This window comes from Paenibacillus shunpengii, from assembly GCF_042684905.1.
Classification (GTDB): domain Bacteria; phylum Bacillota; class Bacilli; order Paenibacillales; family Paenibacillaceae; genus Paenibacillus; species Paenibacillus shunpengii.
On the sequence record NZ_JBHUMJ010000013.1, the window covers coordinates 1 to 55,858 of the forward strand.

At 45.3% G+C, this 55,858-nt stretch carries 69 protein-coding genes, 2 rRNA genes and 1 other annotated feature (1 of these 72 cut by a window edge); of the genes, 70 read left to right on the forward strand and 1 reads right to left on the reverse strand.

Features of this window, described 5'->3' with window-relative positions; all coding sequences use genetic code 11:
- The 10 genes from ACFSVM_RS25060 to pssA all read left to right on the forward strand — a co-directional run.
- Window positions 1-154 (forward strand): 23S ribosomal RNA (locus tag ACFSVM_RS25060); the annotation flags it as partial.
- Window positions 155-317: 163 nt separating this feature from the next.
- Window positions 318-434 (forward strand): 5S ribosomal RNA (gene rrf / locus ACFSVM_RS25065).
- A 198-nt stretch (window positions 435-632) separates the two neighbouring features.
- Window positions 633-1,799: a GNAT family N-acetyltransferase gene (locus ACFSVM_RS25070; RefSeq protein ID WP_379265260.1), complete on the forward strand. Its 1,167-nt coding sequence runs from the start codon at window positions 633-635 to the stop codon at window positions 1,797-1,799.
- Between the two features lie 388 nt (window positions 1,800-2,187).
- Window positions 2,188-2,649, forward strand: coding sequence for a CtsR family transcriptional regulator (locus ACFSVM_RS25075; protein WP_076315675.1), 462 nt, complete (start codon window positions 2,188-2,190; stop codon window positions 2,647-2,649).
- 50 nt (window positions 2,650-2,699) lie between these two features.
- Window positions 2,700-3,221, forward strand: coding sequence for a UvrB/UvrC motif-containing protein (locus ACFSVM_RS25080; RefSeq protein WP_076315676.1), 522 nt, complete (start codon window positions 2,700-2,702; stop codon window positions 3,219-3,221).
- A gap of 31 nt (window positions 3,222-3,252) precedes the next feature.
- Window positions 3,253-4,314: a protein arginine kinase gene (locus tag ACFSVM_RS25085; protein ID WP_076315677.1), complete on the forward strand. Its 1,062-nt coding sequence runs from the start codon at window positions 3,253-3,255 to the stop codon at window positions 4,312-4,314.
- A 214-nt stretch (window positions 4,315-4,528) separates the two neighbouring features.
- On the forward strand, window positions 4,529-6,979 hold the full coding sequence (gene clpC / locus ACFSVM_RS25090) for an ATP-dependent protease ATP-binding subunit ClpC (RefSeq protein WP_076315678.1): 2,451 nt from the start codon (window positions 4,529-4,531) through the stop codon (window positions 6,977-6,979).
- Between the two features lie 270 nt (window positions 6,980-7,249).
- Window positions 7,250-8,617, forward strand: coding sequence for a DNA repair protein RadA (radA, locus tag ACFSVM_RS25095; protein ID WP_090727878.1), 1,368 nt, complete (start codon window positions 7,250-7,252; stop codon window positions 8,615-8,617).
- A gap of 13 nt (window positions 8,618-8,630) precedes the next feature.
- Complete coding sequence (gene disA, locus ACFSVM_RS25100; protein WP_076315680.1) at window positions 8,631-9,707, forward strand: DNA integrity scanning diadenylate cyclase DisA; 1,077 nt, start codon at window positions 8,631-8,633, stop codon at window positions 9,705-9,707.
- 55 nt (window positions 9,708-9,762) lie between these two features.
- Window positions 9,763-10,491, forward strand: a complete 729-nt coding sequence (gene pssA, locus ACFSVM_RS25105; RefSeq protein ID WP_076315681.1) for a CDP-diacylglycerol--serine O-phosphatidyltransferase — start codon at window positions 9,763-9,765, stop codon at window positions 10,489-10,491.
- A 178-nt stretch (window positions 10,492-10,669) separates the two neighbouring features.
- Here pssA and ACFSVM_RS25110 read toward each other — a convergent pair whose 3' ends face one another.
- A complete protein-coding gene (locus tag ACFSVM_RS25110) occupies window positions 10,670-11,065 on the reverse strand; it encodes a DUF1573 domain-containing protein (RefSeq protein WP_076315682.1) in 396 nt (131 codons plus the stop codon).
- Between the two features lie 247 nt (window positions 11,066-11,312).
- Between ACFSVM_RS25110 and ACFSVM_RS25115 the strand changes: the two genes are divergently transcribed.
- The 60 genes from ACFSVM_RS25115 to ACFSVM_RS25410 form a co-directional block, all read left to right on the forward strand.
- Window positions 11,313-12,401 carry a PIN/TRAM domain-containing protein gene (locus ACFSVM_RS25115; protein WP_379265265.1) on the forward strand — a complete coding sequence of 363 codons (1,089 nt, stop codon included), beginning with the start codon at window positions 11,313-11,315 and terminating at the stop codon, window positions 12,399-12,401.
- A gap of 82 nt (window positions 12,402-12,483) precedes the next feature.
- Window positions 12,484-13,170, forward strand: a complete 687-nt coding sequence (gene ispD / locus ACFSVM_RS25120) for a 2-C-methyl-D-erythritol 4-phosphate cytidylyltransferase (protein ID WP_379265267.1) — start codon at window positions 12,484-12,486, stop codon at window positions 13,168-13,170.
- 4 nt (window positions 13,171-13,174) lie between these two features.
- Complete coding sequence (gene ispF, locus ACFSVM_RS25125; protein WP_379265269.1) at window positions 13,175-13,663, forward strand: 2-C-methyl-D-erythritol 2,4-cyclodiphosphate synthase; 489 nt, start codon at window positions 13,175-13,177, stop codon at window positions 13,661-13,663.
- A 23-nt stretch (window positions 13,664-13,686) separates the two neighbouring features.
- On the forward strand, window positions 13,687-15,141 hold the full coding sequence (gene gltX / locus ACFSVM_RS25130; protein ID WP_379265271.1) for a glutamate--tRNA ligase: 1,455 nt from the start codon (window positions 13,687-13,689) through the stop codon (window positions 15,139-15,141).
- Window positions 15,142-15,674: 533 nt separating this feature from the next.
- A complete protein-coding gene (gene cysE / locus ACFSVM_RS25135) occupies window positions 15,675-16,355 on the forward strand; it encodes a serine O-acetyltransferase (RefSeq protein WP_379265273.1) in 681 nt (226 codons plus the stop codon).
- A 47-nt stretch (window positions 16,356-16,402) separates the two neighbouring features.
- A complete protein-coding gene (gene cysS / locus ACFSVM_RS25140; protein ID WP_379265275.1) occupies window positions 16,403-17,800 on the forward strand; it encodes a cysteine--tRNA ligase in 1,398 nt (465 codons plus the stop codon).
- Entirely contained in the window at window positions 17,797-18,252 is a 456-nt protein-coding gene (locus ACFSVM_RS25145) for a Mini-ribonuclease 3 (RefSeq protein WP_379265277.1), read from the forward strand. The genes cysS and ACFSVM_RS25145 overlap by 4 nt, the downstream gene beginning before the upstream one ends.
- 37 nt (window positions 18,253-18,289) lie before the next feature.
- Entirely contained in the window at window positions 18,290-19,030 is a 741-nt protein-coding gene (rlmB, locus tag ACFSVM_RS25150) for a 23S rRNA (guanosine(2251)-2'-O)-methyltransferase RlmB (protein WP_379265279.1), read from the forward strand.
- Between the two features lie 12 nt (window positions 19,031-19,042).
- The gene (locus tag ACFSVM_RS25155; protein WP_076315690.1) at window positions 19,043-19,567 is read left to right on the forward strand and encodes an NYN domain-containing protein; all 525 of its coding nucleotides are present in this window, start codon (window positions 19,043-19,045) and stop codon (window positions 19,565-19,567) included.
- Window positions 19,568-19,738: 171 nt separating this feature from the next.
- Window positions 19,739-20,383, forward strand: coding sequence for an RNA polymerase sporulation sigma factor SigH (gene sigH / locus ACFSVM_RS25160; protein WP_076315691.1), 645 nt, complete (start codon window positions 19,739-19,741; stop codon window positions 20,381-20,383).
- A 351-nt stretch (window positions 20,384-20,734) separates the two neighbouring features.
- Complete coding sequence (gene rpmG / locus ACFSVM_RS25165) at window positions 20,735-20,884, forward strand: 50S ribosomal protein L33 (protein WP_072735843.1); 150 nt, start codon at window positions 20,735-20,737, stop codon at window positions 20,882-20,884.
- 22 nt (window positions 20,885-20,906) lie between these two features.
- Window positions 20,907-21,098, forward strand: a complete 192-nt coding sequence (gene secE / locus ACFSVM_RS25170) for a preprotein translocase subunit SecE (RefSeq protein WP_047914104.1) — start codon at window positions 20,907-20,909, stop codon at window positions 21,096-21,098.
- A 22-nt stretch (window positions 21,099-21,120) separates the two neighbouring features.
- The gene (gene nusG, locus ACFSVM_RS25175; RefSeq protein ID WP_047914103.1) at window positions 21,121-21,654 is read left to right on the forward strand and encodes a transcription termination/antitermination protein NusG; all 534 of its coding nucleotides are present in this window, start codon (window positions 21,121-21,123) and stop codon (window positions 21,652-21,654) included.
- Window positions 21,655-21,738: 84 nt separating this feature from the next.
- Window positions 21,739-22,164 carry a 50S ribosomal protein L11 gene (gene rplK / locus ACFSVM_RS25180; protein WP_047914102.1) on the forward strand — a complete coding sequence of 142 codons (426 nt, stop codon included), beginning with the start codon at window positions 21,739-21,741 and terminating at the stop codon, window positions 22,162-22,164.
- A gap of 83 nt (window positions 22,165-22,247) precedes the next feature.
- Window positions 22,248-22,940 carry a 50S ribosomal protein L1 gene (rplA, locus tag ACFSVM_RS25185; protein WP_076315692.1) on the forward strand — a complete coding sequence of 231 codons (693 nt, stop codon included), beginning with the start codon at window positions 22,248-22,250 and terminating at the stop codon, window positions 22,938-22,940.
- Window positions 22,941-23,013: 73 nt separating this feature from the next.
- Window positions 23,014-23,166: a sequence feature (ribosomal protein L10 leader region), on the forward strand.
- Window positions 23,167-23,289: 123 nt separating this feature from the next.
- Window positions 23,290-23,796 (forward strand): 50S ribosomal protein L10, encoded by a 507-nt coding sequence (gene rplJ, locus ACFSVM_RS25190; RefSeq protein ID WP_076315693.1) that lies wholly within the window; start codon window positions 23,290-23,292, stop codon window positions 23,794-23,796.
- Between the two features lie 55 nt (window positions 23,797-23,851).
- Entirely contained in the window at window positions 23,852-24,217 is a 366-nt protein-coding gene (gene rplL, locus ACFSVM_RS25195) for a 50S ribosomal protein L7/L12 (protein ID WP_076315694.1), read from the forward strand.
- A gap of 119 nt (window positions 24,218-24,336) precedes the next feature.
- On the forward strand, window positions 24,337-24,936 hold the full coding sequence (locus ACFSVM_RS25200) for a class I SAM-dependent methyltransferase (protein ID WP_090727885.1): 600 nt from the start codon (window positions 24,337-24,339) through the stop codon (window positions 24,934-24,936).
- A gap of 409 nt (window positions 24,937-25,345) precedes the next feature.
- Complete coding sequence (rpoB, locus tag ACFSVM_RS25205; RefSeq protein WP_076315696.1) at window positions 25,346-28,897, forward strand: DNA-directed RNA polymerase subunit beta; 3,552 nt, start codon at window positions 25,346-25,348, stop codon at window positions 28,895-28,897.
- A gap of 115 nt (window positions 28,898-29,012) precedes the next feature.
- Window positions 29,013-32,627: a DNA-directed RNA polymerase subunit beta' gene (gene rpoC, locus ACFSVM_RS25210; RefSeq protein WP_076315697.1), complete on the forward strand. Its 3,615-nt coding sequence runs from the start codon at window positions 29,013-29,015 to the stop codon at window positions 32,625-32,627.
- Between the two features lie 213 nt (window positions 32,628-32,840).
- Window positions 32,841-33,092 (forward strand): ribosomal L7Ae/L30e/S12e/Gadd45 family protein, encoded by a 252-nt coding sequence (locus ACFSVM_RS25215; protein WP_047914095.1) that lies wholly within the window; start codon window positions 32,841-32,843, stop codon window positions 33,090-33,092.
- A gap of 146 nt (window positions 33,093-33,238) precedes the next feature.
- A complete protein-coding gene (rpsL, locus tag ACFSVM_RS25220; RefSeq protein ID WP_047914094.1) occupies window positions 33,239-33,661 on the forward strand; it encodes a 30S ribosomal protein S12 in 423 nt (140 codons plus the stop codon).
- Between the two features lie 113 nt (window positions 33,662-33,774).
- Complete coding sequence (gene rpsG, locus ACFSVM_RS25225; protein ID WP_047914093.1) at window positions 33,775-34,245, forward strand: 30S ribosomal protein S7; 471 nt, start codon at window positions 33,775-33,777, stop codon at window positions 34,243-34,245.
- Window positions 34,246-34,295: 50 nt separating this feature from the next.
- Window positions 34,296-36,371, forward strand: a complete 2,076-nt coding sequence (gene fusA, locus ACFSVM_RS25230) for an elongation factor G (RefSeq protein WP_076315699.1) — start codon at window positions 34,296-34,298, stop codon at window positions 36,369-36,371.
- Window positions 36,372-36,477: 106 nt separating this feature from the next.
- Window positions 36,478-37,668 (forward strand): elongation factor Tu, encoded by a 1,191-nt coding sequence (tuf, locus tag ACFSVM_RS25235; protein ID WP_076315700.1) that lies wholly within the window; start codon window positions 36,478-36,480, stop codon window positions 37,666-37,668.
- Window positions 37,669-38,086: 418 nt separating this feature from the next.
- A complete protein-coding gene (gene rpsJ, locus ACFSVM_RS25240; RefSeq protein WP_006676490.1) occupies window positions 38,087-38,395 on the forward strand; it encodes a 30S ribosomal protein S10 in 309 nt (102 codons plus the stop codon).
- 38 nt (window positions 38,396-38,433) lie between these two features.
- Window positions 38,434-39,057, forward strand: a complete 624-nt coding sequence (gene rplC, locus ACFSVM_RS25245; RefSeq protein WP_047914090.1) for a 50S ribosomal protein L3 — start codon at window positions 38,434-38,436, stop codon at window positions 39,055-39,057.
- Window positions 39,058-39,083: 26 nt separating this feature from the next.
- Window positions 39,084-39,707, forward strand: coding sequence for a 50S ribosomal protein L4 (gene rplD / locus ACFSVM_RS25250; RefSeq protein ID WP_047914089.1), 624 nt, complete (start codon window positions 39,084-39,086; stop codon window positions 39,705-39,707).
- The gene (rplW, locus tag ACFSVM_RS25255; protein WP_076315701.1) at window positions 39,707-39,997 is read left to right on the forward strand and encodes a 50S ribosomal protein L23; all 291 of its coding nucleotides are present in this window, start codon (window positions 39,707-39,709) and stop codon (window positions 39,995-39,997) included. Before rplD ends, rplW begins: the two co-directional genes overlap by 1 nt.
- Window positions 39,998-40,028: 31 nt before the next feature.
- Entirely contained in the window at window positions 40,029-40,859 is an 831-nt protein-coding gene (gene rplB / locus ACFSVM_RS25260; RefSeq protein ID WP_047914087.1) for a 50S ribosomal protein L2, read from the forward strand.
- A gap of 78 nt (window positions 40,860-40,937) precedes the next feature.
- On the forward strand, window positions 40,938-41,216 hold the full coding sequence (rpsS, locus tag ACFSVM_RS25265) for a 30S ribosomal protein S19 (protein WP_047914086.1): 279 nt from the start codon (window positions 40,938-40,940) through the stop codon (window positions 41,214-41,216).
- A gap of 39 nt (window positions 41,217-41,255) precedes the next feature.
- The gene (rplV, locus tag ACFSVM_RS25270; RefSeq protein ID WP_047914085.1) at window positions 41,256-41,588 is read left to right on the forward strand and encodes a 50S ribosomal protein L22; all 333 of its coding nucleotides are present in this window, start codon (window positions 41,256-41,258) and stop codon (window positions 41,586-41,588) included.
- Between the two features lie 13 nt (window positions 41,589-41,601).
- Entirely contained in the window at window positions 41,602-42,267 is a 666-nt protein-coding gene (gene rpsC / locus ACFSVM_RS25275; RefSeq protein WP_047914084.1) for a 30S ribosomal protein S3, read from the forward strand.
- A gap of 2 nt (window positions 42,268-42,269) precedes the next feature.
- Window positions 42,270-42,704 (forward strand): 50S ribosomal protein L16, encoded by a 435-nt coding sequence (rplP, locus tag ACFSVM_RS25280; protein WP_047914083.1) that lies wholly within the window; start codon window positions 42,270-42,272, stop codon window positions 42,702-42,704.
- Entirely contained in the window at window positions 42,694-42,891 is a 198-nt protein-coding gene (gene rpmC / locus ACFSVM_RS25285; RefSeq protein ID WP_047914082.1) for a 50S ribosomal protein L29, read from the forward strand. The genes rplP and rpmC overlap by 11 nt, the downstream gene beginning before the upstream one ends.
- Before the next feature lie 51 nt (window positions 42,892-42,942).
- Window positions 42,943-43,209 carry a 30S ribosomal protein S17 gene (gene rpsQ, locus ACFSVM_RS25290; protein WP_076315704.1) on the forward strand — a complete coding sequence of 89 codons (267 nt, stop codon included), beginning with the start codon at window positions 42,943-42,945 and terminating at the stop codon, window positions 43,207-43,209.
- Between the two features lie 34 nt (window positions 43,210-43,243).
- Window positions 43,244-43,615 carry a 50S ribosomal protein L14 gene (gene rplN / locus ACFSVM_RS25295; RefSeq protein ID WP_047914080.1) on the forward strand — a complete coding sequence of 124 codons (372 nt, stop codon included), beginning with the start codon at window positions 43,244-43,246 and terminating at the stop codon, window positions 43,613-43,615.
- Between the two features lie 72 nt (window positions 43,616-43,687).
- Window positions 43,688-44,041, forward strand: a complete 354-nt coding sequence (rplX, locus tag ACFSVM_RS25300; RefSeq protein ID WP_076315706.1) for a 50S ribosomal protein L24 — start codon at window positions 43,688-43,690, stop codon at window positions 44,039-44,041.
- A 32-nt stretch (window positions 44,042-44,073) separates the two neighbouring features.
- Complete coding sequence (rplE, locus tag ACFSVM_RS25305) at window positions 44,074-44,613, forward strand: 50S ribosomal protein L5 (RefSeq protein ID WP_047914079.1); 540 nt, start codon at window positions 44,074-44,076, stop codon at window positions 44,611-44,613.
- A 71-nt stretch (window positions 44,614-44,684) separates the two neighbouring features.
- Window positions 44,685-44,870, forward strand: a complete 186-nt coding sequence (locus ACFSVM_RS25310; protein ID WP_013312154.1) for a type Z 30S ribosomal protein S14 — start codon at window positions 44,685-44,687, stop codon at window positions 44,868-44,870.
- Window positions 44,871-44,902: 32 nt separating this feature from the next.
- The gene (rpsH, locus tag ACFSVM_RS25315) at window positions 44,903-45,301 is read left to right on the forward strand and encodes a 30S ribosomal protein S8 (protein WP_047914078.1); all 399 of its coding nucleotides are present in this window, start codon (window positions 44,903-44,905) and stop codon (window positions 45,299-45,301) included.
- A gap of 32 nt (window positions 45,302-45,333) precedes the next feature.
- Window positions 45,334-45,876, forward strand: a complete 543-nt coding sequence (gene rplF / locus ACFSVM_RS25320; RefSeq protein WP_047914077.1) for a 50S ribosomal protein L6 — start codon at window positions 45,334-45,336, stop codon at window positions 45,874-45,876.
- 118 nt (window positions 45,877-45,994) lie between these two features.
- Window positions 45,995-46,363: a 50S ribosomal protein L18 gene (gene rplR / locus ACFSVM_RS25325; RefSeq protein ID WP_047914076.1), complete on the forward strand. Its 369-nt coding sequence runs from the start codon at window positions 45,995-45,997 to the stop codon at window positions 46,361-46,363.
- A 27-nt stretch (window positions 46,364-46,390) separates the two neighbouring features.
- Window positions 46,391-46,888, forward strand: a complete 498-nt coding sequence (gene rpsE / locus ACFSVM_RS25330; RefSeq protein WP_047914075.1) for a 30S ribosomal protein S5 — start codon at window positions 46,391-46,393, stop codon at window positions 46,886-46,888.
- Between the two features lie 12 nt (window positions 46,889-46,900).
- Window positions 46,901-47,086, forward strand: coding sequence for a 50S ribosomal protein L30 (gene rpmD, locus ACFSVM_RS25335; RefSeq protein WP_047914074.1), 186 nt, complete (start codon window positions 46,901-46,903; stop codon window positions 47,084-47,086).
- A 50-nt stretch (window positions 47,087-47,136) separates the two neighbouring features.
- Window positions 47,137-47,577, forward strand: coding sequence for a 50S ribosomal protein L15 (rplO, locus tag ACFSVM_RS25340; RefSeq protein ID WP_076315709.1), 441 nt, complete (start codon window positions 47,137-47,139; stop codon window positions 47,575-47,577).
- Window positions 47,577-48,875 carry a preprotein translocase subunit SecY gene (gene secY, locus ACFSVM_RS25345; protein ID WP_047914072.1) on the forward strand — a complete coding sequence of 433 codons (1,299 nt, stop codon included), beginning with the start codon at window positions 47,577-47,579 and terminating at the stop codon, window positions 48,873-48,875. Before rplO ends, secY begins: the two co-directional genes overlap by 1 nt.
- A gap of 113 nt (window positions 48,876-48,988) precedes the next feature.
- The gene (locus ACFSVM_RS25350) at window positions 48,989-49,633 is read left to right on the forward strand and encodes an adenylate kinase (protein ID WP_047914071.1); all 645 of its coding nucleotides are present in this window, start codon (window positions 48,989-48,991) and stop codon (window positions 49,631-49,633) included.
- A 5-nt stretch (window positions 49,634-49,638) separates the two neighbouring features.
- Entirely contained in the window at window positions 49,639-49,956 is a 318-nt protein-coding gene (locus tag ACFSVM_RS25355) for a hypothetical protein (protein WP_143042165.1), read from the forward strand.
- A gap of 7 nt (window positions 49,957-49,963) precedes the next feature.
- Complete coding sequence (locus tag ACFSVM_RS25360; protein WP_047914070.1) at window positions 49,964-50,254, forward strand: KOW domain-containing RNA-binding protein; 291 nt, start codon at window positions 49,964-49,966, stop codon at window positions 50,252-50,254.
- A gap of 19 nt (window positions 50,255-50,273) precedes the next feature.
- Window positions 50,274-50,489, forward strand: coding sequence for a translation initiation factor IF-1 (gene infA, locus ACFSVM_RS25365; protein WP_006212898.1), 216 nt, complete (start codon window positions 50,274-50,276; stop codon window positions 50,487-50,489).
- Window positions 50,490-50,648: 159 nt separating this feature from the next.
- Window positions 50,649-50,762 (forward strand): 50S ribosomal protein L36, encoded by a 114-nt coding sequence (gene rpmJ, locus ACFSVM_RS25370; RefSeq protein WP_003333770.1) that lies wholly within the window; start codon window positions 50,649-50,651, stop codon window positions 50,760-50,762.
- A gap of 21 nt (window positions 50,763-50,783) precedes the next feature.
- Window positions 50,784-51,152, forward strand: a complete 369-nt coding sequence (gene rpsM / locus ACFSVM_RS25375; protein WP_076315710.1) for a 30S ribosomal protein S13 — start codon at window positions 50,784-50,786, stop codon at window positions 51,150-51,152.
- A gap of 19 nt (window positions 51,153-51,171) precedes the next feature.
- Window positions 51,172-51,567 carry a 30S ribosomal protein S11 gene (rpsK, locus tag ACFSVM_RS25380; RefSeq protein ID WP_076315711.1) on the forward strand — a complete coding sequence of 132 codons (396 nt, stop codon included), beginning with the start codon at window positions 51,172-51,174 and terminating at the stop codon, window positions 51,565-51,567.
- A 134-nt stretch (window positions 51,568-51,701) separates the two neighbouring features.
- Window positions 51,702-52,646 carry a DNA-directed RNA polymerase subunit alpha gene (locus tag ACFSVM_RS25385; protein ID WP_076315712.1) on the forward strand — a complete coding sequence of 315 codons (945 nt, stop codon included), beginning with the start codon at window positions 51,702-51,704 and terminating at the stop codon, window positions 52,644-52,646.
- Between the two features lie 33 nt (window positions 52,647-52,679).
- The gene (rplQ, locus tag ACFSVM_RS25390) at window positions 52,680-53,045 is read left to right on the forward strand and encodes a 50S ribosomal protein L17 (RefSeq protein ID WP_047914067.1); all 366 of its coding nucleotides are present in this window, start codon (window positions 52,680-52,682) and stop codon (window positions 53,043-53,045) included.
- Window positions 53,046-53,237: 192 nt separating this feature from the next.
- Window positions 53,238-54,014 carry a tRNA pseudouridine(38-40) synthase TruA gene (gene truA, locus ACFSVM_RS25395; RefSeq protein ID WP_076315713.1) on the forward strand — a complete coding sequence of 259 codons (777 nt, stop codon included), beginning with the start codon at window positions 53,238-53,240 and terminating at the stop codon, window positions 54,012-54,014.
- A 208-nt stretch (window positions 54,015-54,222) separates the two neighbouring features.
- Entirely contained in the window at window positions 54,223-54,660 is a 438-nt protein-coding gene (rplM, locus tag ACFSVM_RS25400; RefSeq protein WP_076315714.1) for a 50S ribosomal protein L13, read from the forward strand.
- 19 nt (window positions 54,661-54,679) lie between these two features.
- Window positions 54,680-55,075, forward strand: a complete 396-nt coding sequence (gene rpsI / locus ACFSVM_RS25405) for a 30S ribosomal protein S9 (RefSeq protein WP_047914064.1) — start codon at window positions 54,680-54,682, stop codon at window positions 55,073-55,075.
- 237 nt (window positions 55,076-55,312) lie between these two features.
- Window positions 55,313-55,858: the 5' portion of an S-layer homology domain-containing protein gene (locus tag ACFSVM_RS25410; protein ID WP_379265298.1), read on the forward strand. The gene runs 123 nt beyond the window's last position; only the first 546 of its 669 coding nucleotides appear in the window; it begins with the start codon at window positions 55,313-55,315; its stop codon lies off the right edge, out of view.

The window sequence follows — 55,858 nt, forward strand, 5'->3', positions numbered from 1 at the left end:
ATAAGCGCTGAAAGCATCTAAGCGTGAAGCCCCCCTCAAGATGAGATTTCCCAATGAGTAAGACCCCTCGAAGACGACGAGGTAGATAGGCTGGGGGTGGAAGTGCAGCAATGCATGGAGCTGACCAGTACTAATCGGTCGAGGGCTTATCCAAAAAAATACCCCAACAACGGGGAAAAGCACTAAATCGCACATTGTTTCGTATCTAGTTTTCAGGGAGTAAATTCCTTGTAAAGATTTTAAGCTGCATGTCCTTTTTAAGGATTGATATTTTGCCGGTGATGGTTCACCGAAGATATCACAGCGCAAAAATCATGTTTGGTGGCGATAGCGGAGGGGTTCCACACGTACCCATCCCGAACACGACCGTTAAGCCCTCCAGCGCCGATGGTACTTGGACCGCAGGGTCCTGGGAGAGTAGGACGCCGCCAAGCACACATAAGACACTATCGATGAAATTCGATAGTGTCTTTTTTACGTGCATGATTTCTCACATAAAACTCTTGAGATTGACATTTATAAATAGATCTGACACACTCTTGCTAGACTAGATCCTTTAATTCGCTTTTTTAAATACATATACACTAGAATTATGCTAACCTACTAAATGATAAAAACAGTGAGGTGGGACCATGGAGATTCGGCAATTAAATATGGAAGAGTTTGATGTAAGTACACAGTTATCTGAATATGCTTTTAGATATAAGCTGACTGCTGAAGAGAAGGAACAGCGGCGACAGCACTTCGTTCCCGAGCAATACTGGGGCTTGTTTGATGAAGCTGAACTGCAAGCGAAGCTGACTCTATTGCCTTTTCAGGTATATGTAAATGGCAAAGTATTTGATATGGGTGGCATTGCCGGGGTCGCCACTTGGCCGGAAAATCGTAGAAAGGGACATGTTGCTCAGTTGCTCAAGCATGCGCTGCAGGAAATGAAGAATCAGGGACAGACTTTATCGTTCTTACACCCTTTCTTGGTGCCATTTTACCGTAAATATGGCTGGGAGGTCTTTGCTGAGTACAAAAGGTATTTCATTCAAGCTCACCAGCTCCCACCAAGAGTTGAATACGAAGGGAAAATTGTCCGTGATGTAACGGATATCGCTACACTTGATGGATTATATCAATCCTTTGCCAGTCGTTATAATGGCACGTTAGTCCGTGATGAAACATGGTGGAAGCGCTCAGTGCTGAACGGAAATGGGCACACAGCAGTTTACTACTCTTCTGAAGGAGAGCCGCAAGGCTATGTGCTTTACGAGAATAAAGACAAAGAGCTAATATGCGATGAATTTGTTTATCTAAATGAGAATGCTCGCCGGGCGCTGCTGACTTATTTTGCAAACCACCCTAGTGAGCAGTTTAAGATGAACATGGTACCTGTAGATGACGAGCTGCCCTTCTTGTTACCTGAGCCGAGAGTGAAGCAGGAGCTTGTTCCTTATTTTATGGCACGTATTGTCGATCTTAGTGCTTTTATTGCTCAATATCCGTTTGAAGTGAATCACAGCTTGGATCTGGTCATCCAAGTAGAGGATTCTGCCGCCTCCTGGAATACGGGATATTGGCACCTGACTGTAAGCGAGGATGGACAAGGTAATATAGAACCTCTATCTTCTGGTGATAAGTTAACTGCTGATATATCTGGTGACATTCAATCAATTACAGCGTTGTTTATGGGCTACAAGCGGCCACGTGAACTTTATTTAATGGAACGACTAGCAGGTAATCCGCTTCGAGCAACAGAGCTGGATCGAGTGATTCCTGCCGGACGAACATTTTTTATGGACTTCTTCTAAATTTAACTTAGATGCTTCTTAGCTGAAGTAAGACACTTGAAGATCGACTCTCCTGAACAATGCAGGGGAGTTTTTTTCGTAAGACGCATATTTTAGGTCAAAATGAGAAAAATGAAAAGGAACCCCTCTTGAGAATTCTACATAATGTGGTATAATGAATACAAAGTCAAAGAAAGTCAAAGTCAACAGAGATCAAACAGAGTAATGTATCAGGGGTAGCAGGACTTCTCATGAAGTTTTCTAGATGAATTGAGATTCGCAATCTGTCCAAGATGGGTAATTTTAAGGATGGATAGTGACCCCAGTTGGGAAGCCTTTCCCTTAGATACAGATGATCATTGTAATGAATTTAAGTATTTTAAGGGGCTAATATAGTGGGGGATGTAGAATGCGCAATATTTCTGATATTATCGAGCAATATCTGAAAAATATTTTGCAGGATAGCTCTGAGGGCATGATTGAGATCCAAAGAAACGATCTCGCTGATAAGTTCTCTTGTGTACCGTCTCAGATTAATTACGTCATCAGCACAAGGTTTACCCTTGAGAAAGGCTATCTGGTGGAAAGTAAGCGTGGCGGAGGCGGCTATATTCGCATTCAGCGTGTGGAGCTTCCTGCACAGTTTGCTCTGAATGGGCATTTTCATCAGCATATTGGAGATGAGATTAATCAGACGTCAGCAGAAGGGCTTATCTATCAGCTGGAAGAGGCCGGATTCCTCAACCGTAGAGAGGCTGCTTTGGTCAAAGCGGCTATATCGCGAGAAGTACTGCTTATTAAACTTCCCTATCGTGATCAGATTCGCGCTCGAATGCTCAAAGCAATGCTGATCTCGGTCTTGGGCAAATGAATAGGATTGTTCATATGATCAAGAATGTGAGGCAAAGGAGGTAAGCGGTCATGATGTGTCAACAATGTAATGAACGCCCGGCTACGCTCCATTTTACGAAGATTGTAAACGGAGAGAAGACGGAATTTCATATCTGTGAGAACTGTGCGAAGGAAAAAGGGGACCATATCTCAGGCATCTCTAATGGCTTTTCTATTCACGGACTCTTGTCAGGACTTATGGATTTTGAGTCAGGTAAATATAAAACAGCGGGAGCACCCTCACCGGAGACGCTTCGCTGTGAGCAATGCGGAATGACATTTAGTCAGTTCAGTAAGCTGAATCGATTTGGCTGCAGTTCCTGCTATAATCATTTCTCAAACCGCTTGGATCCGCTGCTGAAGCGGGTGCATGGCAACACTACACATATCGGGAAAGTTCCGGTTCGCGCAGGTGAGAAAATTCATTTGAAACGCAGAGTGGATGAATTGAAGCGTGAAATGCAGGAGAAGATCAATCTGCAGGAATTCGAAGAGGCCGCTAAATTGCGTGACCAGATTCGTGAGCTTGAAAAAGAGATAGCACAGGAGTAAAGTTTGGTAATAGAGTAAGGAGGTGTGCACCATGTCGGATATCCGGTTTACCGAAAAACCACTTAGTGATTGGATGCGGAATACCGCTGCTGACTCAGAGATTGTCATCAGTAGCCGGGTAAGAGTCGCTCGTAATATACAGAGCTTTCCGTTTCCAATGCTGGCAACAGAAGAGCAGTCGAGAGAAGTACGTCGTAACATTATTGATGTTCTTGGATTTGAGGAGGTTCATAGGTTTGGTGAATTCCATGTACTGAATCTGAATGAACTGGATCAATTCGATAAAGAAGTTCTGGTGGAAAAACATTTGATCAGCCCTGATCTTGCGAACGAATCGAGAAACGGAGCTGTCATACTCAGTGAAGATGAATCCATCAGCATTATGGTGAATGAAGAGGATCACCTGCGTATTCAATGTTTATTCCCAGGTTTCCAGGTGCAGGAGGCATGGAAGAGAGCATCAGCGATTGATGATGTGTTTGAAGCCCATATCGATTATTCATTTGATGACCGAAGGGGCTATCTAACAAGCTGTCCTACCAATGTGGGTACAGGTCTCCGAGCTTCCGTAATGATGCATTTACCTGCTCTTGTCATGACGAAGCAAATTAGCCGAGTGCTTACTGCTGTATCTCAAGTAGGTCTCGCGGTTCGCGGAATTTACGGAGAAGGCAGTGAGGCGACAGGAAATCTGTTTCAAATATCGAATCAAATTACATTAGGACAGTCTGAAGCCGAAATTATTGAGAACTTATATAGTGTCGTGCTTCAAATTATTGGCCATGAGCGCAATGCACGCGAGAGACTGATGCGTGATTCGAAGCAGCGGATTATGGACCGGGTCATGCGCTCTTACGGGATTCTATCCCATGCGGTGATTATGGATTCCAAGGAAGCAGCGCAGCGCTTGTCAGATGTTCGTCTAGGCATTGATCTTGGCTTGATTGAAGAGCCTTCTATTGTGCAAATGAATGAACTGAATGTCATGACTCAGCCTGGATTTTTACAGAAAAAATTCGGTGAAGAAGTCTTGGATCCCAATGCGAGAGACATCTACCGTGCACAAATGATACGAGATGTTCTTAAGCATTAGAAACCTGAAAAAGTAATTGGATTCACCGTCAGAGCCATACGTTATTTTATTGGATATTATAACAGTAATAACCTGACTGATTGCTGTTCTTGTATAGTTAACAGGAGGATCGCAATCGGCTTGGGATGATACCGACGATTGTCGGCCAGAGCTGTCCGTGAAGGGCAATCTGGATAGAGATATAGGCAATTAAACTTGTGGAGGTGCAAGAACTATGATGTTTGGAAGATTTACAGAACGAGCGCAAAAAGTGCTGGCTTTAGCTCAAGAAGAAGCGGTTCGTTTAGGTCATAATAACATCGGTACCGAACATATTTTGCTCGGCCTGATTCGTGAAGGGGAAGGCATTGCTGCCAAAGCTCTGATCGGTCTGGGTCTAGGACTTGAGAAAATTCAAGATGAAGTAGAAACGCTTATTGGCCGCGGCCAAGAGCAGCCTACGAACATTGCATATACACCACGTGCCAAAAAAGTCATTGAACTCTCGATGGATGAAGCACGTAAACTGGGCCACACCTACGTTGGAACCGAACATATTCTGCTCGGCCTTATCCGTGAAGGTGAAGGGGTAGCAGCACGAGTACTGAACAACCTGGGCATCAGCCTGAACAAAGCTCGTCAGCAAGTGCTCCAATTGCTTGGAAGCAGCGAAGCGGTGTCCAGTCACAACGGAGCCCAAGCTAACGTTAGTACACCAACACTGGACAGCCTTGCGCGTGACCTTACTTCCATTGCGAAGGAAGGCAACCTTGATCCGGTAATCGGCCGGAGTAAAGAGATTGAACGTGTTATTCAGGTGCTCAGCCGTCGTACGAAAAACAACCCGGTATTAATCGGTGAGCCAGGGGTAGGTAAAACAGCGATCGCTGAAGGCCTAGCTCAGAAGATTATCGCGAACGAAATTCCTGAAACGCTGCGTGACAAACGCGTAATGACTCTGGATATGGGCTCTGTCGTTGCAGGAACGAAATACCGTGGTGAATTTGAAGATAGACTCAAGAAGATTATGGATGAGATCCGCCAGGCAGGAAATATTATTCTCTTCATTGATGAGCTGCATACGCTTATTGGAGCAGGGGGAGCAGAAGGAGCTATTGACGCCTCTAACATCCTGAAGCCGGCTTTGGCTCGTGGAGAACTGCAATGTATTGGTGCGACTACGCTGGATGAGTATCGTAAATATATTGAAAAAGATGCTGCGCTTGAGCGTCGTTTCCAGCCGATCAATGTGGATCAGCCATCCGTGGATGAAGCAATTCAAATCCTGCACGGCTTGAGAGATCGTTATGAAGCACATCACCGTGTGAAAATTACGGATGAAGCGATTGAACAGGCAGTTAAATTGTCTGATCGTTACATTACAGACCGGTTCCTGCCGGACAAAGCGATCGACCTCATTGACGAAGCGGGCTCCAAAGTAAGACTCAACTCTTATACAGTACCGCCTAATCTTAAGCAGCTTGAGAACAGACTCGATGATATTCGCAAAGAGAAGGATTCAGCTGTTCAGAGCCAGGAATTCGAGAAGGCTGCTGCCCTGCGGGATACAGAGCAGAAGATTCGCGAAGAGCTTGATGTAACGAAGAATCAGTGGAAGGAAAAACAAGGCCGTACGGACTCCGAGGTTACTCCTGAGGATATCGCACAGGTCGTAGCCAGCTGGACGGGTGTGCCTGTCAACAAGCTGAAGCAGGAAGAAACGGATCGACTGATGAATATGGAAGGAATTCTGCATGAGCGTGTTATCGGGCAGGATGAGGCCGTTAAAGCAGTCAGCCGTGCAATCCGCCGGGCACGTGCAGGTCTGAAAGATCCGAAACGTCCAATGGGCTCCTTTATCTTCCTGGGACCAACTGGGGTAGGTAAGACTGAGCTGGCTCGAGCACTTGCTGAATCAATGTTTGGGGATGAGAATGCCGTTATCCGGATTGATATGTCGGAATACATGGAGAAGCACTCCACATCCAGACTGGTTGGGGCGCCTCCGGGATATGTAGGCTATGAAGAAGGCGGACAGCTGACTGAAAAAGTACGCCGCAAGCCGTACTCTGTCGTTCTCCTGGATGAGATTGAAAAAGCCCATCCGGAAGTATTCAATATCCTGCTTCAAGTGCTGGAAGACGGACGACTTACAGATTCGAAGGGTCGTGTAGTCGACTTCCGCAACACGCTCATTATCTTGACGTCGAACGTGGGTGCAGATGCGATTAAACGTAATTCTACACTGGGCTTTACAGCTGTTGTAGATGCTGGAGCGAATTACGACAACATGAAGGGTAAAGTGATGGATGAACTGAAGAAGAGCTTCCGTCCTGAATTCCTTAACCGGATTGATGAGATCATCGTGTTCCATTCCCTCGAGGAGAAACATATCGGTGAGATTGTTACCTTGATGGCGGAGGAGCTGCGTAAACGTCTGCGTGAGTATGATGTCGACTTCGAGCTGACCGATCAAGCGAAGGCATTCCTTGCCAAAGAAGGCTTTGATCCAGCCTACGGGGCAAGACCGCTTCGTAGAGCAATTCAGAAGCACATTGAAGACCGACTCTCTGAAGAGCTGCTCACGGGTAACGTCACGAAGGGTGATTCTCTTCTAATCGATGTGAATGATGGAGCTCTGGTTGTTACCAAAAAAGATAATGTATCAACAACAAGCTCATCTTAATTGTTGTAGTTAAGCCTAACTGAATATACTGGAAAGGGTTCTTGTCGCGTGAGCGATAAGAACCCTTTTTTTAAGAAAAATGCATAATAGATACACATCAATTCCAGAGTGATGACTTGGAAAAAATACATCCTGTGTAAAGTTTGGCAATTAAGCTTTACGTCAAAATGCATTCAATGTTAAACTTTTATTAAATCCTTTTTTAGTAAATTCGGCATTTGCACTTAAAGACGATTTTAGTCGAATAGTGTAAAAATAAGGAGAAGTGAAGTGGCTAAAGTTAAAACGAAGTTTTACTGTACCGAATGCGGCTATGAAGCCCCTAAATGGTATGGTAAATGTCCAGGATGTCAGTCCTGGAACTCCATGGTGGAGGAAACCGAAAGTATCGTTAAGACACAAGGGAGAGGTTCTTCCCTTTTTGATAGTAAAGAAAAGCCTCAGCCCATCATAAACATAGAGAGTGACCAGGAGCCCCGCATCCTGACGGGTATTAAAGAGCTGAATCGAGTGCTCGGCGGTGGAGTCGTCCCGGGTTCTCTAGTTCTGGTCGGCGGAGATCCGGGCATCGGTAAATCTACATTGCTGCTGCAAACCTCTCATGCCATGACCACAGCAGGACTGCGAGTGCTGTATATTTCCGGTGAGGAATCGGTAAGACAGACGAAGCTGCGTGCAGATCGGCTGGAAGCCTTGTCTCCTGAGCTGTATGTGCTCAGCGAAACAAACATGGAACGGATTGAGGAAGCCGTCAAACAGGTGGAGCCGCATTTTCTAGTTATTGACTCCATTCAAACGGTATATTTACCGGAAATTACGAGTGCGCCGGGCAGTGTGGCACAAGTTAGAGAATGTACTTCAAGATTTATGCGAATCGCTAAAGGACAGGGCATTGCGACCGTGCTTGTAGGGCATGTTACTAAGGAAGGTGCTATTGCAGGACCGCGAATGCTTGAGCATATGGTGGATTGCGTGCTTTATTTTGAAGGCGAGAGACATCATACGTACCGGCTGCTTCGTGCGGTGAAGAACCGTTTTGGCTCAACCAATGAAATGGGGATTTTTGAGATGGGTGAAATCGGGTTAACCGAGGTTGCCAATCCATCCGAGATGTTCTTGTCTGAACGACCGCTTGGGGTAGCAGGCTCCACTGTTGCTGCCAGCATGGAAGGGACCCGTCCAATGCTTGTTGAGCTTCAGGCGCTAGTATCCGCAACCCAGTTCCCTTCTCCAAGACGCATGGCTACCGGTGTAGATTACAATCGTATGGCCCTCATCATTGCCGTATTGGAAAAGCGCCAGGGTATGTTCTTACAGAACCAGGATGCTTATATAAACGTCGCCGGAGGGGTGAAGCTGGATGAGCCCGCTATTGATTTGGCGGTTGCTGTCAGTGTTGCATCCAGCTTCCGGGATATGCCGACCAAACCATATGATGTTGTATTTGGAGAGGTAGGCCTTACGGGTGAGGTTCGGGCTGTGTCTCGTGCGGAGCAGAGAGCCAAAGAAGCGCAGAAGCTTGGATTCAAACGGGTGATTATGCCAGAGAAGAGCCTAAAAGGCTGGAAGCACCCGAAGGGAATAGAACTTATCGGTGTAAACACCGTCGGAGATGCACTAGCGGTTGCTTTAGATTAGGGGGCATTGAAAGATGAAAGAATCGAGCCAATTGGATAAAATGAATAATCTCTTAAGATTGGTTTCGCCCGGAACCCCATTCAGAGAGGGACTGGAGAATGTGTTGCGTGCAAAAACGGGCGCGCTGATCGTCGTTGGCTACAGTCCTGAGGTAATGGAGGTTGTGGATGGCGGTTTTTCGATCAATTGTGATTTTTCTCCAAACTATCTATATGAGCTGGCCAAGATGGATGGAGCCATTATCTTAAGTGAGGATTTAAAACGAATTTTGTATGCAAATACGCAGTTAATTCCTGATTCCTCTATTTCGTCTTCTGAAACAGGAATTCGCCACAGAACTGCCGAAAGAGTTGCGAAGCAGACAGGCAAGCTCGTTGTATCGATATCGCAAAGACGTAATATAATTACGCTCTACCAAGGTACACTGCGGTATGCACTGAAGGAAATCGGCGTAATTCTGACCAAAGCAAATCAGGCGATACAAACGCTTGAGAAATACAGGGCCGTGCTCAATCAATCCTTGACCAATCTCAGCGCGTCTGAATTTGAAGAGCTCGTGACCATACCTGAAGTTGTGAATGTCATTCAGCGTGTGGAAATGGTGCTTCGGATCAAGATGGAGATCAAACGTTACATTAATGAGCTTGGTAATGAAGGACGGCTGATCTCCATGCAGATGGAGGAGCTTGTCAGTAATACGGAAGAAGAAGCGATGCTTCTGTATAAGGACTATGCCAAGGATGACAGCGATGAGAAGATCAAAGAGATCGTGAATGGGCTCAAACGTTCAACAGATGATGAACTGCTGGACACCCACCATATTGCTCGTTTGCTCGGATATCCCGCATCCGCTGCGACTTCTGAAGAATCAGTGGCTCCAAGAGGGTACCGTGTTCTCAGTAAAATCCCGCGTCTGCCGAATGTGATCATTCATAATTTGGTGGAGCAGTTTGAACACTTGCCGCACGTCATTATGGCAACCATTGAAGAATTGGACGAAGTTGACGGTATCGGAGAAGTACGTGCGCGTACGATTAAGGATGGATTGAAGCGCCTGCAGGAGCAAATGTTCATTGACAGACAGATCTAAATAACTCAGAATGACATATGATTATTTTTTATTGCCGCACATATGAGGTGACGTGATGATAACGAAATCAATTCCGAATTTATTTACCTTGGGTAATTTATCACTCGGAATGATTGCCATTTTGCTGGCCTCAGAAGATCAGTATACGCTTGCCGCTTTTATGGTGGTTATTGCTATGCTTCTTGATGGCTTGGATGGCCGGATTGCAAGGGCGCTGAATGCGCAGAGCGAATTTGGTAAAGAACTGGATTCACTATCTGACATTGTATCATTTGGTGCTGCCCCGGCTTATTTGATGTACACCGTTTCGTTTCAGGAAGCGCCAGTAAGTATTGCCTGGATCGTAACCAGCATATTTCCGATATGCGGTGCACTGAGGTTAGCCCGATTTAATGTTAAACCCGGGATTCCCGGTTATTTCACAGGACTGCCTATACCGGCGGCAGGTGGTGTACTTGCACTGCTGTCCTTATTTAACAAAGATATTTCTGCACCCTTTATGATGGTGGCTACACTGCTGTTATCCTATCTCATGATCAGTTCGCTGAAATATCCGAATTTCAAAAAAGTAGGCATTCCCAAAAAAGCAGTATGGATCGCTCCATTGGTCGTTTTGTTTTCGATTGCACTTGCATTTTTGTTCTCTGAGCAATTATCCATGTTTGTATTTATTCCTTTGGTGTTGTATGCCGTATACGGCATGTACCATAGTGTACAACGCTACATTCATCGCAGACGCAATCGGAACAAGAGCCAGGAAGACGAAACATCACATCGTTATTAGGGAAAAATCGAGCAGAGATGCTCATTCAAATAAAAAAAGCATTTATTCTTTCGTATAACACGACGAGAATAAATGCTTTTTTTGTGCTGTTTCATTCATAGTAGCGAGGATCAATAGGGTGTAGAAGGCTGTGTATATTGGCAGAACTTATTAAGTATTTACTTGCATTTTAATTTCGTTACGATAGGTTGAATATGCCTAGTGTGGAACACTTGTTGGCTTCATTCTCAAGGACGTCCTCGAGCTGAATATTGAGCAGATTGCAAAGCGCCGACATATAGAACAGATTGCGTCCAAGCTCTGAGCTGACAATCTCTTTACAATGATCGCACAGATCTCCATGTACATGCGTCTCTACAGAAGATCTAGCGTCCTCCAAGTTCCCGTTAGGTGTGTATGACTGCTTGGAAGCATGAAGTTCAATACATCCGCACTCCGTAATGGCCTTGGAAACTGCACGATTAACAGAAGCATCGGCTTGTCCTAACTTTGACAACACATCAATCAGACTACGGTGACGGAGCAACAATTCGGATACTTGGTCTTGAAAGGTTTGCAGGCTGGAAGTGCTCATTCCTTATATTCACCTCGGTGTGTTTTCAGTTGAACTTATTATATGCCACCCTATAAACCATTTTCAACCATGATTTACAGTTAGATACTTACCCCGAGACGGAGCATCAAATGTGCTTTAATCACCTTCATGTGAAATGAGAGGAGATTGTTGAGATATTTTTCCTTAAATATCCTGCCCTACAGGATTAGGACCTTCCGAATTGGTTCATACTGGTTAAGGAAAAGGTCAAAGGAGGTGAAGGGACATGTGGAAAAAAGTCATTTTAACATTGACCGGATTCATGGGAGCATGGTCTGGTTATGCGTTATATCATTCAGTAGGAGTAACGGTCCCTTGGTTAAGTGAACTGGCAGACAGGCTGGGGACGACAACAGCACTTGCGTTATGGATGCTGACAGGGGTTGCAGTATTTACTTTACTATGCAGTACACTGGGTTCTGTGGTGAATTTAAGGGTAGAAGAAGGAGTTACGAAGCTCGCTCGTGTTCCTATGAGTGAATTGGCAGCGGGGGCTTTGGGGCTAGGAATTGGATTATTGTTCGCTATACTTCTTTATCCGTCATTCAATTGGCTTGGTAAGCCAGGAGAGCTGCTTCAAGTGGCTATGATGCTTGTCTTCAGTTACATGGGACTTCGGGTGGGTCTTGCGAAGAAAGAGGACCTAGGAACGTTCTGGACTTCAGGACGTTGGAATAACGGAGCGATAAGTGAAGACAGACGGATTGAAGAGCATAAGATACTAGATACGAGCGTCATTATTGATGGCCGGATTGCGGACATCTGCAAGACAGGGTTCATCGAAGGGACCATCGTCATCCCTGAATTCGTACTGGAGGAGCTCCAGCATATTGCAGATTCCTCAGATCTGCTCAAGCGAAACCGCGGACGCCGCGGGCTTGATATCCTTAACAAGATTCAAAAGGAATTGGAGATTAAAGTACTGATCTATGAAGGCGATTTTGAAGAAATATCTGAGGTGGACAGCAAGCTGGTTAAGCTCGCCAAGGTGCTTCAGGGCAAGGTTGTAACCAATGACTTTAATCTGAACAAAGTATGTGAGCTTCAAGGCGTATCGGTACTGAACATTAATGATTTGGCTAATGCAGTCAAGCCGGTTGTATTGCCAGGTGAGGAAATTATGGTCCAGATCATCAAGGACGGCAAGGAGCATGGTCAAGGCGTAGCCTACCTGGATGACGGCACCATGATTGTAGTCGAGGGCGGAAGAGAATATATCGGCACGATGATGGAGGTGCTTGTGACAAGCGTTCTCCAAACCTCTGCAGGACGAATGATTTTTGCCAAGCCGAAACTGTTGGAAAAAGCTCAATAAAGCGGTATGATGGAGATTGAGTGTTCCAATCGCTGAATGCGCTGAATGCTTAAGCAGATGAACAAGGCAGGGGTTTAAGAGCATGAACAATTCATGGGGAGCCGTCATTGTGGCAGCAGGCAAGGGTACCCGTATGGGTTACGCGGAGAGCAAGCAGTTTCTGCTGCTGCAAGACAAGCCCATCTTTATACATACGCTTGAGGTGTTCAGCCGTGTGTCACGAATCAAAGAGATGATTGTCGTTACCGGTGCTGCAGACGTTAAGCGCTGTGAAGAGTGGATTCATAAATTTGGCCTTGAAGCTCAGGTTCGGGTAACTGCAGGAGGCTCTGAAAGGCAGGATTCTGTGTATGCAGGCTTGAAGCAGCTTACTTCTGATTATGTGCTTGTACATGATGGAGTCAGGCCTTTTGTGACGCCGGAGCTTATCGAGAACTGTATGGAAGCTGCGATGGAGCATGGGGCTGCTGTGCTTGCAGTACCTGTAAAGGATACGATCAAACAAGTAAATGAAGAGGGCATTATCATGTCCACGCCGGATCGGCGAAGTCTGTGGAGTATCCAAACACCACAGGCTTTTCGTCTGTCTGCACTGCTTGAGGCTCATGAGCGGGCGATGCAGGAGGCGTTTCTTGGCACAGATGATGCGATGCTGATTGAACGGCTTGGGAAGCAGGTAAAGGTCGTAGAGGGTCGGTATACGAATATTAAAATCACGACGCCGGATGACCTGGATTATGCTGTATTTATGCAAAAAAGGGGAGAGTAGACTTATGATCCGTGTAGGACAAGGATTTGACGTTCATCAATTAGTGGAGGGCAGGCCATGTATTATTGGGGGAGTCACGATTCCCTATGAAAAAGGACTGCTCGGACACTCCGATGCGGACGTGCTTCTGCATGCGATAAGTGATGCCATACTCGGTGCGCTGGGTCTTGGTGATATCGGCAAGCACTTTCCGGATACGGATCCGGTATTTAAAGACGCGGATAGTCTTAAGCTGCTGGAGCGAGTATGGGAGCTTGCTGTAGAGCGCGGCTATCAGCTGGGAAATGTGGATTCGACGATTATTGCCCAAAAGCCGAAGATGGCGCCCTATATTCCGCAAATGGCAGAGATCATTGCCAAGGCGCTGGGTGCAGAGCTCTCTCAAGTTAATGTAAAAGCGACGACTACAGAGCAGCTTGGCTTTGCAGGACGGGGCGAGGGCATTGCTGCGCAATCGGTTGTATGCCTGATAGAACCTGTGCTATCATCTTGAAATAATGAATCGGAGGGGATCTTATGAGCACGGAGGTTCGCGTGCGTTATGCGCCGAGTCCGACAGGACATTTGCATATCGGAAATGCAAGAACGGCATTATTTAACTATTTATATGCGAGAAATCAAGGCGGGAAATTTATTATCCGCATTGAAGATACGGATACGAAGCGGAACATTGAAGGCGGAGAAGAGAGCCAGTTGACGTATTTGAAATGGCTCGGCATGGAATGGGATGAGAGTATTGATGTTGGGGGTGAATATGGCCCTTATCGTCAAACAGAGCGTCTCGATATCTATAAGAAATACTGGCAGGATTTGATTGACCGCGGTCTTGCTTACTTCTGTTACTGTACAGAGGAAGAGCTTGAAGCAGAGCGCGAGGAACAGATGTCCCGCGGGGAGACACCGCGTTATTCCGGCAAGCACCGTGACCTGACGGAAGAGGAACGCAAGACGTATGAAGCCGAAGGCCGCGTACCAAGTGTCCGTTTCCGTGTACCGGAAGAGAAAGTGTATACCTTTAATGACATGGTCAAAGGAACAATCTCCTTTAATTCCAAAGAAACTGGAGACTTCGTTATTGTCAAGAAAGACGGCATTCCTACTTACAATTTTGCGGTTGCCCTTGATGACCATTTGATGAAGATCACACATGTTCTGCGTGGAGAGGACCATATTTCCAATACACCTCGCCAGCTGATGATTTATGAAGCTTTTGACTGGGAACCGCCGGTATTCGGTCATATGACCCTCATTGTCAATGAGAATCATAAGAAGCTCAGCAAGCGCGATGAGTCGATTATTCAATTTATTGAGCAGTATGACAAGCTCGGGTATTTGCCGGAAGCGCTGTTTAACTACATCTCACTGCTCGGCTGGTCTCCGGAAGGGGAAGAGGAAATTTTCAGCAAGGATGAGCTGATCAAGATTTTTGATCCGTCAAGGCTGTCCAAGTCTCCTGCGGTATTTGACACGAATAAGCTGGCTCATCTTAATAACTCTTATATCAAAAATGCGGAGCTGAAGCGTATCGCAGATCTTGCGATTCCACACTTGCAGCAAGCGGGACTACTTCCAAGTGAGCTTGATGCAGCTCAGCAGACGTGGGCAGAAGAGCTGGTGGCGCTGTATCAGGAGCAGATGGTTGCAGCATCCGATATTGTGAAGCTCGCTTCCTTGTTCTTCAAGGATGAAGTGCAATTTGAAGGTGAAGCTGAATCGGTTCTGAAGGAAGAGCAGGTTCCAACGGTCCTCAAGGCTTTCGCTGAGAAAGTAGAGGCTTCCGCTGACTTTTCGGCCTCCCATATGCAGGCTTTGATCAAAGAAGTGCAGAAAGAAACAGGCTATAAGGGCAAACAGCTGTTCATGCCGATTCGTGTGGCATTGACGGGCCAAACCCATGGCCGGGACTTGAATGCAACCATTTATCTGTTGGGCCGCGATAAGGTGTTAAGCCGATTGAAAGCCCAATTTTAAATTTGTACTGAGGCTAGTAAGGATAATCCTTGTCAGCCGAAGTTCTTTTCGCTAAGATATATAAAAAGCAGTACATCAAGATAAGCAGGCTCTGTTTGTCCTAATGTGATTAAGCGTACCCCTATGGGGAAGAATGAATATACTGAACAGCTGTGAACAGGAGAAGTACACAGTCATGAACGTGGACCAGAGAAGATAACCGGGTAAGACCTTAACAAGTCTTCAAGGCTGGAAGTTATCTCACGCTCTGCTGATCGAAATGCGCCTGGGAGCTGCGCCTCCGAACCTGGACCTTTCCGCTTTGCTGGAAAGCTACTTCGGGTAGGTAGCGACGTCTCGTCCTCGTTACGGACGTCCGAGATAGGATGCGTGCGTTATGCGAATCCTAAGCAGAGTGGAACCGCGATTTTGTTAGACGCCTCTGCAGCCGAATGTGGCTGCAGAGGCGTCTTTTTTGATTCACATACACGCTAACAAGCAGAGTCAAATTTACTTCAGACAAACGGGTAAATGATGCGAAGAGGGGAACAGATATGTTTAAGAAATTGAAATCTGATATTCAGGCAGTCTTTGATAACGACCCTGCTGCTAGAAGTCGGTTTGAAGTGATCTTTACTTACTCCGGCTTGCATGCCATCTGGGCCCATCGCTTGGCGCATCATTTTTACCGATGGGGATGGTACACCGTGGCCAGAATTATCTCTCAATTCAGCAGGTTTATGACGGGGATAGAGATTCACCCAGGCGCTACTATCGGCAATCGGCTCTTCATTGATCATGGTATGGGGGTTGTCATTGGAGAAACATGCGAAATTGGTGATGATGTGGTGATTTATCAAGGTGTGACCCTAGGCGGAACGGGTAAAGAAAAAGGAAAGAGACATCCTACCATTGGTAATAATGTGGTGATATCCTCGGGCTCTAAAGTGTTGGGATCCTTCAAAGTGGGGGATTACAGCAATATTGGAGCAAATTCCGTAGTACTAAGAGAGGTTCCGCCAAATAGTACGGTCGTTGGTATTCCAGGCCGGGTCGTTAAGCAGGATGGCCGGAGAGTGGATCGACTAAGCCAGCAGCTGCCCGATCCGGTTGTTGATTCCATGCGTGAGCTGCAGCAAGAGTTGGTTACTCTCCGGAAGGAGCTGGATCAGCTTAAATCAGCAGCGAATGAAGGTGGCCGTAAAGAAGCGGTCATACGTGGTAACAAATCGTAAACGTGGTACAATATAATGATTGAAATGTATTGAAAGGAACGTGAATTATGGCGCTTCATATTTATAATACGCTCACAAGGAGCAAGGATGTATTTACTCCACAGGAGCCGGGAAAAGTGAAAATGTACGTGTGCGGACCGACAGTATACGACTATATCCATATCGGGAATGCAAGACCGATGATATTTTTCGACGTGGTTCGCAGCTACTTAGAGACGGTGGGTAATGATGTGAATTATGTCGTTAACTTCACGGATGTAGACGATAAATTGATAAAAAAAGCAGAGCAGACAGGACTCACGGTACCGCAGGTTGCCGATCGTTTTATTAAAGCTTATTACGAAGACCTAGATGGACTGGGCATTCCAAGAGCAACCCATAATCCGAGAGTTACCGAGAATATGGATTTGATCATTGATTTTATTGATCAGCTGTTCAAGGAAGGAATTGCTTATGAGAATGGCGGGGATGTGTATTATCGCACACACAAATTCCCAGAGTATGGCAAGCTCTCTAAGCAAAATCTCGATGAGCTTCAGTTCGGCATTCGAATCGGTGTTGATGAACGCAAAGAAAATCCGCAGGATTTTGTTCTATGGAAAGCAGCAAAGCCCGGTGAAATTTATTGGGAAAGCCCTTGGGGTCCAGGTCGTCCAGGCTGGCATATCGAATGCTCCGCCATGGCGCGCAAGCTGCTCGGTGACACTCTGGATATTCATGGAGGCGGCCAAGATCTGCAGTTCCCGCATCATGAGTGTGAAGTGGCCCAATCTGAAGCCCTAACAGGCAAGCCGCTGGCTAATTATTGGATGCATAACGGCTTCATTCGAATCGATAACGAGAAAATGTCGAAATCGTTGGGTAACGGTATTTTGGTAAAAGATCTGCGTAATCTCTATCGCCGTGAAGCTATTCGATATTTCATGCTGTCGACACATTATCGGAATCCACTCAATTTCAGTGAAGATATTATGCAGCAGGCCGAGAACAGTGTGGATCGGATTGCTATTGCGGTAAATAATGTGAAGCACCGTCTTGGAACGGTCACTCTGGACCAGCCTGTATCCGAGGAGCTGAAATCGAAGCTTTCCGAAATTCTGGCCAGCTTCCATGAGAAAATGCAGGATGATTTTAATACACCCGATGCTATTACGGCTGTGTTTGAATGGGTAAATGAGGTCAACAGCCTACTTCAGGCTGAAGTGGCTAACCGCTCTGAGCTTGAGGCGGTACTGACAGCATTTGATGAGATGAACGGAGTGCTCCGTATATATACATCGGATGAAGATGATCTGCATGAGGATGTAGAGAAACTGATTGCAGAGCGTAACGAGGCACGTAAAACGAAGAATTGGGCGCGCGCAGATGAAATTCGTGATGAATTGACGGCTATGGGCATTGTTATCGAAGATACAGCTCAAGGCATAAGATGGCGGCGCAAATGAGTGAACTGGATACTCATCTTAACGAACAGGGAGAGCGGGATTGGTTATTTCCTTACTCTCCTTCACGCAAGCCGGAGCTGATTCCGCCCATTGCGCTGGCCTATATCGGAGATGCGGTATACGAGGTAGCGGTAAGACAATATTTGCTGTCGAAGCCCAATTTGCGTCCACATCATCTTCATCAAAAGGCGACCAATTTCGTGTCAGCTAAAGGACAAAGTCGAATATTGTCCCTAATCGAGTCGATGCTGGATGACAAGGAACAGGACGTTGTTAGACAAGGACGTAATGCCAAGTCGAGCGTGCCGAAAAATGCGGATGTACAGCAATACCGCCATGCGACAGCGTTTGAATGTCTTGTCGGATATTTGTACTTAAGCAAAAAGGAAGCGCGGCTGCGCGAACTGATAGATCTGGGAATTACACAAATGCAGCAGGAGAACAACAACTAATCGAATTGAAGGCGTCAGCCAGGAGGATAAAGGAAATATGGAAGAAGAATGGATTGCCGGCAAGCACTCGGTTATCGAGGCGCTGCGTTCCGGAAGAACGTTAAACAAAGTGTGGATCGCTGACCAAGCCCAGAAGCACTTGACGATGCCGATTATTGCAGAAGCCAAAAAAGCAGGCGTTATCATACAGCAAGTGGATAAGCGTAAACTGGACCAAATGGTTCCCGGCATCCAGCATCAAGGAGTCGTCGCACAGGCTGCACCTTATCAATATGCTGAAGTCGAGGATATTCTTGCTTCTGCTCAGGAGAAGGGGGAACCTCCATTTCTAGTACTGCTGGATGAGATTGAAGATCCTCACAACCTTGGCTCTATTCTGCGCACAGCGGATTGCACAGGTGCGCATGGTGTCATCGTGCCAAAGAGACGGTCGGCGCAAGTGACAGCAACAGTATCCAAGACTTCTGCTGGAGCTGCTGAATATGTACCTGTGGCAAGAGTAAGCAATTTGGCGCAAACGATTGAGGAGCTGAAGGAAACGGGAGTCTGGGTTGTAGGCACCGATGTAAGAGCTACGGAATCTGTCTTCGGCAATGGAGTGTTTACAGGGCCTGTTGCCATAGTGATTGGAAACGAAGGCAAGGGCATGGGCCGCCTGGTTCGAGAAAAATGCGACATTCTTCTCAAGCTTCCAATGGCAGGACAGATCAATTCATTGAACGCCTCGGTTGCAGCCGGTGTCGTCATGTACGAAGTGCTCCGATCCCGAAAGGCCTAGGGCTGGCGGGTCATGAAGGATCTCCGTGATGTGCTTCTCGTGGACGGCTACAACATGATCGGAGGGTGGAAGGAGCTATATACGCTAGCTCAGACGGACCTGGATGGAGCTCGGGACAAGCTTCTGGCGAAGCTTGCTGAATACCAGGGCTTCTCAGGCCGAAGAGTCATCGTCGTATTTGATGCGTACCGAGTTCCCGGCCTGGGCAAATCCTTTACGGAGAACAAAGTTCAGGTCTATTTCACCAAAGAAAAAGAAACGGCAGACGAGTGCATCGAGCGTCTTGTTGGCGAGCTCAGCTCCCGCAGACGTCAGATCTATGTGGCAACGAGCGATATGGTGGAGCAGCATGTCATTTTTGGACAAGGTGCACTCCGCCTGTCTGCACGCGAACTTCTGATTGAGCTGGAACAGAATGAGAAGGAAGTGGGTAAACGTATCAAAGAAGATTTTCAAAAAAAATCGACAAAAAATACAATAGATTCAAAGCTCACACCGGAAATGCGAAAATTGTTCGAGCAGTGGAGAAGAGATTGACAAATACCCTCAGAGTGTAAATAATTGGTATTATGTATCTCTTGACATTTATATCATTCTTTTCTTTTTTAGGCGGTGTGTGGTTGACGATGGAAGGTTCGATCATTTATACTGATGCTATTATTTTGATAGGTGACGGGGTTCCTTGCGTTGCAGCCGGAGGGATTGTTAGTGAGTGTTGACCTCAAAGATATCATGTTGTCCGAGTTTGATTACCTAAGCGATGAGGATATTGTCCAAGCGGTTCATAACAACGATAGTGATGCGCTGGAATACTTGATCAACAAGTATCGCAATTTTGTACGCGCCAAAGCAAGATCTTACTTTTTAATCGGTGCCGATAGGGAAGATATCATTCAAGAAGGAATGATCGGGCTTTACAAGGCGATACGTGATTTCAGAGGGGACAAGCTGGCTTCATTCAAGGCATTTGCAGAGTTATGTATAACCAGGCAGATTATTACAGCCATCAAGACTGCAACTCGTCAGAAGCATATTCCGCTGAATTCGTATGTTTCTTTGGACAAGCCGATCTATGATGAAGAGTCAGACCGTACGCTGCTGGATGTCATTTGTGGATCCCAGGTGAGTGACCCTGAAGAGCTTATAATTAATCAGGAAGAGTTTGTCGGCTTGGAAGACAAGATGTCCGAGATTTTAAGTGATCTGGAACGCAAAGTATTGATGCTATATTTAGACGGCAGATCCTATCAAGAAATAGCGGTTGATCTGGATCGTCATGTGAAGTCCATCGACAATGCACTGCAGAGAGTTAAGCGCAAACTTGAGAAATATCTTGAAGTACGAGATAATTAGAATAATACAACTTGAAGAAAGACTCGAATAAGAGTCTTTTTTTGCTTGCAGCAAAGACAGGACGTTTAAAAACAAAGGAATGTTTAATACTGTTTAATATTGGCGTTTCTATCATTCGTGTTCGTCCAATTTATCGGTTGCATAGGAGAGAGACGCTTTCTGAGAACAAAATGAGACCTGAAAGTTCGCCGACTACAGGTTATTTTAGCCAGTGAATAAGGCTTATTCTTGCATTGACATGAATATACCCTTGTGATAAAGTGTTTTAGGTAGGCCTAAATTCGCGCTTTTTTTTAGGATCAATTTAGAGACTTCTGATAATGCTTCGGATGTCTTCGGGAGGTGCACATCATGCGGGTAATTATTACTTTGGCTTGTACGAATTGCAAACAAAGAAATTACACAACGACAAAAAACAAGCGTAATCACCCTGACCGCATGGAGATGAAGAAATTTTGCAAGTTTTGTAACGAGCAGACTTCTCATCGCGAAACCAGATAGTTAATTTGGAGGTGTAGTCGGCGTGAAACGTAGTTTCAAGTCTCTGTTTTCCTTTTTCTCAGAAAGCTGGGCAGAGCTTAAAAAAGTTCGCTGGCCTAATCGTAAAGAGTTAACTAACTACACCCTGATTGTTCTGGGGACGGTTATAGTTATCACGCTTTATTTTTGGGTTCTTGACATCGGAATTTCCTATGTGATCGATGCGATAATTTAAGAAGGGTCCCAGGTGGCTTGATATGGAAAAAAGATGGTATGTCGTTCATACCTATTCAGGGTATGAGAACAAAGTCAAAGCCAATTTGGAAAAGCGCGTAGAGTCCATGGGCATGGAGGACAAGATATTCCGTGTTCTTGTTCCAATGGAAGAAGAAGTGGTGAATAAGGACGGTAAGAAAAAGACTGTCATGCGTAAGATTTACCCCGGATATGTCCTGGTCGAAATGATTCAAACGGATGATTCCTGGTATGTTGTTCGCAACACGCCTGGAGTAACTGGGTTTGTAGGATCGACAGGGTCAGGTTCAAAGCCGACACCATTGCTGCCAGATGAAGTTGAACAGATTCTGAAGCATATGGGTGTGGTAGAACCGAAACCGAAGATTGAATTCGACATTAAGGAATCTGTACGAATTAAGGTTGGTCCTTTTGCGAATTTTGTGGGCTCCGTGGAAGAAATATTGGCTGAGAAAAGTAAACTGAAAGTTCACGTCAACATGTTTGGACGGGAAACCCCGCTTGAGCTGGATTATACTCAAGTGGAGAAATTATAGAAGCTTTATCGAAGCTGAAATTGGTTTCTTGTGGGAGGGCTTATGAAGCTCGTCGACCACTATTGATGCAAGGAGGTGTCTTACATGGCCAAGAAGGTAATCAAAATGGTAAAACTGCAGATCCCTGCAGGGAAAGCGAATCCTGCGCCTCCGGTAGGTCCGGCATTGGGTCAAGCGGGTGTCAACATCATGGCATTCTGTAAAGAATTCAACGCTCGTACAGCCGATCAAGCAGGTTTGATCATTCCAGTTGAAATCACGGTGTTTGAAGATCGTTCTTTTACTTTCATCACCAAAACTCCACCGGCTGCAGTTCTGCTTAAAGTAGCTGCTAAACTTGAAAAAGGATCCGGTGAGCCGAACAAGAAAAAAGTCGCAACTGTTAAACGCGATACTGTTCGTCAAATCGCTGAGCAAAAAATGCCTGACCTGAACGCTGCGAACGTTGAGTCCGCAATGCGTATGGTAGAAGGTACTGCTCGCAGCATGGGTATCACCATCGAAGACTAATTGAAGTGTTCGTAACGCGGGCCTTATAAGCGCCCGCCATGTGGGAGGTATATCCGTTAAAACCACAAAGGAGGAATAGAAACATGGCTAAACATGGTAAGAAATATGTTGAAGCTGCTAAGCTGATTGACAGCGAAGCAAGCTACGAGCCTTTGGAAGCTGTAGAGCTTGTCAAAAAGGCAGCGACTGCTAAATTCGACGAAACGGTTGAAGCTGCAGTTCGTTTGGGCGTAGACCCACGTAAACAAGACCAAGCTGTGCGTGGTGTTGTTGTCTTGCCTCACGGTACAGGTAAAACACAACGCGTATTGGTATTTGCAAAAGGTGAAAAAGCGAAAGAGGCGGAAGCAGCTGGAGCAGACTTTGTTGGGGATCAAGATATGATCAACAAAATCCAACAAGGTTGGTTCGAGTTCGATGTCTGCGTAGCTACACCTGATATGATGAGTGAAGTAGGTAAATTGGGCCGTCTGCTCGGCGGTAAAGGCCTGATGCCTAACCCTAAAGCCGGAACGGTTACTTTCGATGTTTCCAAGGCTGTTCAAGAAATTAAAGCCGGTAAAATCGAGTATCGTCTGGATCGTGCAGGTCAAATTCACGCGCCAATCGGTAAAGTATCTTTCTCTGCTGAGCAGTTGAATGATAACCTTAAAGCACTGATTGATGCACTTAACCGTGCTAAACCAGCTGCTGCAAAAGGTGTTTACCTGAAAAACATCAGCCTGTCCTCAACAATGGGACCTGGTGCTCGTGTGAATACAGCTTCTTACAGATAATAAATACCAGTTGACTTTGGTCTGCTGAATCTGTTATTCTGTAAAAGTTGTTAAGTCATAAGTGACTGACCCTTAAATTCGAATATGCTTACCGTAGACAGTAGGTGCTTGTTATAAGCTTAATTTCCTACCGAGGTGTGATGATAGAACGTATCAATTGAGTTTCTATGCTCAATCTGACTTTATCAAGCCTTCGTGATTCTACGGAGGCTTTTCTTATTGGATAAATGAAGCTGATACATCGGATCAAGCCTCACCTATCTTACGGGAAACTTCCGCTTCTAGCGGTTAACGAAGATGCGAAGTGCCATGCGGTACTGAGCAAGGAATCTATCAGGAGGTGTACAATTTGGCAAACGCAAAAGTGATTCAAGCTAAACAAGAAGCGGTTGACGTGGTAACTGCGAAATTGCGTGAGAGCGCAACTACAGTAGTAGCTGACTACCGTGGTCTGAACGTTGCCCAAGTAACTGAGCTGCGTAAACAGCTTCGTGAAGCGGGTATCGAATTCCAAGTCCTGAAGAACACATTGCTTCGCCGTGCAACTGCAGCTGCAGAGCTGACTGAACTTGATGAAGTTCTGACAGGTCCTACTGCGATTGCATTCAGCGGTGAAGATGCTGTTGCTCCAGCTAAAATTTTGAACGACTTCGCTAAGAAGAACGATGCACTGAAATTGAAAGGTGCAGTAGTTGAAGGACGTGTTGTTGGTGTTGAAGAAGTTAAAGCACTGGCAGAACTTCCATCCCGCGAAGGACTTCTTTCCATGCTCCTCAGCGTGCTTCAAGCACCTGTACGCAACTTCGCCCTTGCGGTTAAAGCAGTCGGCGAACAAAAAGAAGAGCAAGGCGCTTAATTTTTTGAAATACCAGGCTATATAAAATACTAATTTAAATAATGGAGGTTCTACCATGAGTAAAGAGCAAATCTTGGAAGCAATTAAAGGTATGACTGTTTTGGAACTGAACGATCTTGTTAAAGCAATCGAAGAAGAATTCGGCGTAACTGCTGCAGCTCCTGTAGCTGTTATGGGCGGCGCTGTTGGCGGTGCTGAAGCTGCTGAGCAAACTGAGTTCGACGTAATCTTGGCATCTGCTGGTGCTTCCAAAATCAACGTAATCAAAGCGGTTCGCGAAATCACTGGTCTTGGCTTGAAAGAAGCTAAAGAACTCGTTGACAACGCTCCAAAACCACTGAAAGAAAAAGTAAGCAAAGAAGAAGCAGAAACAGTTAAAGCTAAACTTGAAGAAGTTGGCGCTTCTGTTGAAGTAAAATAATTGATTTCACTTAACTAGTGAATTGGAAACAAAACATACAAACCCCTTGATAGAGTCAAGGGGTTTGTTGTTATGAATGGCTGCAACTTTTGTAAGTGAAGGTGAATTGGAGGTATCCCATGTCAGATCATTATTATTCTAATAAGCCTGAAGCCGCTCACGATAGACAAACTCTTGAAACAGAGCTGAGAGGTTACAAGCTTAAACTAACCAGTGATGCAGGAGTATTTTCAAAGAACGGTGTGGATTATGGCAGCAGGGTTCTTATTGGAGCGATGGATCTTCAGGGAGCCAAGTCAGTTCTGGATGTAGGGTGCGGCTACGGTCCAATCGGGATTGTGGCAGCTAAGCTCCTGCCGGATGCAGTGGTTACGATGATTGATATCAATGAGCGTGCCGTAGAACTGGCAAGGCATAATGCAATTCAAAACCAGGTAAGTGCAAATACCGTTATTAAACAGAGTGACCGGCTGGAAGCAGTGAGAGAAGATAGGTTCGATGTCATCCTAACCAATCCTCCGATCCGGGCTGGTAAGGACGTTGTACATGCAATTTTTGAAGAAGCCTATGAGCAGCTGAACGAAGGTGGAACACTGTGGATTGTTATACAGAAGAAACAAGGGGCACCTTCTGCCAAAGCGAAGTTGGAATCGATGTTTAGTGTGGTTGAAGAAGTAACGAAGGACAAAGGGTATCGGATATTCAGGGCAAAGAAATAATGCGGGTATATTAGTATATACAAACTAAAAAAAATCGCAATAGGACTATTGACTTGGTATCGCCATTGTGGTATTCTTAATAAATGTCAGTATTAAGATGCCCTACTTAGCTTTAGTTTGTTAAAATGTCAATCTTTTTTTCGCTTGGATCGCATATTTGTGTGTGGATCCGCGTATAATATGTACATTTTGGGCAGACTATGAGGTGAGTGGGTTTTTCTGGGATGAAGGAGAAATTCACTAATAAGTTGCTCTTTTTTCGAAAAAACATTCGAGTAAGGGCTTTTCTTTATTTGTGGATGCTCTCTCTCTGGTTGATTCATCTTATATGAGTTCCATTATAAGGTTACAAACAGAGGTTCGCAACGAAATTTTTAAAAGTGAGTAGACATTGAGGGGTGAGTTTAAGTTGGCAGGACATCTTGTTCAGTATGGTCGACGCACTCGGCGCAGTTATGCACGAATTAACGAGATACTCGAAATTCCGAACCTGATAGAAATCCAACAAAAATCTTACGAATGGTTTTTGGAGGAAGGATTGCGCGAAATGTTCCAGGATATCTCGCCAATTCAGGATTTTACAGGTAATCTCGTATTGGAATTTATCGACTACAGTCTCGGTGAACCGAAATATACGGTAGACGACGCGAAAGAACGCGACGTTACTTATGCCGCACCGCTTCGGGTAAAAGTCCGGCTCATTAATAAGGAAACGGGCGAAGTCAAAGAGCAGGAAGTGTTCATGGGTGATTTCCCGCTGATGACCGAAACAGGCACCTTTATTATCAACGGTGCGGAACGGGTTATTGTCAGCCAGTTGGTTCGCTCTCCTAGCGTCTATTTCAGCACTAAATTAGATAAGAACGCAAAGAAATCTTATACCGCAACAGTGATTCCGAATCGCGGAGCGTGGCTGGAGCTTGAGATGGACGCGAAGGACATTATCTATGTTCGTATCGACCGTACTCGTAAGATTCCAGTGACTGTACTGCTGAGAGCGCTTGGGTTTGGTACAGATGCTGAGATTTTGGATTTGCTGGGTAATGATGAATATATCCGGAATACGCTGGATAAAGACAACACAGATTCGACAGAGAAAGCACTGATCGAAATTTACGAACGTCTTCGTCCGGGTGAACCACCGACTTTGGATAATGCGAAGAGCTTGCTTGTAGCACGTTTCTTTGATCCAAAACGTTATGATCTTGCGAACGTAGGTCGTTACAAAATCAATAAAAAGCTTCATATCAAGAACCGTCTGTTCAATCAACGTCTTGCAGAATCTTTGATTGATATCTCTACTGGAGAAATCATTGCAGAGGCTGGACAAATTGTTGACCGCAGATTGCTTGATGAAATTATGCCTGCACTTGAGAGTGAAGAGGCGGTTGGACAACGTACTTATCATGTGGCGAACGGTGTTCTTGATGCTAATGATATTCCGGTCCAAACTATTGATGTATTCTCTCCAATAGAAGACGGTAAAGTCGTTAAATTGATTGCGAACAGCAACATTGATAAATCTGTTAAGCATATTACGCCAGCAGATATCATTTCTTCCATCAGTTACTTCTTGAACCTGCTTCATGGTATTGGTGATACAGACGATATCGACCACTTGGGTAACCGTCGTCTTCGTTCTGTTGGTGAGCTCTTGCAGAACCAGTTCCGTATTGGTCTATCCCGTATGGAGCGCGTTGTTCGTGAGAGAATGTCTATTCAGGATGCGAACGTCATTACACCTCAGGCGTTGATCAACATTCGTCCGGTTATTGCATCCATTAAAGAGTTCTTCGGAAGCTCGCAGTTGTCTCAGTTTATGGACCAAACGAATCCGCTGGGCGAACTTACGCATAAACGTCGTCTGTCTGCTCTAGGACCTGGTGGTTTGACTCGTGAGCGCGCAGGCTTTGAAGTCCGTGACGTACATCCATCCCACTATGGGCGTATGTGTCCGATCGAGACTCCAGAGGGACCGAACATCGGTTTGATCAACTCCTTGTCTACATTTGCACGCGTCAACGAATATGGCTTCATCGAAGCTCCATATCGCTGGGTAGATCCGAAGACAGGCCAAGTTACAGATCAAGTTCGTTATGTAACTGCAGACGAAGAGGATAACTATGTTATTGCTCAGGCGAATGCGAAATTGAATGAAGACGGTACTTTTGCTGAGGATATGGTCGTTGTTCGTTACAACAAGCAGTCTGACAACATCACAACGATGCCGAATGACCGCGTTGACTACATGGACGTATCTCCTAAGCAGGTTGTATCCGTTGCAACGGCGCTCATTCCGTTCCTTGAGAACGATGACTCCAACCGTGCACTCATGGGATCTAACATGCAGCGGCAGGCGGTTCCACTTCTTATTCCTAAAGCTCCGCTTGTAGGTACGGGTATGGAACACAAAGCTGCGAAAGACTCCGGTGTATGTATTGTATCCAAACATGACGGTATTATTGAGAGATCTTCTGCCAATGAAATTTGGGTTCGCAGAATTGAACTTGTTGACGGCAAGGAAGTTAAGGGCGATATCGTTAAACATAAATTACACAAATTTATGCGTTCGAACCAAGGAACATGCATTAACCAACGTCCAATCGTAAAAATTGGCGATCACATTAAAAAAGGCGACATTTTGGCAGATGGACCATCTACTGAAATGGGTGAATTGGCACTGGGCCGCAACGTAGTCGTTGCCTTCATGACTTGGGAAGGTTACAACTATGAGGATGCGATTCTTCTTAGCGAAAAACTTGTTAAAGAAGACGTGTACACTTCCATTCACATTGAAGAATATGAGTCTGAAGCTCGTGATACGAAGCTCGGACCTGAAGAAATTACTCGCGATATTCCTAACGTGGGTGAAGAAGCACTTCGTAACCTTGATGAGCGCGGAATTATCCGCATCGGTGCTGAAATTGCAGCCGGCGACATTCTTGTTGGTAAAGTTACACCTAAAGGGGTAACCGAGCTTACAGCGGAAGAGCGTCTCCTTCATGCGATCTTCGGTGAGAAGGCTCGTGAAGTTCGCGATACTTCACTTCGCGTACCACACGGTACAGACGGAATTGTGGTAGACGTTAAAGTCTTCACACGTGAGAACGGTGATGAACTGCCTCCGGGTGTTAACCAGCTCGTACGTGTCTATATCGCTCAAAAACGGAAAATTTCCGAGGGTGACAAAATGGCCGGACGTCACGGTAACAAAGGGGTCGTGGCCCGTATTCTTCCAGAAGAAGATATGCCATTCCTTCCGGACGGAACACCAGTTCAAGTCGTGCTTAACCCGCTGGGGGTACCATCCCGTATGAACATCGGACAGGTGCTTGAGGTTCACTTGGGTATGGCTGCTATGCAGCTTGGTATTCATGTAGCTACACCGGTATTTGACGGTGCTACAGAGCATGATGTGTTTGACACGATGGAAGAAGCAGGCATGCAGCGTAATGGTAAGACTGTGCTGTTTGATGGACGTACGGGCGAGCGCTTCGAGCGTGAAGTTACTGTCGGTGTCATGCACATGATCAAGCTGGCGCACATGGTTGACGATAAGATCCACGCCCGCTCCACAGGACCATACTCACTTGTTACGCAACAGCCTCTGGGTGGTAAAGCTCAGTTTGGTGGTCAGCGTTTCGGTGAGATGGAGGTTTGGGCGCTTGAAGCCTACGGTGCAGCATATACCCTGCAAGAAATTCTTACAGTTAAGTCTGATGACGTTGTTGGACGTGTTAAGACTTATGAATCCATTGTCAAGGGTGAGAATGTTCCAGAACCAGGTATCCCTGAGTCCTTCAAGGTACTGATCAAAGAGCTGCAGAGCTTGGGTATGGACGTTAAAATGCTTACCAAAGACGAAGAAGAGATCGATCTGAAAGAATCGGATGACGATGATGACGCTGCAGGCGATAAGCTGAGCCTCAACCTTGAAGGCACAGAAGTCGGTGTAGAATAACATAGTCAACTGTAACAATACCGGAATTTTCATCAGGCTCTAATCCCCTCTGAAGCATCTCGCATCGGAGGGGGGAGAACCTAAAATTTAGGACTTGGTTAAGGAGGGTTGCTCCTTGTTGGACGTAAACAATTTCGAATATATGAAAATCGGGCTTGCATCCCCGGAAAAAATTCGCTCTTGGTCCCGCGGAGAAGTGAAAAAACCGGAAACGATTAACTATCGTACGCTAAAACCGGAAAAAGAAGGTCTGTTCTGCGAGAAGATCTTCGGTCCTACAAAGGACTGGGAATGTCACTGTGGTAAATACAAGCGCGTTCGTTATAAAGGCGTCGTTTGTGACCGTTGCGGCGTTGAAGTGACTCGTGCCAAAGTACGCCGTGAGCGTATGGGGCATATTGAACTGGCTGCTCCGGTATCACATATCTGGTATTTCAAAGGCATTCCAAGCCGTATGGGTCTGGCTCTGGATATGTCTCCAAGATCTCTTGAAGAGATCATTTATTTTGCATCTTATGTTGTTACCGATCCAGGTGAGACTCCACTGGAGAAAAAACAACTGCTGTCTGAAAAAGAATACCGCAGCTACCGTGAGAAATACGGCTACGGGTTCCAAGCAGGCATGGGTGCAGAAGCGGTTAAAAAGCTGCTTCAAGACCTCGACGTTGATAAAGAGCTTGAATTCTTGAAAGAAGAGCTCCGCACAGCTCAAGGTCAGCGCCGTAATCGTGCGATTAAGCGCCTTGAAGTTATCGAAGCTTTCCGTAATTCCGGCAACAGACCGGATTGGATGATCATGGATGTACTTCCTGTCATTCCACCGGAGCTTCGGCCGATGGTTCAGCTTGACGGCGGCCGCTTTGCGACTTCTGACTTGAATGATCTGTATCGTCGTGTAATTAACCGTAATAACCGTCTGAAACGCCTTCTTGATCTTGGTGCACCAGACATCATCGTTCAGAATGAGAAGCGTATGCTTCAAGAAGCAGTTGACGCTCTGATCGATAACGGCCGTCGTGGCCGTCCTGTTACAGGTCCTGGTAACCGTCCGCTCAAATCTCTCAGCCACATGCTGAAAGGTAAACAAGGTCGCTTCCGTCAGAACTTGCTCGGTAAACGTGTTGACTATTCTGGTCGTTCCGTTATCGTCGTAGGTCCTTACCTTAAGATGTACCAATGCGGCTTGCCTAAGGATATGGCGCTTGAGTTGTTCAAGCCTTTCGTTATGAAAGAGCTTGTGAACAAAGGTCTGGCGCATAATATTAAGAGTGCAAAACGTAAAGTTGAACGTGTGAGTCCTGAAGTATGGGACGTTCTTGAAGAAGTAATTAAGGAACATCCAGTACTTCTTAACCGTGCCCCTACGCTTCACCGTTTGGGTATTCAAGCATTTGAACCGATTCTGGTGGAAGGTAAAGCGATCCGTTTGCATCCGCTCGTATGTACGGCTTACAACGCCGACTTTGACGGTGACCAAATGGCCGTTCACGTACCTTTGTCCGCTGAAGCTCAAGCCGAAGCTCGTCTTCTTATGCTTGCGTCAGGTAATATCTTGAACCCTAAAGATGGTAAGCCGGTTGTTACTCCATCTCAGGATATGGTTCTTGGATCCTTCTATCTGACAATGGATAACAAAGAAGAAAAAGGCTCAGGTATGATCCTTCGTACAGTGAATGAAGCTGTATCTGCTTACCAACGCGGAACTGCGGGTCTTCATGCACGTGTTGCAATTCCGGTCAAAGCTCTTAACAAAACAAGCTTTACGGATGAGCAGCAAAATGCGATGCTGATCACAACGGTCGGTAAGATTATCTTTAACGAAATCTTCCCAAGCAGCTTCCCATACATTAATGATGCAACTCGCGCTAACCTCTTCCAAGGTACGCCGGAGCATTCCTTTGTGTATGAGAAAGGCGCTGACCTGAGAGAAGCAATTATGAATGCACCTCAAGCGGGTGGAGTCGGCAAAGACTATCTTGGTCATATCATTGCACGCTGCTTCGAGGTATACCATACAACACAAACATCTATGATCTTGGATAAGGTCAAACAGCTTGGATTCACGTATTCTACTCGTGCTGGGGTTACCGTTGGTGTATCCGACGTTATTGTCCCTGATGAGAAGAATGAGATTTTACGTGTGTCAGATGAGAAGGTTGCTGTCGTTACGAATCAGTACCGTCGTGGTTTGATCACGAACGAAGAGCGTTATGACCGCGTCATTGATATCTGGTCCAAAGCAAAAGATGATATCACGGAAGTCCTTATGAAATCGATGGATCGCTTCAACTCCATCATGCTCATGGTTGACTCTAAAGCCCGTGGTAACAAATCTCAGATTACACAGCTGGGCGGTATGCGGGGTCTGATGGCCAACCCATCAGGACGTATTATCGAGCTCCCAATCAAATCGAACTTCCGTGAAGGTCTGACGGTACTCGAGTACTTCCTGTCCACGCACGGTGCACGTAAAGGTCTTGCCGATACAGCCCTGCGTACAGCTGACTCAGGTTACCTGACTCGTCGTCTCGTTGACGTAGCGCAAGATGTGATTGTTCGGGAAGATGATTGCGGAACAGATAAAGGTTTCACTGTAAGCCGTATTCAAGATGGTAAAGAGGTTATCGAGGATCTATATGATCGTATCGAAGGCCGCTATTGCTTCCAAACGGTTCGTCATCCTGAGACAGGTGAAATCATTGCACATCGTAATGAGCTCATCGATTCTGACAAAGCTGAGGCTATTGTTAAAGCAGGAGTAGACAAACTGCAAATACGTTCTGTGCTTAGCTGCCGTGCTCGTCATGGTGTCTGCAAGAAGTGTTATGGACGCAACCTGGCAACAGGTAAACACGTCGAGATCGGGGAAGCAGTTGGTATCATCGCTGCACAATCCATCGGTGAGCCAGGAACACAGCTTACAATGCGTACGTTCCATACCGGTGGTGTCGCTGGAGACGATATTACTCAGGGTCTTCCGCGTATCCAGGAGCTTTTCGAAGCGCGTAATCCGAAAGGTCAAGCAACCATCAGTGAAATTGATGGTGTTATCAAAGAGATCCGTGAAGCTAAAGATCGCCGTGAAATTGAAGTTCAAGGTGAAGCTGAGACGAAAGTCTATGCAGTTACCTATGGCTCCCGTCTGCGCGTAAGCGAGGGAATGGAGATTGAAGCGGGGGATGAGCTTACGGATGGTTCAATTGACCCGAAAGAAATGCTGCGTATCAAAGGTGTACGTGGCGTTCAAAACTACATTCTGCAAGAAGTACAGCGCGTATATCGTAACCAAGGTGTAGAAATCAACGACAAGCACGTAGAAGTAATGATTCGTCAAATGCTGCGCAAGATTCGTATTGTGGATGCAGGAGATACTACGCTTCTTCCAGGTTCGTTTGTTGATACTCATGAATATGAAACAGCAAACAAGACTGCAATTCTTAGTGACAAGGAGCCTGCAGTGGCTAAGCCAGTCCTTCTGGGTATCACCAAGGCGTCTCTTGAAACAGATTCCTTCTTGTCCGCAGCTTCCTTCCAGGAAACGACTCGTGTCCTGACGGATGCAGCAATCAAAGGTAAGGTCGATCAGCTTCTTGGACTGAAGGAAAATGTAATTATCGGTAAACTGATCCCTGCTGGTACAGGTATGAACCGTTATCGCAGTGTGAAGTTTGCTAATCCGGAAGATGGCGAATCTCAACTAGAAGAGCTTGAACCGGTATCTGTAGACTGATATAGCTCAAATTTGTCTGTAACAGGCGAATCTGATCGGTAAACACGTACCAGATTGTATATCAGGAGAGAAGTTACAAGCTTCCTCCTGATATGGCAATCTTAATGTTTAGAGTTTGATTGAATCTCTTGACAACAAATGTGTAGTAATGCTAATATAGCAAAGGTGCGTGAGTAGCCGCATGTTATCATGTCTTCTCGGAGGTATTGATAAATGTCGAATGACAACTTTTTGCAGGATGCTCATGTCAAGATCGGTACCAAGCAAACCATGAAGATGGTTGAATCAGGTCTGGCTGCTGAAGTTTATGTAGCTCAGGACGCTGATATGCGAATCACTTCTAAGATCAAGTCGCTATGTGAGAAGCATCAAGTGAAGCTGAACATAGTCGATACGATGGAGCAGCTCGGCAAGGCTTGCGGAATTGAAGTGGGAGCGGCTATGGTAGCTGTATTGAAACAATAGGTATAAGAAGATGTTTTTGTCTGGAATGCAAGAGCTTCCTAAACGGCAAAAACTTTTCATTTGTTCTTTTATGAACCGCCTGGGTCTGTGGACTTAAGAATTGAGGTTTATAAATAGAATGACGAATCTAGGAAGGGGGTGGCAACATGCCAACAATTAATCAGCTCGTTCGTAAAGGACGTCAAGCAAAGATCTACAAATCCAAATCTCCTGCGTTGCAAAAAGGCTTCAATGCCCTGAAACGTGAGTCTACTGATATCAGTGCTCCGCAAAAACGTGGTGTTTGTACTCGTGTAGGTACGATGACTCCGAAGAAACCGAACTCCGCGCTTCGTAAATATGCCCGTGTACGTTTGACTAACCGTATCGAGGTTACTGCTTACATCCCAGGTATCGGACACAACTTGCAAGAGCACAGTGTCGTTCTGATCCGTGGTGGTCGGGTTAAAGACCTTCCGGGTGTACGTTACCATATCGTTCGTGGTGCGCTTGATACTGCAGGTGTTAACAACCGTATGCAAGCTCGCTCCAAGTATGGTGCGAAACGCCCTAAAGCTAAAAAAGCGTAAGATCAACACATTGATTTTACAGTCAGTAAGCCGTTTGCGAATTAGCGCTTCGGTTACAGAACAACAACAACAACAAATTAAGAATAATAAACATGCAAGAAAGGGGGATATCCATGCCACGCAAAGGTCCAGTTACCAAAAGAGACGTGTTGCCTGATCCGGTGTACAACAGCAAACTTGTTACTCGTCTGATCAACCGCATCATGCTTGATGGAAAACGTGGTGTTGCTCAAAGCATTCTTTACAATGCGTTCAACTTGATTCAAGAACGTACAGGTAAAGATCCTATGGAAGTTTTTGAAGCAGCTATCAAAAATATTATGCCGGTTCTGGAAGTTAAAGCTCGTCGTGTCGGTGGTGCTAACTACCAAGTACCTATCGAGGTTAAACCGGAAAGACGTACTTCCCTTGGTCTACGTTGGCTCGTAAACTACTCCCGCAGCCGCGGTGAGAAAACAATGGAAGAGCGTTTGGCAGCTGAGATTATCGATGCTTCCAACAACACTGGTGCTTCCGTTAAGAAACGTGAAGACACACACAAAATGGCTGAAGCGAACAAAGCGTTTGCTCACTACCGTTGGTAGGATTTATCAGTCTTTAAAATATAACTTCATTTTGAAGGGAGACCCATGTCATGGCAAGAGAGTTCTCCTTGAAAAATACACGTAACATCGGGATCATGGCGCATATTGACGCCGGTAAAACTACTACCACTGAGCGGATCTTGTTCTACACAGGCCGTACGCACAAAATCGGGGAAGTTCACGAGGGTGCTGCGACTATGGACTGGATGGAGCAGGAACAGGAGCGCGGGATCACGATTACTTCCGCTGCTACGACCGCTCAATGGAAAGGTCACCGCGTTAATATCATCGATACCCCGGGACACGTTGACTTCACAGTTGAAGTTGAACGTTCCCTTCGTGTATTGGACGGAGCAGTAGGTGTTTTCAGTGCGAAAGAAGGCGTTGAGCCTCAGTCTGAAACTGTATGGAGACAGGCTGACCGTTACGGCGTTCCTCGTATCGCATATGTAAACAAAATGGATATCATCGGTGCAGACTACCTTAACGTTGTTAAGGATATGCGCGAGCGTCTTCAAGCAAATGCTGTTGCTATCCAGCTTCCTATCGGTGCTGAGAATGATTTCATTGGTATCATTGATATCGTTGAGCAAAAAGCATATATGTACAAAGACGATCTTGGTAAAGACATCGAAGAAACTACAATTCCTGCAGAATATGCAGATCAAGTTGAAGAACTTCGTATGGAACTGATCGAGAAAGTAGCAGAGCTTGATGAAGATCTGACTATGAAATACCTAGAAGGCGAAGAAATCACTGTTGATGAGATCAAATCCGCTCTTCGTAAAGGTGTAGTAGAAGTTAAAATCTTCCCAGTTATCTGTGGATCTTCTTACCGTAACAAAGGTGTTCAGCTGATGCTGGATGCGGTTCTGGACTATCTGCCAGCTCCTATTGATGTTCCTGACATCAAAGGTACTTTGGAAGATGGAACTGAAGCGATTCGTAAATCTTCTGACGAAGAGCCATTCTCGGCACTTGCGTTCAAGATCATGACGGATCCTTATGTAGGTAAATTGACATTCTTCCGCGTATACTCTGGTGTTCTTACATCTGGATCTTACGTATTGAATGCAACTAAAGGAAAACGTGAACGTATCGGTCGTATCCTTCAAATGCACGCGAACAGCCGTCAAGAAATCACTGAAGTATATGCTGGTGATATCGCATCTGCTGTAGGTTTGAAAGATACAGGTACAGGTGATACACTATGTGATGAGAAGAATCCGGTCATTCTGGAGTCTATGAACTTCCCTGATCCGGTTATTCAAATCGCGGTTGAACCAAAAACCAAAGCCGACCAAGACAAAATGTCTGTTGCTCTCGGTAAGTTGACTGAGGAGGATCCAACTCTTCGTGCTCATACTGATGAAGAAACAGGTCAAACAATTTTGGCTGGTATGGGTGAGCTTCACCTTGATATCATCATCGACCGTATGCGTCGTGAGTTCAAAGTGGACACAAACATTGGTCAACCACAGGTTGCTTACCGTGAAACATTCCGTCAAGCAGCGCGCGTTGAAGGTAAATTCGTACGTCAGTCCGGTGGCCGCGGTCAATATGGACACGTATGGGTTGAATTCGAACCGCTTGAAGCGGGTAGCGGTAACCAATTCGACAGCAAAATTGTGGGTGGATCTGTACCACGTGAATACGTTGGTCCTGCTCAACAAGGTATTGAAGAAGCTATGAAAAATGGTGTCCTTGCAGGATTCCCACTTGTAGACGTTAAAGCTACAATCGTAGACGGTTCATACCATGATGTCGATTCCAACGAGATGGCGTTTAAAATTGCCGGATCGATGGCACTTAAAGCAGCTAAAGACAAGTGTAAAGCTGTCCTGCTTGAGCCAATCATGAAAGTGGAAGTAACTGTTCCAGAAGAGTACATGGGTGACGTAATGGGTATGCTGAACTCCCGTCGCGGTAGAATCGAAGGTATGGATTCCCGTGGTGGTACGCAAATCATTCGTGCTAAAGTGCCTCTCTCTGAAATGTTCGGATATTCCACAACTCTCCGTTCTGGTACACAAGGACGCGGGGTGTTCTCTATGGAACTTTCTCACTATGAAGAAGTACCAAGAACAATCTCCGAAGAAATCGTGTCCAAAGTTAAGGGAGAATAAGTTTTACTCACTGATGTACACAGCGTCATAAGGTTTAATGACTCTTATGGTGCTGTACACAGTGCCAACATATAATATAAACCACTTTTAAGGAGGCCACGTTCAAATGGCAAAGGCTAAATTCGAACGTAATAAACCACACGTTAACATTGGTACTATTGGTCACGTTGACCATGGTAAAACTACTTTGACTGCAGCAATCACTACTGTATTGTCCAAAACTTACGGCGGTGCAGCAGTTGCATTCGATCAAATCGACAAAGCTCCAGAAGAGCGCGAACGCGGTATCACTATCTCTACTGCACACGTAGAGTACGAAACTGATGCACGTCACTATGCACACGTTGACTGCCCAGGTCACGCCGACTATGTTAAAAACATGATCACTGGTGCTGCACAAATGGATGGAGCGATCCTGGTTGTATCCGCAGCTGATGGTCCAATGCCACAAACTCGTGAGCACATCCTTCTGTCCCGCCAAGTAGGCGTACCTTACATCGTAGTATTCTTGAACAAATGCGATATGGTAGAAGACGAAGAACTTCTTGAGCTGGTTGAAATGGAAGTTCGCGACCTTCTTAGCGAATATGACTTCCCAGGTGATGACACTCCAATCACTCGTGGATCTGCTCGTGAAGCTCTTCAAAACCCAGAAGGCGAATGGGCTCAAAAAATCGTTGAGATGTTCAAAGAAATCGATACTTACATCCCAACTCCAGAGCGCGACACTGACAAGCCTTTCTTGATGCCTGTCGAGGACGTATTCTCCATCACTGGTCGTGGTACAGTTGCTACAGGCCGTGTAGAGCGTGGTACTGTTAAAGTCGGCGATGAAATCGAAATCGTTGGTATCGCTGAAGAGTCCAAAAAATCCGTAGTAACGGGCGTTGAAATGTTCCGTAAACTTCTGGATTCCGCTCAAGCAGGTGACAACATCGGAGCATTGCTTCGTGGTGTAGACCGTACTCAAATCGAGCGTGGACAAGTTCTTTCCAAACCAGGTTCAGTTAAACCTCATACTGAGTTTACTGCTCAAGTATACGTATTGACTAAAGAAGAAGGTGGCCGTCATAAGCCTTTCTTCACTGGATACCGTCCTCAGTTCTACTTCCGTACAACTGACGTAACTGGTATCATCAACCTGCCAGAAGGTACTGAAATGGTTATGCCTGGCGACAACATCGAAGTAACAGTATCTCTGATCGCTCCAATCGCTATCGAAGAAGGAACTAAGTTCTCTATTCGTGAAGGTGGACGTACAGTAGGCGCTGGTGCGGTAGCAACAATCATTAAATAATTTGGCTGCATGCCGAATCATATAAAGCAACAATGTACTGGAACGAGCAACAGTGTATCGGAACGAACAAAAGGATCTCGGCGTTAATCGCCGGGATCCTTTTTATATTTAAACTTTTTTTCATAAATTACCTTTGGCTTTTTAGAGCTTCATCATATATAATAGTACGAGTTGCGATTCGGGAAGTGCATTCGAAAAAATAGAGAGCTGAAGTCTATTCAGAATTTTATCTATCTTTTTTATATAAAAGCTTGCATTACGCCTAGGTTTTCTATATAATAATGAATGTTGTTCTGTGACGTTGCGATGATGTGAGAGGTTACTGACACACCCGGCCCCTTTGCCATGGGAGAGTGGGTCAGAAAATTTTCACGGAGTATGTCCGATATTAAATTGGGCGATAGAAGGAGGGACTAAAATGGCAAAGCAAAAAATTCGTATTCGTTTGAAAGCTTACGACCACAGAATTCTTGATCAATCCGCTGAGAAGATTGTTGAAACGGCAAAACGTTCGGGTGCAGGTGTATCCGGTCCGATTCCGCTTCCAACTGAGAAACAAGTTATTACTATTCTCCGTGCGGTACACAAGTACAAGGATTCCCGGGAACAATTCGAAATGCGCACACATAAGCGTTTGATCGATATTGTTAACCCAACTCCACAAACTGTGGATGCCTTGATGCGCTTGGATCTGCCGTCCGGTGTAGATATCGAAATTAAATTGTAATTTAGTATTGTATTAATGGAAGGAAAAGAGGTGTCAACATGAAAGGTATCTTAGGTAAAAAACTAGGCATGACGCAAGTGTTTACTCCAGAAGGTAACGTAATCCCTGTTACAGTTATTGAAGCAGGTCCATCTGTTGTCTTGCAAAAGAAAGACCTTGAGAACGACGGCTATGAAGCGGTTCAACTAGGTTATGCCGATAAGAAAGAAAAAAATGCTAACAAACCTGAAACAGGACATGCGAAAAAAGCTAATACAGCTCCTAAGCGCTACGTTCGCGAACTCCGCGGTGTTGATCTTGCGGGATTCGAGGTTGGCCAAGAAATTAAAGCAGACATCTTCGCTGAAGGCGAATTTGTTGACGTAACAGGAATCTCCAAAGGTAAAGGTTTTGCCGGCGTTATCAAACGTTGGGGACAAAGCACTGGACCTATGTCTCACGGTTCCCGTTATCATAGAGGCCCTGGTTCCATGGGTTCTATCCAAGCGAACCGCGTTCCTAAAGGTAAACACCTTCCAGGACATATGGGTCATGAAACAATCACAATTCAACGTCTTGAAGTTATTAAAGTAGACGCTGAACGTAACGTATTGCTTGTTAAAGGCTCTATTCCTGGACCGAAAAACAGCTTCGTTAAAATTAAAGAATCGGTGAAGAAATAATCACCTAAAGAAAGGAGGAACACAAAATGCCAAAAGTAGCACTTTTTAATGTCAGTGGTAGCCAAGTAGGAGAAGTTGAACTGAACGATGCAGTATTCGGAATTGAGCCGAACACTCATGTACTTCACGATGCTGTTGTTATGCAACGCGCTTCCCTGCGTCAAGGTACACACAAAGTAAAAGGACGTTCTGAAGTACGCGGCGGCGGACGTAAGCCTTGGAAACAAAAAGGTACTGGACGCGCTCGTCAAGGTTCGATCCGTGCACCACAATGGGTAGGCGGCGGTACTGTATTTGGTCCAACACCACGCAGCTACGCGTTCAAACTGCCTAAGAAAGTTCGTCGTCTGGCGATTAAATCCGCTTTGTCTTCCAAAGTGATTGATAACGAAATTATCGTTCTGGATGCTCTTGCTCTGAATGCACCGAAAACTAAAGAATTTGCAGCTATTTTGAATAACCTCAAAGTAGATCGCAAAGCTTTGATCGTTGCTCCAGGCTATGATGATAATGTTGCTCTTTCCGCAAGAAATATTCCTGGTGTGAAATTTGTAGCGGCTGACGGCATTAATGTTCTTGACGTACTTACGTACGACAAACTGATCATTACGAAAGAAGCAGTTCAGAAGGTAGAGGAGGTGCTCGCGTAATGAAGAATCCTCGTGACATTATTAAACGTCCGGTGATTACTGAACGTACAGCTGATATGATGGCCGACTTGAAATATGTATTTGAAGTCGATATTCGTTCGAACAAAACCGAAATCAAAGCTGCTATTGAAGAAATCTTCAACGTAAAAGTAAAAGACGTGAACACTCTTCGCGTACCTGGTAAGTTGAAACGCTACGGACGCTACTCTGGATATACTCCTGAGTGGAAAAAAGCATTCGTAACTTTGACTCCAGACAGCAAAGCTCTTGAGTTCTTTGAATCGGTATAATAAGAAACTGTAAAGTAAGGAGGGAAAATCAGTGCCAATCAAAAAGTACAAACCGACGTCTCCGGCTAGACGTAACATGTCTGTGTCTACTTTTGAAGAGATCACAACAAACCAGCCAGAGAAATCGCTGCTTGCTCCACTGAGCAAAACAGCTGGCCGTAACAACCAAGGTAAAATTACGGTTCGTCACCATGGCGGCGGACACAAACGTAAATACCGTATTATTGACTTTAAACGTACTAAAGATGGAATACCGGGCCGCGTTGCTACAATCGAGTATGACCCGAACCGTACTTCCAACATCGCTCTGATCCATTATGCAGATGGTGAGAAACGTTACATCATCGCTCCTAAAGGACTTAAAGTAGGGGATCAAATCGAGTCTGGACCTAGCTCCGACATCAAAACAGGTAACGCGTTGCCACTTGAAAATATTCCAGTAGGTACCGTTATCCACAACATCGAACTTCAACCAGGTAAAGGTGGACAATTGGTTCGCGCAGCTGGTACTGAAGCTCAACTTCTTGGTAAAGAAGAGAAATACGTAACCGTTCGTCTTTCTTCCGGTGAAGTACGCCGCATCCTTAAAACTTGCCGTGCTACAATCGGTTCTGTTGGTAACGAAGACCACGAACTCGTTAAAATCGGTAAAGCAGGCCGTAGCCGCTGGCTCGGACAACGTCCTGAAGTTCGCGGGGTAGTAATGAACCCTAACGATCACCCTCACGGTGGTGGTGAAGGACGCGCTCCAATCGGACGTAAATCGCCAATGTCTCCATGGGGTAAACCAACTCTTGGTTACAAAACGCGTAAGAAAAACAAAGCTTCTGACAAATACATCGTTCGCCGCCGCACGAAGTAATACACAATTAACCTGTGCATAACTTCGCGCGAGCGATCGTGAATGAACGAGAACATTGGATGAAGGGAGGATTTACACATGAGTCGCAGTCTTAAAAAAGGGCCATTCGTAGATGGCTACCTGTTGAAAAAAGTAGAAGACATGAACGAAGCTGGCAAAAAGCTCGTGATCAAAACTTGGTCCCGTCGTTCTACAATTTTCCCACAATTCATTGGACATACGTTTGGTGTGTATGACGGCCGTAAACACGTTCCTGTTTATGTAACGGAAGATATGGTTGGACACAAGCTGGGTGAGTTCGCTCCTACGCGTACTTATAAAGGCCATGCAGCAGACGATAAGAAGACTAGAAGATAAATGATCATCAAGCGCTAATGTTTGAGAGGAGGTTAAACAATGGAAGCAAAAGCACATGCCAAGTTTATTCGGATTGCTCCTCGTAAAGTTCAACTCGTTGTTGACTTGATTCGCGGCAAGCAAGTGGGCGAGGCGATCGCGATTCTGCGCCACACTCCAAAATCCGCTTCTCCAGTTGTTGAGAAATTGCTGAACTCTGCTATCGCAAACGCAGAGCACAACTACTCCCTGGATGTTAACAAACTGGTTATCTCGCAAGCTTACGTAAACCAAGGTCCGACAATGAAACGTTTCCGCCCTCGTGCAATGGGACGTGCAAGCCGGATCAACAAACGCACTAGCCACATCACTTTGGTGGTATCTGAAAAATAAGGAGGGAAAACGTGTGGGACAAAAGGTAAATCCCGTCGGACTCCGTATCGGCGTAATCCGTGATTGGGAATCCAAATGGTACGCAGGCAAAGATTTCGGTGATCTTTTGCTGGAAGACGTAAAAATTCGTGAATACCTGAAAAATAAATTGAAAGACTCCGCAGTATCTCGTATCGAAATCGAGAGAGCGGCTAACCGTGTCAACGTAACGATCCACACTGCTAAACCAGGAATGGTTATCGGTAAAGGTGGTTCTGAAGTTGAAATTCTCCGTGGTCAAATCACGAAGATTGCAGGCGGTAAGAAAGTTCATATCAACATCTCTGAAATCAAACAACCAGACCTTGACGCAATTCTCGTTGCTGAAAGCATTGCACAACAATTGGAACGCCGTGTTTCTTTCCGTCGTGCTCTGAAACAAGCGATTCAAAGAACTATGCGTTCAGGTGCTAAAGGTATCAAAACACAAGTAGGCGGACGTCTTGGCGGTGCTGAGATCGCACGTTCTGAAGGCTACAGTGAAGGAACTGTTCCACTGCACACGCTTCGTGCCGACATCGACTATGGTACAGCGGAAGCTCATACAACTTACGGCCGTCTTGGCGTAAAAGTATGGATCTATCGTGGAGAGGTTCTTCCTACGGCTAAGAAACAAGCTGCTAAGGAAGGAGGCAACTAATCATGTTGGTGCCAAAACGCGTAAAACACCGCAAGCAACAACGCGGTCACATGAAAGGTCAAGCTAAGGGCGGAACTACACTGAACTTCGGTGAGTACGGTCTTCAAGCGACTGAACCATCTTGGATTACGAATCGTCAGATCGAGGCTGCTCGTATCGCGATGACTCGTTACATCAAACGTGGTGGTAAAGTTTGGATCAAAATCTTCCCAGACAAACCTATTACTCAAAAGCCTCTCGAAGTACGTATGGGTAGTGGTAAAGGTAACGTCGAGAAATGGGTTGCTGTTGTAAAACCAGGAAAGATCATGTTCGAACTTTCTGGTGTATCTGAAGAAGTAGCTCGCGAAGCAATGCGTCTGGCTGCTCACAAGCTGCCAATTAAGACGAAGTTCGTGAAACGTGAAGAATTGGGTGGTGAAGTAAATGAAGGCTAGTGAATTCCGCAACCTAACCACTGCTGAAATTGAGCAAAAGATTGCCGGATTTAAAGAAGAACTCTTTAACCTCCGCTTTCAACTCGCTACCGGTCAGCTTGATAACCCGACACGTATTCGTGACGTACGTAAAGAAATTGCACGTGCTAAAACGATCATCCGTGAAAGAGAACTTGGGATTAGCTAATAAATAGTACCGGATGGAACATCCGTCTGTAATTGAGGAAGGAGGCCAACAATGAGCGAAGAACGTAACGCACGTCGAGTGCAAATCGGTAAAGTGGTTAGCGACAAAATGGACAAAACAATCGTGGTTGCTGTAGAAACTTACAAAAAGCATGACTTGTACCATAAACGCATCAAATACACGAAAAAGTTCAAAGCACATGATGAAAATAACACTGCTAAAATCGGTGATACTGTTAAAATCATGGAAACTCGTCCTTTGTCGAAAGACAAAAACTGGAGACTTGTTGAAGTCGTAGAAAAAGCGGTTATCATTTAATGATATTCAGCTTTGCTGAAAGGAGGAAAACAAGATGATTCAACCATTTACACGTTTGGCTGTAGCTGACAACTCTGGTGCGAAGGAACTGATGTGTATCCGAGTACTGGGTGGTACGGGACGTAGTCGTACAGCACAAATCGGAGACCTGATCGTTTGTTCTGTAAAACAAGCAACACCAGGCGGCGTTGTCAAAAAAGGTGATGTAGTAAGAGCGGTGGTCGTTCGTACGAAACGTTCTGTTCGTCGTAAAGACGGATCTTACATTGGATTTGATGAGAATGCAGCAGTTGTTGTTAAAGAAGACAGAAGCCCACGTGGAACTCGTATTTTCGGACCAGTTGCTCGCGAACTTCGCGAAAAAGACTACATGAAGATCGTTTCCTTGGCTCCAGAAGTTATCTAATGAACGTATATTGATCCTTGTATAAAGGATTCGATTCATACTTGTTCACGCAAGTCATAGGAGGTGTACGAAATGGCAAAAGTGAAAAAAGTTCTGGAATCTCATAACAACAAGTTGCACGTCAAAAAAGACGACACTGTTATGGTGATCAGCGGTAAAGACAAAGGCAAAAAAGGCCGTGTCATCGCAGCTTATCCTCGTGAGAATCGCGTTCTTGTTGAAGGTGTTAACCTCGTGAAGAAACACCAAAAGCCTAACCAGCTGAATCCACAAGGCGGAATCATCGAGAAAGAAGCTCCAATCCATGTATCGAACGTGATGCACATTGATCCGAAGAGCGGAAATGTAACTCGTATCGGTTACAAAGTTTTAGACAACGGCAAAAAAGTACGCGTTGCTAAACGTTCCGGAGAATCGATCGACTAATGTAATCGAATGAGAAAGGAGGTCCATAATTCATGGCAAGAATGAAAGAACGTTTTCTGAATGAAGTAACTCCTGCTTTGATGCAGAAGTTTGAATATAGCACAGTAATGCAAGTTCCTAAGATCGAGAAAGTGGTAATCAACATGGGTGTGGGTGACGCTGTCCAAAACTCCAAAGTACTTGATTCCGCTGTGAACGATATGCAGCTGATCTCTGGTCAAAAACCAGTAATCACTAAAGCTAAAAAATCAATCGCCGGTTTTAAACTTCGTGAGAACATGCCAATCGGGGTTAAAGTAACACTGCGCGGACAGCGTATGTACCATTTCCTTGATAAATTGTTCAACATCACTCTACCTCGTGTACGTGACTTCCAAGGCGTATCGAACAAAGCTTTCGATGGTCGCGGTAACTACACACTTGGACTTAAAGAACAACTCATCTTCCCAGAGATCGAGTATGATAAAGTCGACAAAGTACGCGGTATGGATATCGTAATCGTAACTACAGCTAAAACGGACGAAGAGTCCCGCGAATTGCTTACTCAACTGGGAATGCCTTTCGCAAAATAAGAAATAACAGTATCCGGGAATCCAGCTAGGATCCCGAATTCTCCGAAATTATTTAGGAGGTGTCAGGCTAAGTGGCAAAAACTTCAATGAAAGTTAAACAACAACGCACACCGAAGTTCAAAGTTCGTGCTTATACTCGTTGTGAACGTTGCGGTCGTCCACATTCTGTATTGCAGAAGTTTAAAATTTGCAGAATTTGTTTCCGTGAATTAGCTTATAAAGGCCAGATCCCTGGCGTGAAAAAAGCAAGCTGGTAAAAAGTCCTGAACGGGAAGGAGGTTTACACACAATGACTATGTCTGATCCAATTGCAGATATGCTTACTCGCATTCGTAATGCGAACACAGTTCGTCACGAAACGGTAGAAATGCCTGCTTCGACAATGAAAAAACAAATCGCTGAAATCCTGAAGCGCGAAGGTTTCATCCGTGATGCAGAATATGTGGATGATAACAAACAAGGCATCATCCGTGTCTTCTTGAAATACGGTCAAAACAACGAGCGCGTTATTACTGGTCTGAAAAGAATCAGTAAACCAGGTCTTCGTGTTTACACGAAAAGCAATGAAGTACCTCGCGTACTTGGTGGTCTCGGAATCGCGATCATCTCTACTTCCAAAGGTGTAATGACAGATAAAGAAGCGCGTCAAGCTAAATCTGGCGGCGAAGTTGTCTGCTACGTTTGGTAATATAAAGTCACAGAACAAGGAGGTGCAACAACATGTCCCGTATTGGTCGCAAACCAATTACAGTACCAAGTGGCGTAGAAGTCACTCTGGACAACACCGCAATCACGGTTAAAGGTCCTAAAGGTACACTTACACGTGAACTTCATAAAGAAATGAAGGTTTCCGTTGAAAATAATGAAATTACAGTAACACGTCCTTCTGATCATAAAACACATCGTTCTTTGCACGGTACTACTCGTTCCGTAGTAAATAACATGGTACTTGGCGTAACTGAAGGATTCTCCAAATCTCTGGAACTGGTTGGGGTCGGATATCGTGCAAGCAAATCCGGAGATAAAATCGTTCTGAACGTAGGTTACTCCCATCCGGTAGAAATCACGCCGGAACCGGGGATTGAGTTCGAAGTTCCTTCGAACACTAAAATCATCGTTCGTGGAATCAACAAAGAGCGCGTAGGTGCTTATGCAGCTGAAATCCGCTCTGTTCGCGAACCTGAGCCTTACAAAGGTAAAGGGATTAAATATGAAGGCGAACGCATCATCCGTAAGGAAGGTAAAGCCGGTAAGAAGAAATAAGATTTCTTACCGACTTTGTGCCGTCCCCTGGCTTTTCAGGAGATGCTCGTGTTTCTAATATACCCTGTGCGTCTTAATGTGAAGCTATTCAAGGCTAACTGAAGGGAGGAAACGTGAAATGATTACAAAACAAGATAAGAACAAAGTGCGTCTGAAAAGACATATCCGTGTTCGTGGTAAAATTTCTGGTACGGCTGAGCGTCCACGTTTGAACGTATTCCGTTCCGATAAACATATCTATGCTCAACTGATCGATGATGTAGCAGGTGTAACACTTGTATCTGCATCGACGGTCGACAAAGAAATCAGCGGCGAAATCACAAACGGTGGTAACGTTGAGGCAGCTAAGAAAGTTGGCGCTCTCGTTGCTAAACGTGCGAAAGAAAAAGGATACACTAACATCGTTTTCGATCGTGGTGGCTACCTGTATCATGGACGTATTCAAGCTTTGGCTGATGCTGCTCGTGAAGCAGGGCTTGAATTCTAAGATATTTTTTAAAAGGAGGTTAACGACTTGCGTGTAGATCCTAACACTTTAGAACTCACTGAAAGAGTTGTAAATATTAATCGCGTTGCTAAAGTAGTAAAAGGCGGACGTCGTTTCAGCTTCAGCGCTCTGGTAGTTGTCGGTGACGGCAACGGCTGGGTTGGAGCTGGTATCGGTAAAGCAGGCGAAGTACCTGATGCGATCCGCAAAGGTATTGAAGATGCTAAGAAAAATCTAATCCACGTACCACTCGTAGGAACAACAATTCCTCACTTGATCACTGGTAAATTCGGAGCTGGCCGTGTTCTTTTGAAACCAGCTGCTGAAGGTACTGGGGTTATCGCTGGTGGTCCAGTTCGTGCCGTTCTGGAACTTGCTGGTGTGGGTGACATTTTGACAAAATCACTGGGTTCTTCGAATTCCATGAACATGGTCAATGCGACCTTGGAAGGTTTGTCCCGCTTGAAACGCGCTGAAGATGTAGCGAAATTGCGTGGAAAAACTGTCGAAGAGCTTCGGGGCTAAGGAGGGAATCTCATGTCTAAACTGGAAATTACCCTCGTTCGCAGTTTGATCGGACGTCCTGAGACACAAAGAACGACTGTTAACACACTCGGTCTTCGTAAACTCAACCAAACTGTGGTTCATAACGATAATGCTGCGATCCGCGGTATGGTGAATAAAGTAAGTCACTTGGTTTCTGTTAAAGAAATCGAGGCGTAAGGAATAGCATCATAGGGCTTGTTCCCATAAATCATTAAGGAGGTGCAACGATGAAGTTACATGAGCTTTCTCCAGCTCCTGGATCCCGCAAAGAGCGTAAACGCAAAGGTCGTGGTCCAAGTAGCGGAATGGGTAAAACTTCAGGTCGCGGTCACAAAGGTCAAAACGCTCGTTCTGGCGGTGGTGTTCGTCCAGGCTTCGAGGGTGGTCAAAACCCACTGTATCGTCGTCTGCCGAAACGCGGTTTCGTAAACCCAACTCGCAAAGAGTATGCGGTTGTGAACATCGAAGATCTGAATAGTTTTGAAGCAGGTACAGAAGTAACTCCAGAAGTTTTGGTTGAAACAGGTATTGTGAAAAACACAAAATCTGGCATCAAAATTCTTGGCAATGGCGAAGTTACTGTAAAACTTACAGTAAAAGCGAATAAGTTCTCTCAATCTGCGGTAGAGAAAATCGAAGCTGCCGGCGGTAAAACCGAGGTGATCTAATGCTCACATCCCTAAAGAATATATGGCGAGTCGAAGATCTTCGTAAACGAATATTGTTCACTCTCTTTGTTCTAATTATTTACCGCATCGGCTCCTTTGTTCCTGTTCCAGGAGTTAACAAGGAAGTATTCGACGCGGTAGATTCGCAAGGCAGGGAATTGTTCGGTCTTCTGAACACATTCTCAGGCGGAGCGTTGTTCCAGTTCTCGATCTTTGCGCTAGGGATTATGCCATATATTACAGCATCCATCATTACACAATTGTTATCGATGGATGTTATTCCGAAGCTTGCGGAATGGGCCAAACAAGGTGAGCATGGTAAGAAAAAATTAGCCCAGCTCACTCGGTATGGTACAGTGGTGTTGGGATTAATCCAAGCATTTGGTACATCGATCGGATTTAACCGGTTGTATGGACAGGAAATGGTGCCTAATGCTACTTTCGTTGACTATATTGTCATCGCGATTGTATTGACGGCAGGTACTTCATTCCTCATGTGGCTTGGTGAGCAGATTACGGAAAGAGGTATTGGTAACGGGATTTCAATCATTATCTTTGCCGGTATCGTTGCTACCATTCCGAATGTTATCCGTACAACAATAGAATCAGAATTTATTCAGGCAGATCAGCTGTTCATGAACATCCTTAAGGTGGTTATTGTGGCACTGGTTCTTCTCCTGACCATTGTAGGGGTTATCTACATCCAGCAGGCGATTCGGAAGATCCCGGTTCAATATGCAAAACGTGTTGTAGGTAACAAAATGTATGGTGGACAAAACACCCATATTCCGCTGAAAATCAATGCGGCGGGCGTTATCCCTGTCATTTTCGCTGTATCACTTCTTCAGTTTCCGATCATTATCGCATCCTTCTGGGCCGGTTATGGCTGGGCTAACTGGGTTACAACGCATTTGTCTTATGACAAACCGTTGGGTATGGTGCTCTATGTTATCATGATTATTGGTTTCACGTTCTTCTACACTTTCGTGCAGATGAACCCGCAGCAAATGGCTGATAACATGAAGAAGAACGGCGGTTATATCCCAGGCATTCGTCCGGGTAAAGCAACTGAGAAATACTTGTCCCGTGTCTTGACTCGTTTGACGATGACCGGAGCTTTGTTCTTGGCTGTCATTTCCGTTCTACCTGTATTCTTGGGCTCACTTTCCGGTTTGCCTCAAGTTGCACAGCTTGCTGGTACTTCCATGCTGATCGTTATTGGTGTAGCATTGGATACGACCAAGCAGATTGAAAGTCAATTGATCAAACGCCATTACAAAGGTTTCATCAATAAATAGCCATAGGTTCCGGTAAAGAATGCAATAGTTCGCCCTTGCTGGTGAGTTGCTAAGACCGGCACCTATTGTGCTGTTTCTTGTTGAAGGGATAGTCTTGGAGGGAGTGACATAACGTGAACATCTTATTCATGGGCCCTCCTGGGGCAGGAAAAGGGACACAAGCAGAAGCGATTGTTAATGAATTCGGCATTCCTCACATTTCGACAGGCGATGCATTTCGTTTGGCGATTAAGCAAGGAACTCCTATTGGGATTAAAGCTAAAGAATACATGGATCAGGGTAAGCTTGTACCAGACGATGTTACCATAGGTATTGTTGAAGAACGTCTTCAGCAGCCTGATTGTGAGAAGGGCTTCCTATTGGATGGATTTCCACGGACCATTTCACAAGCAGAAGCACTGGACGGTATTCTGGAACGTTTAAATACTGGTTTGGATCATGTCATCAACTTGAAGGTTGACCGTAACAAATTGCTGGCTCGATTAACAGGTCGCCGTTTGTGCAAAAATTGCGGTTCTACGTATCATGTTGTTTTTAACCCGCCTAAACAGGAAGGTATTTGTGATAAATGCGGCGGCGAGTTGTATCAGCGTTCTGACGACAACGAAGAGAGCGTAGGTACTCGTCTTGACGAATATATCAACAAAACAGCACCACTCCTCACGTTTTATGAGAACAAAGGTCTTCTGCGTCAAATCGACGGGGAACAGGAAATTCATGCGGTATCGCAAGAGATCGTATCCTTACTGCGGGGTTAATGGTAATGATCATTTGTAAGTCCGATGCAGAACTGGGTTGGAAGAGTGAGTCACGGTTATCCAGTACGCAAGTACAGGAAGATCAGATGGTTCACGATTTATCCCGGGTTTTGACCGGAGAACTTCACCAAATGACTGATCAATATCATCGCAGTCAAGGGGCTGTGTCGTCTTTCACAGGTTATCACGGTTTTCCTGCCAGTATTTGTACTTCAGTCGATGAACCGAAAGTGCATGGGTTGCCCAGCTATATTCGATTGTTTGCAATGTCGTATGACGGTCGATCTGTACTCCATTTTTGCGAAGGCGAGATGCGTAGGTGATGAGAAGATGAATGAAGAAATCCCACAAATCGGTCAAATCGTAAAAATCCTTCGAGGCAGGGATGCTGGCCAGTTTGCAGTAGTCATCGCTGTTGAGGACAACAGATATGTATATATTGCTGACGGGGACAAACGCAAGTTTGATGGAGCTAAGAAGAAGAACCTTCTTCATCTGGATCCCCAGCCGATGATCAGCAGCGAGGTTGTAAACAGTATTAACGAAATTGGACGGGTTACGAACGGAAAACTGCGTTATGCAGTACAGCAGTTCATAAATGCAAGCGAAGTTCAAAGCTGAAGAAGAAAGGAGACTATCTGTGGCCAAAGAAGATGTCATTGAAGTGGAAGGAACGGTTATAGAGCCGCTTCCTAACGCAACGTTCAAAGTAGAGCTTGAGAATGGTCATCAAATTCTAGCTCACGTATCCGGCAAACTGCGGATGCATTTTATCCGCATTCTGACAGGAGATAAAGTGGTTGTTCAGTTATCGCCTTATGATCTAACCAAAGGGCGTATAACTTATCGTAAATAGTAAGGTGCATTTTCTGAAATAACGAATGAGAGTTACAACAGTTTTGCATGTGAATGCAATCTTGGTGTACCCTATGTACATGAGACTGCTTCCATAGAAGCTGTGAAATGCTTTCGAAGTCAGTTTTACTCATCGTAAAACTTTGAGGAGGTAATCAACATGAAGGTAAGACCTTCTGTAAAACCTATCTGCGAGAAATGCAAAGTCATTCGCCGCAAAGGTAATGTAATGGTCATCTGCGAAAATCCGAAACACAAACAAAAACAAGGTTAATAGAAGGGGGTGTAGCGTAAAATGGCTCGTATAGCTGGTGTGGATTTGCCACGTGACAAACGCGTTGAGATCGCCTTGACTTACATTTTCGGAATCGGTAAAACGACTTCCCAGAAAATTCTGAGCGAAACAGGCATTAGTCCAAATACTCGTGTCCGTGATCTGACGGAAGATGAAGTGAGCAAATTACGTGATGGTATCGACAAAACGGTTAAGGTAGAAGGTGACCTTCGTCGAGAAATTTCTTTAAATATTAAACGTTTGACTGAGATCGGATGTTACCGCGGTGTTCGTCACCGTCGTGGCCTTCCTGTTCGTGGACAACGTACTAAAACAAATGCTCGTACGCGTAAAGGTCCTCGTCGTACAGTAGCAAACAAAAAGAAATAAGAAGGGAGGATAATCTACAATGGCTAAACCGAAAAAAGTCGTACGTACTAAACGTCGTGACCGTAAAAATATTGAGTCTGGCGTGGCACACATCCGTTCCACGTTCAACAACACAATTGTTACCATTACGGATCCACACGGTAACGCTATTTCCTGGGCAAGCTCCGGCGGTCTTGGATTTAGAGGTTCCCGTAAGTCGACTCCGTTCGCAGCTCAAATGGCAGCAGAAACTGCAGCTAAAGCAGCAATGGAACACGGCATGAAAACAGTTGAAGTTATGGTTAAAGGACCAGGTGCTGGCCGCGAAGCAGCTATCCGCTCTTTGCAAGCTGCAGGTCTGGAAGTTAACCTGATCAAAGACGTAACTCCTGTGCCACATAACGGATGCCGTCCTCCAAAACGTCGTCGTGTCTAATGAGATTTGCCCCCTTAGTGTGGTATAATCCGGCACAATCTGTTAATAATGGTTGTTTAGGCATACTACATGGCTACACTAGATAAGGTAAATGTTTCATATAGGACAGGACGTTTTGAAGGAGGGGTATTGCAGTGATAGAAATCGAAAAGCCGAAAATTGAGACGGTAGACGTCAATGATGATGGCACTTATGGCAAATTTGTGGTGGAACCGTTGGAACGTGGATATGGTACGACGCTGGGCAACTCGCTTCGCCGTATCTTGCTTTCTTCGCTTCCAGGTGCAGCAGTAACATCGGTACAAATCGATGGCGTGTTGCACGAATTTGCTACAGTTCCTGGCGTAATGGAAGACGTAACGGAAATCATTTTGAACCTGAAAGCTTTGTCTTTGAAAATTCATTCGGATGAAGAGAAAGTTCTTGAGATTGATGCTGAAGGTGAAGGGGCTGTAACAGCCGGAGATATTCGTGCGGATAGTGATGTGGAAATCCTTAACCCGGATCTTCATATCGCAACTCTTGGTCCAGGTTCGAGACTACACATGCGTATTTTTGCCAATCGCGGTCGTGGCTACGTCCAAGCGGATCGGAATAAACGCGATGACCAACCGATCGGCGTCATCCCTGTGGATTCCATCTATACCCCGATTGCACGTGTCAACTATGGTGTTGAGAATACGCGTGTTGGTCAAGTAACGAACTACGACAAGCTGACGCTTGAAATTTGGACTGATGGAAGCATTCGTCCAGAAGAAGCAGTTAGCCTTGGCGCCAAAATTTTAACCGAGCACCTGTTCTTGTTCGTTGGTTTGACTGACGAAGCTAAAGATGCAGAGATCATGGTTGAAAAAGAAGAAGACAAAAAAGAAAAAGTACTCGAAATGACGATCGAAGAGCTCGATCTATCTGTTCGATCCTATAACTGCTTGAAGCGTGCGGGTATTAACACGGTTCAGGAATTGACCACGAAAACTGAAGAAGACATGATGAAGGTACGTAACCTTGGTCGCAAATCTTTGGAAGAAGTGCAAGAGAAGCTCGAAGAGCTAGGTTTGGGTCTTCGTACAGAAGAATAGCAAGCGATTGTTTGAAGTGAAGGAGGGGAAAACATGGCATACCAAAAGTTGGGTCGTAACTCCAGTGCTCGTAAAGCATTGTTCCGTGACCTCGTAACGGATCTGTTCTTGTACGAGCGTATTCAAACGACTGAAGCAAAAGCGAAAGAAGTTCGTTCTATCGCTGAAAAGCTGATCACCAAAGCGAAGCAAGGGGATCTTCATGCACGTCGTCAAGTGGCTGCTTATGTACGTCGTGAGACGATTGATGGTGAACAGGATGCAATTCAAAAACTGTTTGGCGAAATCGCACCACGTTATGCTGAGCGTCCAGGTGGATACACTCGTATCATGAAACTAGGACCTCGTCGCGGTGACGCTGCGCCTATGGTTTACTTGGAACTGGTAGACCGTGCGTAAATAGTGGCATAAAGTGAGGGAAGGGTGACAGGATTTACATTCTGAACATGCCCTTTTTTTCCTTGCCTCATTGAAGCAACGGTTTGGGGAGGAGCTCCGATAGGAGCTCTTTTTCATTGTGATGAGGATTGGAAGCTGCATGTTAGGACTTAGAAGGCTGTGTGCTTAGTATGGGATAAAGGTGTGAATTCGATGCGGAACATATGTATGAAAGTGAATTATGATGGTACGGATTATTTCGGTTTCCAAACCCAGCCGATCGGCAACACCATTCAGGATCGAATTGAAGAAGCGATTAAATCACTGACAGGTGAAGTGGTCAAAATACATGCATCAGGTCGTACTGACGCTGGAGTGCATGCTATTGGACAGGTTTTTCATTTTCATACTGAATCCATGATTCCGATTGATCGCTGGTGTATGGCGCTGAATGGCAGACTGCCTGAGGACATCATACTCACCGATGCTTACGAAGTTCCGCTTGAGTTCCATTCCAGACGTTCTGCCAAGAGAAAAACCTATCGTTACACCATTAATGCCAATCAGTTTCTCGATCTATTTAATAGACGGACGCAGCTGCATCATCCAGGTAAGCTGGATATCCAAGCGATGCGGGAGAGTCTCCCATACTTGCTTGGGACTCATGACTTTACCTCTTTCGCCTCTCGGCACTCCACCAAGCAATCTCATATCAGGACACTGTATGAGGCAGAGCTGAAGGTCGATACTTCCATGAGCCGGAAAGGTCACCCGAGAGATCAAGGTGTTATACATCTGTTTATTACGGGAAACGGCTTCTTGCAGCATATGGTTCGTATTATTGTCGGCACGTTGCTGGAGGTCGGAGAAGGGAAGCGTAAGCCACAAGATATGAAAATGATCTTGGAGGCAGAGGATCGGTCTGCAGCAGGTCCTACAGCAGTTAGCAAAGGGCTGATGCTGTGGAATGTGGAGTATGAGGATTTCTAAAAAAAACCTCGGATAAATGCCTTGCGAACTGGGCTGCAATCGTGTAATATATAAGTTGTGTTTTCTTAATGGCTTTCCCACAGCCCCAATTAAGTGAACAACCAAATGTAACACCAATCCATCATAAACAAACAGTTAAATTTAACGAATATAAAAGACTAACATTTATGCGTATTATGAACGCGAACATTTGAAGGAGGATCTTTTCATGCGTACCACTTATATGGCGAAGCCTAATGAAGTTGAGCGTAATTGGCACATCATCGATGCTGAAGGCAAAACGCTCGGCCGTTTGGCAAGCGAAGCTGCGGCTTTGATTCGCGGTAAACACAAGCCACAATTCACTCCACATGTTGACACTGGCGATTTCGTTGTTGTTATCAATGCAGAGAAAATTGTTCTTACTGGTAAGAAAATGGAGAACAAAAACTACTACCGTCACTCTATGCACCCAGGTGGACTGAAAGTCACTCCTGCTAAAGAAATGGTTAAGAACAAGCCTGAACGTATGATCGAACTCGCTGTACACGGCATGCTTCCTAAGACTCGTATGGGTAACCAAATGAAACTTAGATTGAAAGCATACGCTGGCGCTGAACATCCACATGCAGCACAAAAACCTGAAGTTTACGAACTTCGCGGATAATTAAAAGGAGGACAGTTTCATGGCACAAGTACAATACTATGGGACAGGTCGTCGTAAACATTCGGTAGCACGTGTTCGCCTTGTACCGGGTGAAGGACGCATTGTCATTAACAAACGCGACATCAACGATTATTTCGGCGGTTTGGAAACACTCAAACTGATCGTTAAACAACCACTTGAACTGACTGAAACTTTGGGTAACTACGATGTTCTCGTAATCGCTCATGGTGGTGGTATCACTGGTCAAGCAGGCGCTATCCGTCACGGTATCTCCCGTGCACTTCTGAAAGCTGACCCAGAATACCGTCCAGGTCTGAAAAAAGCAGGCTTCCTGACTCGTGACCCACGTATGAAAGAACGTAAAAAATACGGTCTCAAAGCCGCTCGTCGTGCACCACAGTTCTCGAAACGTTAATATTATCTTGGACTTTCAAGATTACAGCCTCTGGCCATCAGGTCGGAGGTTTTTTATTTTACTTCGCCTATCCTCTAAAGTGTCTGCACTCATATTCTTTAGTAGCGCATTAGAACAACTTCCTCAATCCCATCCTATGCCATTGCTGCAACCTTCTGAAGGACGTCATCGTTTAGAGTACAAGAAGGAATCCTCTTCTTATAACAACTTAATTTAATTAGAAGGCAGGTTATAACGATGCGACGATTGAATAAAAATGTGATTGGGTTCATGGCGGTTTCTTTAGCTATTACATTAGCTAGTGGCTTAACGTATGCAAATGTCGGCTTCACGGATATTCAAGGTACATATGGGGAAGCGGAGATCCGTTCCTTACAGGAAAGAAGTATCGTCAGAGGGATAGGGAACGGGGAATTTAAGCCTGAGTCCTCCTTATCGACTGCTGAGGCTGTACAATTGATTGCAGGAGGTCTTAAGTCGATTTCTAGCGACAAGAAGGAAGAGCTTAAGTTGGAAGGCGAGACAGTTGAAATGTATAGTGAGGTATGGCTTGAAGGCTGGTATGCAGATGCATTCATAGACTTTAATGACAATGGCCTTTCGGTTCCTGCGGAGCTGACACCATCATCCTCAATAACCAAGGAGCAATATACGGCATTACTCATAGATATGATCGAGAAATACGCCGGTTTGCCGCTGATCAATATCAAGCCTGAGGAAATCTCAGATGCAGATGACATCACACCTGCTTACCAAGGCGCCATTCAGCGCTCATTAGTTTGG

What these genes read in the sequence shown, in the direction of transcription:
- ACFSVM_RS25070 (WP_379265260.1), top strand. Translation starts at nt 633, where the DNA reads ATGGAGATTCGGCAATTAAATATGGAAGAGTTTGATGTAAGTACACAG.
- ACFSVM_RS25075 (WP_076315675.1), top strand. Translation starts at nt 2,188, where the DNA reads ATGCGCAATATTTCTGATATTATCGAGCAATATCTGAAAAATATTTTG.
- ACFSVM_RS25080 (WP_076315676.1), top strand. Translation starts at nt 2,700, where the DNA reads ATGATGTGTCAACAATGTAATGAACGCCCGGCTACGCTCCATTTTACG.
- ACFSVM_RS25085 (WP_076315677.1), top strand. Translation starts at nt 3,253, where the DNA reads ATGTCGGATATCCGGTTTACCGAAAAACCACTTAGTGATTGGATGCGG.
- clpC (WP_076315678.1), top strand. Translation starts at nt 4,529, where the DNA reads ATGATGTTTGGAAGATTTACAGAACGAGCGCAAAAAGTGCTGGCTTTA.
- disA (WP_076315680.1), top strand. Translation starts at nt 8,631, where the DNA reads ATGAAAGAATCGAGCCAATTGGATAAAATGAATAATCTCTTAAGATTG.
- pssA (WP_076315681.1), top strand. Translation starts at nt 9,763, where the DNA reads ATGATAACGAAATCAATTCCGAATTTATTTACCTTGGGTAATTTATCA.
- ACFSVM_RS25110 (WP_076315682.1), bottom strand. Translation starts at nt 11,065, where the DNA reads ATGAGCACTTCCAGCCTGCAAACCTTTCAAGACCAAGTATCCGAATTG.
- ACFSVM_RS25115 (WP_379265265.1), top strand. Translation starts at nt 11,313, where the DNA reads ATGTGGAAAAAAGTCATTTTAACATTGACCGGATTCATGGGAGCATGG.
- ispD (WP_379265267.1), top strand. Translation starts at nt 12,484, where the DNA reads ATGAACAATTCATGGGGAGCCGTCATTGTGGCAGCAGGCAAGGGTACC.
- ispF (WP_379265269.1), top strand. Translation starts at nt 13,175, where the DNA reads ATGATCCGTGTAGGACAAGGATTTGACGTTCATCAATTAGTGGAGGGC.
- gltX (WP_379265271.1), top strand. Translation starts at nt 13,687, where the DNA reads ATGAGCACGGAGGTTCGCGTGCGTTATGCGCCGAGTCCGACAGGACAT.
- cysE (WP_379265273.1), top strand. Translation starts at nt 15,675, where the DNA reads ATGTTTAAGAAATTGAAATCTGATATTCAGGCAGTCTTTGATAACGAC.
- cysS (WP_379265275.1), top strand. Translation starts at nt 16,403, where the DNA reads ATGGCGCTTCATATTTATAATACGCTCACAAGGAGCAAGGATGTATTT.
- ACFSVM_RS25145 (WP_379265277.1), top strand. Translation starts at nt 17,797, where the DNA reads ATGAGTGAACTGGATACTCATCTTAACGAACAGGGAGAGCGGGATTGG.
- rlmB (WP_379265279.1), top strand. Translation starts at nt 18,290, where the DNA reads ATGGAAGAAGAATGGATTGCCGGCAAGCACTCGGTTATCGAGGCGCTG.
- ACFSVM_RS25155 (WP_076315690.1), top strand. Translation starts at nt 19,043, where the DNA reads ATGAAGGATCTCCGTGATGTGCTTCTCGTGGACGGCTACAACATGATC.
- rpmG (WP_072735843.1), top strand. Translation starts at nt 20,735, where the DNA reads ATGCGGGTAATTATTACTTTGGCTTGTACGAATTGCAAACAAAGAAAT.
- nusG (WP_047914103.1), top strand. Translation starts at nt 21,121, where the DNA reads ATGGAAAAAAGATGGTATGTCGTTCATACCTATTCAGGGTATGAGAAC.
- rplK (WP_047914102.1), top strand. Translation starts at nt 21,739, where the DNA reads ATGGCCAAGAAGGTAATCAAAATGGTAAAACTGCAGATCCCTGCAGGG.
- rplA (WP_076315692.1), top strand. Translation starts at nt 22,248, where the DNA reads ATGGCTAAACATGGTAAGAAATATGTTGAAGCTGCTAAGCTGATTGAC.
- rplL (WP_076315694.1), top strand. Translation starts at nt 23,852, where the DNA reads ATGAGTAAAGAGCAAATCTTGGAAGCAATTAAAGGTATGACTGTTTTG.
- ACFSVM_RS25200 (WP_090727885.1), top strand. Translation starts at nt 24,337, where the DNA reads ATGTCAGATCATTATTATTCTAATAAGCCTGAAGCCGCTCACGATAGA.
- ACFSVM_RS25215 (WP_047914095.1), top strand. Translation starts at nt 32,841, where the DNA reads ATGTCGAATGACAACTTTTTGCAGGATGCTCATGTCAAGATCGGTACC.
- rpsL (WP_047914094.1), top strand. Translation starts at nt 33,239, where the DNA reads ATGCCAACAATTAATCAGCTCGTTCGTAAAGGACGTCAAGCAAAGATC.
- rpsG (WP_047914093.1), top strand. Translation starts at nt 33,775, where the DNA reads ATGCCACGCAAAGGTCCAGTTACCAAAAGAGACGTGTTGCCTGATCCG.
- fusA (WP_076315699.1), top strand. Translation starts at nt 34,296, where the DNA reads ATGGCAAGAGAGTTCTCCTTGAAAAATACACGTAACATCGGGATCATG.
- tuf (WP_076315700.1), top strand. Translation starts at nt 36,478, where the DNA reads ATGGCAAAGGCTAAATTCGAACGTAATAAACCACACGTTAACATTGGT.
- rpsJ (WP_006676490.1), top strand. Translation starts at nt 38,087, where the DNA reads ATGGCAAAGCAAAAAATTCGTATTCGTTTGAAAGCTTACGACCACAGA.
- rplC (WP_047914090.1), top strand. Translation starts at nt 38,434, where the DNA reads ATGAAAGGTATCTTAGGTAAAAAACTAGGCATGACGCAAGTGTTTACT.
- rplD (WP_047914089.1), top strand. Translation starts at nt 39,084, where the DNA reads ATGCCAAAAGTAGCACTTTTTAATGTCAGTGGTAGCCAAGTAGGAGAA.
- rplW (WP_076315701.1), top strand. Translation starts at nt 39,707, where the DNA reads ATGAAGAATCCTCGTGACATTATTAAACGTCCGGTGATTACTGAACGT.
- rpsS (WP_047914086.1), top strand. Translation starts at nt 40,938, where the DNA reads ATGAGTCGCAGTCTTAAAAAAGGGCCATTCGTAGATGGCTACCTGTTG.
- rplV (WP_047914085.1), top strand. Translation starts at nt 41,256, where the DNA reads ATGGAAGCAAAAGCACATGCCAAGTTTATTCGGATTGCTCCTCGTAAA.
- rplP (WP_047914083.1), top strand. Translation starts at nt 42,270, where the DNA reads ATGTTGGTGCCAAAACGCGTAAAACACCGCAAGCAACAACGCGGTCAC.
- rpmC (WP_047914082.1), top strand. Translation starts at nt 42,694, where the DNA reads ATGAAGGCTAGTGAATTCCGCAACCTAACCACTGCTGAAATTGAGCAA.
- rpsQ (WP_076315704.1), top strand. Translation starts at nt 42,943, where the DNA reads ATGAGCGAAGAACGTAACGCACGTCGAGTGCAAATCGGTAAAGTGGTT.
- rplN (WP_047914080.1), top strand. Translation starts at nt 43,244, where the DNA reads ATGATTCAACCATTTACACGTTTGGCTGTAGCTGACAACTCTGGTGCG.
- rplX (WP_076315706.1), top strand. Translation starts at nt 43,688, where the DNA reads ATGGCAAAAGTGAAAAAAGTTCTGGAATCTCATAACAACAAGTTGCAC.
- rplE (WP_047914079.1), top strand. Translation starts at nt 44,074, where the DNA reads ATGGCAAGAATGAAAGAACGTTTTCTGAATGAAGTAACTCCTGCTTTG.
- rpsH (WP_047914078.1), top strand. Translation starts at nt 44,903, where the DNA reads ATGACTATGTCTGATCCAATTGCAGATATGCTTACTCGCATTCGTAAT.
- rplF (WP_047914077.1), top strand. Translation starts at nt 45,334, where the DNA reads ATGTCCCGTATTGGTCGCAAACCAATTACAGTACCAAGTGGCGTAGAA.
- rplR (WP_047914076.1), top strand. Translation starts at nt 45,995, where the DNA reads ATGATTACAAAACAAGATAAGAACAAAGTGCGTCTGAAAAGACATATC.
- rpmD (WP_047914074.1), top strand. Translation starts at nt 46,901, where the DNA reads ATGTCTAAACTGGAAATTACCCTCGTTCGCAGTTTGATCGGACGTCCT.
- rplO (WP_076315709.1), top strand. Translation starts at nt 47,137, where the DNA reads ATGAAGTTACATGAGCTTTCTCCAGCTCCTGGATCCCGCAAAGAGCGT.
- secY (WP_047914072.1), top strand. Translation starts at nt 47,577, where the DNA reads ATGCTCACATCCCTAAAGAATATATGGCGAGTCGAAGATCTTCGTAAA.
- ACFSVM_RS25355 (WP_143042165.1), top strand. Translation starts at nt 49,639, where the DNA reads ATGATCATTTGTAAGTCCGATGCAGAACTGGGTTGGAAGAGTGAGTCA.
- ACFSVM_RS25360 (WP_047914070.1), top strand. Translation starts at nt 49,964, where the DNA reads ATGAATGAAGAAATCCCACAAATCGGTCAAATCGTAAAAATCCTTCGA.
- rpmJ (WP_003333770.1), top strand. Translation starts at nt 50,649, where the DNA reads ATGAAGGTAAGACCTTCTGTAAAACCTATCTGCGAGAAATGCAAAGTC.
- rpsM (WP_076315710.1), top strand. Translation starts at nt 50,784, where the DNA reads ATGGCTCGTATAGCTGGTGTGGATTTGCCACGTGACAAACGCGTTGAG.
- rpsK (WP_076315711.1), top strand. Translation starts at nt 51,172, where the DNA reads ATGGCTAAACCGAAAAAAGTCGTACGTACTAAACGTCGTGACCGTAAA.
- rplQ (WP_047914067.1), top strand. Translation starts at nt 52,680, where the DNA reads ATGGCATACCAAAAGTTGGGTCGTAACTCCAGTGCTCGTAAAGCATTG.
- truA (WP_076315713.1), top strand. Translation starts at nt 53,238, where the DNA reads ATGCGGAACATATGTATGAAAGTGAATTATGATGGTACGGATTATTTC.
- rplM (WP_076315714.1), top strand. Translation starts at nt 54,223, where the DNA reads ATGCGTACCACTTATATGGCGAAGCCTAATGAAGTTGAGCGTAATTGG.
- rpsI (WP_047914064.1), top strand. Translation starts at nt 54,680, where the DNA reads ATGGCACAAGTACAATACTATGGGACAGGTCGTCGTAAACATTCGGTA.